General features: G+C 69.0%; 60 protein-coding genes, 3 tRNA genes and 1 pseudogene (1 of these 64 running past the window's edge). 13 read left to right on the top strand and 51 right to left on the bottom strand.

Annotated features, from left to right (window positions below):
- The 21 genes and pseudogenes from ABZ858_RS00330 to ABZ858_RS00230 form a co-directional block, all read right to left on the bottom strand.
- Positions 1–2,385, bottom strand: the 5' portion of a protein-coding gene (locus tag ABZ858_RS00330) for a phage tail tape measure protein (protein WP_361370286.1). The gene continues 1,869 nt to the left of window position 1, outside the view; only the first 2,385 of its 4,254 coding nucleotides appear in the window; the start codon lies at positions 2,383–2,385; its stop codon lies off the left edge, out of view.
- A gap of 3 nt (positions 2,386–2,388) precedes the next feature.
- Positions 2,389–2,694, bottom strand: a complete 306-nt coding sequence (locus ABZ858_RS00325) for a hypothetical protein (protein ID WP_361370283.1) — start codon at positions 2,692–2,694, stop codon at positions 2,389–2,391.
- A 26-nt stretch (positions 2,695–2,720) separates the two neighbouring features.
- Positions 2,721–3,329, bottom strand: a complete 609-nt coding sequence (locus ABZ858_RS00320) for a hypothetical protein (RefSeq protein WP_361370280.1) — start codon at positions 3,327–3,329, stop codon at positions 2,721–2,723.
- Positions 3,330–3,343: 14 nt separating this feature from the next.
- Positions 3,344–3,838, bottom strand: a complete 495-nt coding sequence (locus ABZ858_RS00315) for a hypothetical protein (protein WP_361370277.1) — start codon at positions 3,836–3,838, stop codon at positions 3,344–3,346.
- Between the two features lie 132 nt (positions 3,839–3,970).
- Positions 3,971–4,363, bottom strand: a complete 393-nt coding sequence (locus ABZ858_RS00310) for a hypothetical protein (protein WP_361370274.1) — start codon at positions 4,361–4,363, stop codon at positions 3,971–3,973.
- A gap of 41 nt (positions 4,364–4,404) precedes the next feature.
- Positions 4,405–4,836, bottom strand: coding sequence for an HK97 gp10 family phage protein (locus tag ABZ858_RS00305; RefSeq protein WP_361370271.1), 432 nt, complete (start codon positions 4,834–4,836; stop codon positions 4,405–4,407).
- Positions 4,836–5,240, bottom strand: coding sequence for a hypothetical protein (locus ABZ858_RS00300; protein WP_361370268.1), 405 nt, complete (start codon positions 5,238–5,240; stop codon positions 4,836–4,838). The genes ABZ858_RS00305 and ABZ858_RS00300 overlap by 1 nt, the downstream gene beginning before the upstream one ends.
- Before the next feature lie 40 nt (positions 5,241–5,280).
- Positions 5,281–5,706, bottom strand: coding sequence for a DUF6093 family protein (locus tag ABZ858_RS00295; protein ID WP_361370265.1), 426 nt, complete (start codon positions 5,704–5,706; stop codon positions 5,281–5,283).
- Position 5,707: 1 nt separating this feature from the next.
- Positions 5,708–6,139, bottom strand: a complete 432-nt coding sequence (locus ABZ858_RS00290) for a DUF6093 family protein (protein WP_361370262.1) — start codon at positions 6,137–6,139, stop codon at positions 5,708–5,710.
- Positions 6,140–6,226: 87 nt separating this feature from the next.
- The gene (locus ABZ858_RS00285; RefSeq protein WP_361370259.1) at positions 6,227–6,460 is read right to left on the bottom strand and encodes a helix-turn-helix transcriptional regulator; all 234 of its coding nucleotides are present in this window, start codon (positions 6,458–6,460) and stop codon (positions 6,227–6,229) included.
- A gap of 49 nt (positions 6,461–6,509) precedes the next feature.
- Positions 6,510–7,661, bottom strand: coding sequence for a hypothetical protein (locus ABZ858_RS00280; protein ID WP_361370256.1), 1,152 nt, complete (start codon positions 7,659–7,661; stop codon positions 6,510–6,512).
- A 63-nt stretch (positions 7,662–7,724) separates the two neighbouring features.
- Positions 7,725–9,047: a UDP-N-acetylglucosamine 1-carboxyvinyltransferase gene (gene murA / locus ABZ858_RS00275; protein WP_361370253.1), complete on the bottom strand. Its 1,323-nt coding sequence runs from the start codon at positions 9,045–9,047 to the stop codon at positions 7,725–7,727.
- A gap of 88 nt (positions 9,048–9,135) precedes the next feature.
- Complete coding sequence (locus ABZ858_RS00270) at positions 9,136–9,930, bottom strand: class II aldolase/adducin family protein (RefSeq protein WP_361370250.1); 795 nt, start codon at positions 9,928–9,930, stop codon at positions 9,136–9,138.
- The gene (locus ABZ858_RS00265) at positions 9,927–10,625 is read right to left on the bottom strand and encodes a hypothetical protein (RefSeq protein ID WP_361370247.1); all 699 of its coding nucleotides are present in this window, start codon (positions 10,623–10,625) and stop codon (positions 9,927–9,929) included. The genes ABZ858_RS00270 and ABZ858_RS00265 overlap by 4 nt, the downstream gene beginning before the upstream one ends.
- A complete protein-coding gene (locus ABZ858_RS00260) occupies positions 10,622–11,743 on the bottom strand; it encodes a glycosyltransferase family 4 protein (protein ID WP_361370244.1) in 1,122 nt (373 codons plus the stop codon). The genes ABZ858_RS00265 and ABZ858_RS00260 overlap by 4 nt, the downstream gene beginning before the upstream one ends.
- Positions 11,744–12,071: 328 nt before the next feature.
- Positions 12,072–12,230 (bottom strand): annotated as a pseudogene (locus ABZ858_RS00255) (helix-turn-helix domain-containing protein); the annotation flags it as partial.
- A gap of 294 nt (positions 12,231–12,524) precedes the next feature.
- Positions 12,525–12,965, bottom strand: coding sequence for a DUF6082 family protein (locus tag ABZ858_RS00250; RefSeq protein WP_361370241.1), 441 nt, complete (start codon positions 12,963–12,965; stop codon positions 12,525–12,527).
- A gap of 175 nt (positions 12,966–13,140) precedes the next feature.
- Positions 13,141–13,749, bottom strand: a complete 609-nt coding sequence (locus ABZ858_RS00245; RefSeq protein ID WP_361370239.1) for a class I SAM-dependent methyltransferase — start codon at positions 13,747–13,749, stop codon at positions 13,141–13,143.
- The gene (locus ABZ858_RS00240) at positions 13,746–14,219 is read right to left on the bottom strand and encodes a hypothetical protein (RefSeq protein ID WP_361370236.1); all 474 of its coding nucleotides are present in this window, start codon (positions 14,217–14,219) and stop codon (positions 13,746–13,748) included. The genes ABZ858_RS00245 and ABZ858_RS00240 overlap by 4 nt, the downstream gene beginning before the upstream one ends.
- Before the next feature lie 107 nt (positions 14,220–14,326).
- On the bottom strand, positions 14,327–14,908 hold the full coding sequence (locus tag ABZ858_RS00235; RefSeq protein ID WP_361370233.1) for a hypothetical protein: 582 nt from the start codon (positions 14,906–14,908) through the stop codon (positions 14,327–14,329).
- A complete protein-coding gene (locus ABZ858_RS00230; RefSeq protein WP_361370230.1) occupies positions 14,905–15,243 on the bottom strand; it encodes a hypothetical protein in 339 nt (112 codons plus the stop codon). The genes ABZ858_RS00235 and ABZ858_RS00230 overlap by 4 nt, the downstream gene beginning before the upstream one ends.
- A 505-nt stretch (positions 15,244–15,748) precedes the next feature.
- Between ABZ858_RS00230 and ABZ858_RS00225 the strand changes: the two genes are divergently transcribed.
- Positions 15,749–17,077 (top strand): DNA-binding protein, encoded by a 1,329-nt coding sequence (locus ABZ858_RS00225; RefSeq protein ID WP_361370227.1) that lies wholly within the window; start codon positions 15,749–15,751, stop codon positions 17,075–17,077.
- A 1-nt stretch (position 17,078) separates the two neighbouring features.
- Here the strand turns inward: ABZ858_RS00225 and ABZ858_RS00220 are convergent, their stop codons facing one another.
- The 7 genes from ABZ858_RS00220 to ABZ858_RS00190 all read right to left on the bottom strand — a co-directional run bounded on the left by ABZ858_RS00220 (position 17,079) and on the right by ABZ858_RS00190 (position 21,940).
- Positions 17,079–18,092, bottom strand: a complete 1,014-nt coding sequence (locus tag ABZ858_RS00220; RefSeq protein WP_361370224.1) for an NAD-dependent epimerase/dehydratase family protein — start codon at positions 18,090–18,092, stop codon at positions 17,079–17,081.
- Positions 18,093–18,135: 43 nt separating this feature from the next.
- Positions 18,136–18,954: a hypothetical protein gene (locus ABZ858_RS00215; protein ID WP_361370221.1), complete on the bottom strand. Its 819-nt coding sequence runs from the start codon at positions 18,952–18,954 to the stop codon at positions 18,136–18,138.
- 7 nt (positions 18,955–18,961) lie between these two features.
- Positions 18,962–19,288: a hypothetical protein gene (locus ABZ858_RS00210; RefSeq protein WP_361370219.1), complete on the bottom strand. Its 327-nt coding sequence runs from the start codon at positions 19,286–19,288 to the stop codon at positions 18,962–18,964.
- Between the two features lie 69 nt (positions 19,289–19,357).
- On the bottom strand, positions 19,358–19,627 hold the full coding sequence (locus ABZ858_RS00205) for a hypothetical protein (protein WP_361370217.1): 270 nt from the start codon (positions 19,625–19,627) through the stop codon (positions 19,358–19,360).
- Positions 19,627–20,682 (bottom strand): major capsid protein, encoded by a 1,056-nt coding sequence (locus ABZ858_RS00200; RefSeq protein ID WP_361370214.1) that lies wholly within the window; start codon positions 20,680–20,682, stop codon positions 19,627–19,629. Before ABZ858_RS00200 ends, ABZ858_RS00205 begins: the two co-directional genes overlap by 1 nt.
- Positions 20,683–20,695: 13 nt before the next feature.
- On the bottom strand, positions 20,696–21,115 hold the full coding sequence (locus ABZ858_RS00195; protein WP_361370211.1) for a head decoration protein: 420 nt from the start codon (positions 21,113–21,115) through the stop codon (positions 20,696–20,698).
- Between the two features lie 144 nt (positions 21,116–21,259).
- The gene (locus ABZ858_RS00190) at positions 21,260–21,940 is read right to left on the bottom strand and encodes a hypothetical protein (RefSeq protein ID WP_361370208.1); all 681 of its coding nucleotides are present in this window, start codon (positions 21,938–21,940) and stop codon (positions 21,260–21,262) included.
- 185 nt (positions 21,941–22,125) lie between these two features.
- Here ABZ858_RS00190 and ABZ858_RS00185 point away from each other — a divergent pair, with 185 nt between their 5' ends.
- The 3 genes from ABZ858_RS00185 (at position 22,126) to ABZ858_RS00175 (ending at position 23,539) form a co-directional block, all read left to right on the top strand.
- The gene (locus tag ABZ858_RS00185; RefSeq protein WP_361370205.1) at positions 22,126–22,332 is read left to right on the top strand and encodes a hypothetical protein; all 207 of its coding nucleotides are present in this window, start codon (positions 22,126–22,128) and stop codon (positions 22,330–22,332) included.
- A complete protein-coding gene (locus ABZ858_RS00180) occupies positions 22,313–22,732 on the top strand; it encodes a DUF6233 domain-containing protein (protein ID WP_361370202.1) in 420 nt (139 codons plus the stop codon). The genes ABZ858_RS00185 and ABZ858_RS00180 overlap by 20 nt, the downstream gene beginning before the upstream one ends.
- Before the next feature lie 87 nt (positions 22,733–22,819).
- Entirely contained in the window at positions 22,820–23,539 is a 720-nt protein-coding gene (locus ABZ858_RS00175) for a hypothetical protein (RefSeq protein ID WP_361370199.1), read from the top strand.
- A gap of 13 nt (positions 23,540–23,552) precedes the next feature.
- Here the strand turns inward: ABZ858_RS00175 and ABZ858_RS00170 are convergent, their stop codons facing one another.
- A complete protein-coding gene (locus ABZ858_RS00170; protein ID WP_361370196.1) occupies positions 23,553–25,391 on the bottom strand; it encodes a hypothetical protein in 1,839 nt (612 codons plus the stop codon).
- 407 nt (positions 25,392–25,798) lie between these two features.
- On the opposite strand from ABZ858_RS00170, the gene ABZ858_RS00165 reads away from it, so the two are divergent.
- Positions 25,799–26,809, top strand: a complete 1,011-nt coding sequence (locus ABZ858_RS00165; RefSeq protein WP_361370193.1) for a hypothetical protein — start codon at positions 25,799–25,801, stop codon at positions 26,807–26,809.
- A gap of 98 nt (positions 26,810–26,907) precedes the next feature.
- Here the strand turns inward: ABZ858_RS00165 and ABZ858_RS00160 are convergent, their stop codons facing one another.
- Together ABZ858_RS00160 and ABZ858_RS00155 are read right to left on the bottom strand one after the other, a co-directional pair.
- Entirely contained in the window at positions 26,908–28,446 is a 1,539-nt protein-coding gene (locus tag ABZ858_RS00160; RefSeq protein WP_361370190.1) for a terminase family protein, read from the bottom strand.
- Positions 28,443–28,979 (bottom strand): hypothetical protein, encoded by a 537-nt coding sequence (locus ABZ858_RS00155; RefSeq protein WP_361370188.1) that lies wholly within the window; start codon positions 28,977–28,979, stop codon positions 28,443–28,445. Before ABZ858_RS00155 ends, ABZ858_RS00160 begins: the two co-directional genes overlap by 4 nt.
- 371 nt (positions 28,980–29,350) lie before the next feature.
- Here ABZ858_RS00155 and ABZ858_RS00150 point away from each other — a divergent pair, with 371 nt between their 5' ends.
- Positions 29,351–29,521, top strand: a complete 171-nt coding sequence (locus ABZ858_RS00150; RefSeq protein WP_361370185.1) for a hypothetical protein — start codon at positions 29,351–29,353, stop codon at positions 29,519–29,521.
- A gap of 37 nt (positions 29,522–29,558) precedes the next feature.
- Here the strand turns inward: ABZ858_RS00150 and ABZ858_RS00145 are convergent, their stop codons facing one another.
- The 11 genes from ABZ858_RS00145 to ABZ858_RS00095 form a co-directional block, all read right to left on the bottom strand.
- The gene (locus ABZ858_RS00145) at positions 29,559–30,071 is read right to left on the bottom strand and encodes a hypothetical protein (RefSeq protein ID WP_361370182.1); all 513 of its coding nucleotides are present in this window, start codon (positions 30,069–30,071) and stop codon (positions 29,559–29,561) included.
- 22 nt (positions 30,072–30,093) lie between these two features.
- Positions 30,094–31,539, bottom strand: coding sequence for a ParB N-terminal domain-containing protein (locus tag ABZ858_RS00140; protein ID WP_361370179.1), 1,446 nt, complete (start codon positions 31,537–31,539; stop codon positions 30,094–30,096).
- Positions 31,536–32,195 (bottom strand): ParB N-terminal domain-containing protein, encoded by a 660-nt coding sequence (locus tag ABZ858_RS00135; protein ID WP_361370176.1) that lies wholly within the window; start codon positions 32,193–32,195, stop codon positions 31,536–31,538. Before ABZ858_RS00135 ends, ABZ858_RS00140 begins: the two co-directional genes overlap by 4 nt.
- 115 nt (positions 32,196–32,310) lie before the next feature.
- Entirely contained in the window at positions 32,311–32,493 is a 183-nt protein-coding gene (locus tag ABZ858_RS00130) for a hypothetical protein (protein ID WP_361370173.1), read from the bottom strand.
- Positions 32,490–33,182, bottom strand: a complete 693-nt coding sequence (locus ABZ858_RS00125; protein WP_361371875.1) for a poly-gamma-glutamate hydrolase family protein — start codon at positions 33,180–33,182, stop codon at positions 32,490–32,492. Before ABZ858_RS00125 ends, ABZ858_RS00130 begins: the two co-directional genes overlap by 4 nt.
- Before the next feature lie 54 nt (positions 33,183–33,236).
- Positions 33,237–33,374, bottom strand: coding sequence for a hypothetical protein (locus ABZ858_RS00120; protein ID WP_361370171.1), 138 nt, complete (start codon positions 33,372–33,374; stop codon positions 33,237–33,239).
- Positions 33,375–33,807: 433 nt separating this feature from the next.
- Positions 33,808–34,737 carry a hypothetical protein gene (locus tag ABZ858_RS00115; RefSeq protein ID WP_361370168.1) on the bottom strand — a complete coding sequence of 310 codons (930 nt, stop codon included), beginning with the start codon at positions 34,735–34,737 and terminating at the stop codon, positions 33,808–33,810.
- Between the two features lie 16 nt (positions 34,738–34,753).
- Complete coding sequence (locus ABZ858_RS00110; protein WP_361370165.1) at positions 34,754–35,008, bottom strand: hypothetical protein; 255 nt, start codon at positions 35,006–35,008, stop codon at positions 34,754–34,756.
- The gene (locus tag ABZ858_RS00105) at positions 35,005–35,343 is read right to left on the bottom strand and encodes a hypothetical protein (RefSeq protein ID WP_361370162.1); all 339 of its coding nucleotides are present in this window, start codon (positions 35,341–35,343) and stop codon (positions 35,005–35,007) included. The genes ABZ858_RS00110 and ABZ858_RS00105 overlap by 4 nt, the downstream gene beginning before the upstream one ends.
- A 66-nt stretch (positions 35,344–35,409) precedes the next feature.
- Positions 35,410–36,660: a ParB/RepB/Spo0J family partition protein gene (locus ABZ858_RS00100; RefSeq protein ID WP_361370160.1), complete on the bottom strand. Its 1,251-nt coding sequence runs from the start codon at positions 36,658–36,660 to the stop codon at positions 35,410–35,412.
- A gap of 162 nt (positions 36,661–36,822) precedes the next feature.
- Positions 36,823–36,993 (bottom strand): hypothetical protein, encoded by a 171-nt coding sequence (locus ABZ858_RS00095; protein ID WP_361370157.1) that lies wholly within the window; start codon positions 36,991–36,993, stop codon positions 36,823–36,825.
- A 295-nt stretch (positions 36,994–37,288) separates the two neighbouring features.
- Between ABZ858_RS00095 and ABZ858_RS00090 the strand changes: the two genes are divergently transcribed.
- Both ABZ858_RS00090 and ABZ858_RS00085 read left to right on the top strand, forming a co-directional pair.
- Complete coding sequence (locus ABZ858_RS00090) at positions 37,289–37,819, top strand: hypothetical protein (RefSeq protein WP_361370155.1); 531 nt, start codon at positions 37,289–37,291, stop codon at positions 37,817–37,819.
- A gap of 3 nt (positions 37,820–37,822) precedes the next feature.
- Complete coding sequence (locus tag ABZ858_RS00085; protein ID WP_361370152.1) at positions 37,823–38,596, top strand: hypothetical protein; 774 nt, start codon at positions 37,823–37,825, stop codon at positions 38,594–38,596.
- Here ABZ858_RS00085 and ABZ858_RS00080 read toward each other — a convergent pair.
- Entirely contained in the window at positions 38,582–39,568 is a 987-nt protein-coding gene (locus tag ABZ858_RS00080; RefSeq protein ID WP_361370149.1) for a recombinase family protein, read from the bottom strand. The two genes, ABZ858_RS00085 and ABZ858_RS00080, sit on opposite strands and share 15 nt — an antisense overlap.
- 107 nt (positions 39,569–39,675) lie before the next feature.
- A complete protein-coding gene (locus tag ABZ858_RS00075) occupies positions 39,676–39,978 on the bottom strand; it encodes a hypothetical protein (protein ID WP_361370146.1) in 303 nt (100 codons plus the stop codon).
- Between the two features lie 84 nt (positions 39,979–40,062).
- Here ABZ858_RS00075 and ABZ858_RS00070 point away from each other — a divergent pair, with 84 nt between their 5' ends.
- Entirely contained in the window at positions 40,063–41,667 is a 1,605-nt protein-coding gene (locus ABZ858_RS00070; protein ID WP_361370143.1) for a tyrosine-type recombinase/integrase, read from the top strand.
- Positions 41,668–41,780: 113 nt separating this feature from the next.
- Here the strand turns inward: ABZ858_RS00070 and ABZ858_RS00065 are convergent.
- The 3 genes from ABZ858_RS00065 to ABZ858_RS00055 all read right to left on the bottom strand — a co-directional run bounded on the left by ABZ858_RS00065 (position 41,781) and on the right by ABZ858_RS00055 (position 42,205).
- A tRNA-Ile gene (locus ABZ858_RS00065) sits at positions 41,781–41,857 on the bottom strand.
- Positions 41,858–42,054: 197 nt separating this feature from the next.
- Positions 42,055–42,127, bottom strand: a tRNA-Asn gene (locus tag ABZ858_RS00060).
- Positions 42,128–42,132: 5 nt separating this feature from the next.
- Positions 42,133–42,205, bottom strand: a tRNA-Asn gene (locus ABZ858_RS00055).
- Positions 42,206–42,350: 145 nt separating this feature from the next.
- Here ABZ858_RS00055 and ABZ858_RS00050 point away from each other — a divergent pair.
- The 4 genes from ABZ858_RS00050 to ABZ858_RS00035 all read left to right on the top strand — a co-directional run bounded on the left by ABZ858_RS00050 (position 42,351) and on the right by ABZ858_RS00035 (position 48,053).
- A complete protein-coding gene (locus ABZ858_RS00050; RefSeq protein WP_361370141.1) occupies positions 42,351–42,653 on the top strand; it encodes a YtxH domain-containing protein in 303 nt (100 codons plus the stop codon).
- Between the two features lie 94 nt (positions 42,654–42,747).
- A complete protein-coding gene (locus ABZ858_RS00045) occupies positions 42,748–44,202 on the top strand; it encodes an FGGY family carbohydrate kinase (protein ID WP_361370138.1) in 1,455 nt (484 codons plus the stop codon).
- Positions 44,203–44,391: 189 nt separating this feature from the next.
- Positions 44,392–46,125 carry an ABC transporter ATP-binding protein gene (locus tag ABZ858_RS00040; RefSeq protein WP_361370135.1) on the top strand — a complete coding sequence of 578 codons (1,734 nt, stop codon included), beginning with the start codon at positions 44,392–44,394 and terminating at the stop codon, positions 46,123–46,125.
- Positions 46,125–48,053 carry an ABC transporter ATP-binding protein gene (locus ABZ858_RS00035; protein WP_361370132.1) on the top strand — a complete coding sequence of 643 codons (1,929 nt, stop codon included), beginning with the start codon at positions 46,125–46,127 and terminating at the stop codon, positions 48,051–48,053. Before ABZ858_RS00040 ends, ABZ858_RS00035 begins: the two co-directional genes overlap by 1 nt.
- A gap of 59 nt (positions 48,054–48,112) precedes the next feature.
- Here ABZ858_RS00035 and ABZ858_RS00030 read toward each other — a convergent pair whose 3' ends face one another.
- From ABZ858_RS00030 to ABZ858_RS00015, 4 genes are all read right to left on the bottom strand, one after another.
- A complete protein-coding gene (locus ABZ858_RS00030) occupies positions 48,113–49,690 on the bottom strand; it encodes a sigma-70 family RNA polymerase sigma factor (RefSeq protein WP_361370129.1) in 1,578 nt (525 codons plus the stop codon).
- Positions 49,691–49,970: 280 nt separating this feature from the next.
- Positions 49,971–51,896, bottom strand: coding sequence for a DNA primase (gene dnaG, locus ABZ858_RS00025; RefSeq protein WP_361370126.1), 1,926 nt, complete (start codon positions 51,894–51,896; stop codon positions 49,971–49,973).
- Between the two features lie 39 nt (positions 51,897–51,935).
- Positions 51,936–53,201, bottom strand: a complete 1,266-nt coding sequence (locus ABZ858_RS00020) for an FAD-dependent oxidoreductase (protein WP_361370123.1) — start codon at positions 53,199–53,201, stop codon at positions 51,936–51,938.
- A 229-nt stretch (positions 53,202–53,430) separates the two neighbouring features.
- Entirely contained in the window at positions 53,431–54,774 is a 1,344-nt protein-coding gene (locus ABZ858_RS00015; RefSeq protein WP_361370120.1) for a deoxyguanosinetriphosphate triphosphohydrolase, read from the bottom strand.
- Positions 54,775–55,271 lie beyond the last annotated feature (497 nt).

Raw genomic sequence — 55,271 nt, 5'->3', positions numbered from 1 at the left:
CTCCATGTCGGCGACGGTCATATCCCGCATGACGCGGGCGAGCTTGCTCGGGTCGTTGGTGGCTGCCGCGTCCGCCCAGGCTTCCGCGACCTTCTTGCCGTACTTGGCCGAGATCGCGGGCAGCTGCTCCAGGCCGGCGCGGAAAGCTGGAGTCGAGCGGGCGGACGACTCCTGGATGATGGATTCCAGCTCGTCGGCTACCTTGCCCTTGCCCTTCTTGAGCTGCGTGACCAACTCATCGAGGATCGGGGCGGAGTCAGGGCCGAGGTCGGAGAAGTGGTCGGCCAGGTCGAGGTGTCCGGCGGCGGCCAACTCGCCCAGGTTCTTCTGGAACTCGCGCTGCGCCTTGAGCTGCTTGCGGAGTTCAGTGACGTAGTCCGACAGGGACGCCTTCGACGCGTCAGCGGACCTGCCGGCCTTCCGGTTGGCCTCGGCAACCTTGTCCTGCGCGGCCTTCCACGCCTTCGCCGGGTCGACTATCGAGCCGAGGGACTTGGCCATCGCCTCCATCTGGTCGGTGAACTGCGGCGCACCGTTCTTGTCCGTCGGCAGGGACTGCGTGAGATCCCAGGCGCCGAGCATCTCGCGCCGGTTGTTCTTGATCTTGTTGTTGACGATCGCCATGTTCGCGGCAAGCTCGCTCTCCTGCTTGACCGCGTTGCTCCAGATCTTGTGCTGTTTGTCCAGGACCTTCTTGGCGGCGTCCCATTCCGGGTCGGCCGCGTACGAGCCGATGTCCCAGGTCAGCGCCTTCTGTGTGTCCAGCTGGTCCTTGAGCTTCTTGAGCTTCGCGCCGCCGGACGTGATCGCGTCGATGGCGGTCGCCACGTCGATTCCGGCGTCCTTGAGCTTCTTGACGTCGTCGCTGTTTGTGAGCTGTTCCGTCAGGGTCCGCAGTCCGGCTCCCTGCTCGCCCTCCTCCCTCTCCTTGCGGAGGGCGTCGACCAGTTCCTCGGTCGCGGCTTTGGCCTTCTGCTTGCTGGCCGAGTAGGCGGCGTACACCCCGATGCCGATCGTCATCAGGGCCGTCAGGCCAGCCACCGCGATGCCCGCTCCGCTGAGGACCGCGGGGAGAGCGGAGCCCCCGGCGCGGGCCGCCGCGAGTTCGGTCCGGAACACGGTGAGCTGTGCGCCGAATCGCAGGAAGGCGGCCTTGCCGAGCAGCGCCGCAGCCGAGAGCGCCAGCACGACGCCCAACAACGACTTCACCGGACCCGGCAGGTCGTTGATCGCCCCGGCCACGACGTTCAGGTACTCCCCGAGCCCTTCCAAGGCGGGTAGCAGAACGCGCGCCATGTCGATGCCGAGGGCCTGGGCCTGGTTCTGGAACAGACTCCACTGGCCCGCCGTGGTGTCCATCTGGATCGCGTACGCCTTCTGCGTCGCGCCGGCACGCTCGACCTCCTGGCTGATGCCCTGATAGGTCGCGGCGTAGTTTGCGCCGTCGGCGGCCGAGAGCGCCAGAGCGGCCCGGACCGCCCGGATGTCGCGCAGGAGGGGAACCAACTGGTCCGCGCTGCCCCCGGTGGCGTTGCGGACCTTCTGCATGACGACGTAGAGGCCGTCCTGCTGGAGGGCAGCGGCGGCCGACTCGTACCCGAAGCCCTTGATCATGTTCGACAGCTCTTGGGTGGGCTTCATCATGCGCGTCAGCAGCATGTTGAGCGCCGTGACGCCCTCGGCAGCCGGGATGCCCGAGAGGGTGACCGCCGCGAGTGCCGAGCTGATGTCCTCGAACTTCACGCCCGCCGCGGCGGCCATCGGAACAACGTCGCCAAGTTGCTGTGCCAGCTCGTCGAACGACACGACGCCGTAGTTAACGGTCTGGAACATGACGTCCATGACGTCGCTGGCCTGCGAGGCGTCCATGCCGTACGCCTTGAGGACGCCGAGCAAGGCGCGGGCGGACGTCTCGGTCGTCGTGAGGCCGGCTGCGGCACCGCGGGCGGCCACCCGCAGGATCGTCATCGCGTCGGCGCCGTCGAAGCCGGTCGAGACGACCTGGTACAGGCCCTCAGCAAGCTGGTCGGCGGACTGCGGAAGCTGGGTGCTCAGCTCCACGATCTGGTCCGTGAAGTTGCTGATGTTGGTGCTGTTGATCTCCTTCGAGATCGTCATGACGTTCGCCATGTGCTTCTCAAGCTCGATGGCGCTGCGCACACCCATGACGAACGCCCCACCGATCGCGACGCCCAGCACCGTGAATCCGGTGGTCATCGCGCGGCGAGTCCGGTCCGACCGTGCGGCCAGAGCGTTGAGGTCCCCGTCGAGCCGACGTATCTGCCCGCCGAACGTGTTGACCTGGCCGGCCGCCGTGCGCAGGCCACCGACCAGGCCGGACACTCCGGCCTGGACCTGGACGTAGAGGGTGTAGGCCCCAGCCACTGGCTATGCCTTCTTCCTGGGCCGAAGCCCGACCTTCACCCCACGCCCCTCCGGACCCTCCGGGACCTGCTCCTGCTCCATGGCGATCAGCTCGCAGCCGACGCACCGGTGTGTCTCGGTGACGTACGCGAAGCGGTCGCCACCCGCCTGCTCGTCCCACTCCTCCGGCCTGGTCCCGCACGAGTCGCACACCGAGCGCGAATAGGCGAGGAAGGCGACAGCCTTCGCGCGGTCCAGCGCCGACCACCGCCCGTCGCCTGCTCCGATGAACTGGGAGTGCGGTATGCCGTACGAGGCGCAGACCTCCATCTCCGCGCGGAAACCTGGGTCGGAGGTCAGCCTTTTCCCAGATCGGTCCTCAGCGTCTGATTCGCGAGGAGGGCCGAGGTGAACAGGGCCTTGGCCTCCGAGTCCGACCAGGCGTCCAGGAGTTCCTGCGCCTCCTGCTCGCTCATCCCCGGGGCCTCGGCGCCCGTCTCGTCCCGCTCGACATGGCAGGCGGCGATGAGCGCGGCCGGGTAGGTCTCGACGTTGTACTCCATGCCCTGATCGGCCTGGGCCTCGGTCGGGGGATGATCGCGCAGAAGCTGCTCCCAGACCGGCCGCGGGAGAGCCCGGAAGGTCAGGACGTCCGTCGCGTCCTCTACCGCCCGCTCGGCCTTGTCGAGCTGGAGCTGCGCGGCGACCACGTCGGGGTACGCGACGATCCAGCCCTCGCGGTCAGACTCCGCGATGCCTTGTACGACCGACTCCGCCCGGGCGTCGGTGCGAGCCTTGGCCAGCGCCAGGGCCGCTTCGGTGGACTTCTTCTTCACCCCGTCGTCGTCGCACACGCGCAGTGTGCGCTCCGGCAGCTTGCGGGCCTTGAGCCTGGCCATCTTGGCGGACCAGTGGGCGTCGCGGGCGACCGCGGCGGCGGGCGGAGCGTGGGTGATCGTGGTCATGCGGCGTCCCCGGCTCAGACGGTCTTCGCCGGCACGGCGGCGTCGAGGGTCGGTTCGTCGGTGATGCCGAAGGTGACCTTGAACTTGGCGGGTTCGCTGGCCGTGGAGTAGGACGGGCTGCGGCTGCCGACCCGGATGGGGAAGACGTCCATGGACTTCGACAAGGGGACGTCGCCCTTGCGCAAGATGACGATGAAGCCGATGACGCCCTTCGACAGCAGCGTCTCGATGACGTCGCTGACCTTGTCCTCGTAGAAGGTCAGCGAGCTGTTGTCCGCCTTGTCCTCGCCCGGGATGGTGGTGGCGAACGTCGACCCCATGTCCGGTGTGTCGATGGGGGTGTTCTCCAGCGACCAGCCCTCGACGTCGGAGATGCTGCCCGACAGATCGGTGGCGTTCGCGAGCGCCAGTTCGGCGCGGGTCGGAACGTTGTCGTCGGCGGCGATCTTCTGCACGAAGTAGAAGAGGGTGGTGCCTCGGCGCATGAAACGCTGCTGCGTGGTGGACACGCGACTCTCACTCTCCGGGGACGCTGACGGCCCCGGAACACGGCAGGCCCGTCCCCAACGATCAAGCTGGGAGTCGGCCCGTGCCGAGTGGCCGGGCGTCCGCGAGTGGGCCTCCGCGGTGAGGTGTGGCGGCTAGCTGGCGAGGGTGGTGACTTCGATCGCGAACCGCTGAACGTAACTGTATACGCCGCTGGCGACAGTCACGCCTTCTTCCTTGTCCAGCTCACGGGACATGACCGCGTAGCCGGCGGCGGCGATCGGGTAGGTGTAGCCGGCCGCAGTGCGGGCGAGCATCCCGGACCGGACCTTGTCCGCCATCCACTCCGCCTGCTCGGCCGTCGTCGCGACCGAGGTGATCTGGTAGACGATCCGCGCGTCCGCGCTCGCGTCACCGAAGGGGGGCCCGTCGCTGGTGGAGCCCACCGGGTACAGCACGCTGTACGGCGTCGCGGCACCGGTCGGCAGGCTGCTCGCGGTGGGAGCTGTGCCGTATCCGCAGGACCGGCCTGTCGCAGAGCCGAGCATCGCTTGAACGGCCAGGCTGAGCACTCGCCCGTTTACGGCCATCAGTCCCCCACGGCCGCGCCGACGGCGGCAAGGAACGCCGGTCGGATCTGCTCAACAGCCGGTCCGACGTGGGGAAAAGGCGGCTGATTGTAGATCCTCCCAAGGCTGTCGGCTCCGACGAACCCGTACTCAAGACGCCTGCCCTGCGGCTTGTTGGTCCCCACGACAGCCTCGACGGTCATGCCGCTGGTGCTGAACTCGTGCGTCCAGGAACGCCGATAGTCCCCGGTCGGCGCGTTCGGCCCCGGCCTGCCGCTCGCATTCGCCTTGATGGCCGTCTCCAGCAGCATCGCATAGTGCTGCACCACGCCGGCCACCGCGGGCAGGGAGGACACGGCGCGCGCGTTCAACCTGGCAGCGATCTGCGCCGCGTTGCTGTACGCCCCGGCTGACGGGTGGGCGTTCGGGTGAGGGTTCCGCGAGGAGGCCATCAGGTCGCCTCCGGCGCCTGGTCGAACTCGCCCCGGGCCCACTGCTGGAGCTGGGCGAGCACAGCCTTCGTGAATCCGTGCTGCCCGCCGTCCAGATCGGGGCGGGCCAGCGCCGCCTTCTCCAGGAGGCCGGCGTCCATGGCCGACAGGAAGGCGGCTGCCGCCGGCCCCGGCTCGTACGGCACGCCGACCGCGACCCGCGCGTGGCCGTCAAAGTCCGGGCATGTCCTGCCCTTGGCGAGCTGAATGACGACGTCGGCCGCCTGCCCTGCCTGGTGGTGGATGGTGTAGCCGGACACGACTCGCGAGTAGTCGACTCCGTCGATCAGTATTGACGCTTTGCTGCCGTCCGCCGTGACCTTGACCTGCTGAAGGTCGGCGGCCGGAGTGTCCGTGATCTCCATACGTCGAGCGTAGGCCGGTTCTCGGACACTCCGAATCGCCTCATGACGGCGGCGTGATCTCGTCCAGTCGCGTCACGCGGACCAGTTCGACGGTCGAGGCTTCGGCTGGATCGAGGACCTGCCAGACACGGCCGCCGGTCGCAGCACTGCCGGAATGCGCGACGGTCACCTCCACCCGGTCATACCGGGCGGGTACCGGTGCGGCGAGAGGAGTCAGCAGCCGGTACCAGGACACCGTGTCGTCCAGCCACTGCTTCCCGACGATCCCCTCGGCCGTCACCTGCCCGTGCCCGGACAGCAACGCGCCTGCCCCTTCGTAGACCAGCTCGACCGGTACCGGCCCGAGTAGGCCGGTCTCGGGATCGAGCGCCGGCGTACCGGTCGGCCGGGTTACCCGCACGGTGTCCAGGAGCAGCTTGGCTTCTAGTTCCTTGCGTACTTCTTCCGGATCGATGGCGGTGGTCACGTCACGCTCCGGTCTTCTGCGTGTTCTGGTCCACCCATGTGGTGCGAACGACACTCAACGTGGACGTTTCCCCGATGTCGATCACACGCCACGTCCGGCCGATGGCCGACTCGTCGTCGGATTCCACGACGGCCACGGTGTCCTCGCGCGACGCCACCGGCGCCGACAGTGGAGTCAGGAGGCGGTACCGAGACGGGGTGTCGTCCACGTATGCCTGCCCCGCCAGATGCAGCACGACAGATGGTCCGCTCGCGGGGAAGATCGCTCCGGGACCTTCGTGGACGGTGACGGGTGGGCCGGGATCGTACTGGCCCGTATCCGGGTTGAACACCGGCTCGCCAGGCCGGTAGATGCGAATCTTGTCCTTGAGGATCTTCTTCTCGACGATCGCGCTGACGGCCCCCAGGGTCAGCCCTTCGATAGGCGCGCTCATGCGTTCGAGCCTAGGTCCTCACGCGGACACCTCGAATCGCCCAACGGAGCGCCAGGCACCGGCTCAGGCCGTTTCCTTATGAGGCCGTTAGTGACCGGGGTCGCCGCCCGCAGCCGCCCGGGCGCTGGCCTCGGCTTCGGCCAGAAGCCGTGCGACCGGGTAGCCGTAAGCTTCGCAGGCTCGGACCACGGCTGTGAACGTCGGCTCGGTGCGGTTCCGCTCGATCCGGGACAGCGTTGAGCGGCTCACGCCACTGCGCCGCTCAACGTCGTAGGTTGTCCAACCACAGCCTTTGCGTAACTGGAGCAGTCTGATGGCCACTTCAGCTCTCACCAGCTCCGCGTACTCCCCAGCCCGTTCGGGCGTCTGGCTATGAGTCGATGATGAGGGGCTGTCCACCCTCGAAGCGTCCGGACCAGTACCGGTCGCTGCTGGCACGGGAGGCCCGGATGGTAATGCCGAGTTGCTGGGAGACGTTGTTTCGGTCACGGGTAGCGAGGGCTTCCTGAACGGTGGCAGTGCGCTGTTCGGCGTCCCAGTCGACGGCGCGGACGGTGGGCACGCCGAGCCAGACGAGGCGGCTGCGGACATCGTCTGCTGTGACGGGTGTGGGCACCGCGGCGGCGCACCGGGCTCGTTGACTGCTCGGGCAGTGGTTGGCGGCACAGGCCGCGGTGGCGTGGACGCGATGCTTGTCGGCGCGCTGGAGGACGTAAGCCAAGGCGCAGGCGTTGGTCTGGAAGATGGGGTGGTCCGGGTAGCGACGCGGGAGCGAGGCCAGCAGGTCCCAGGTCTGCCGCGGCCACACCGCGTCTGCGGTTTCGAGGGGCAGCTCGTCGGCGCCGAGTTCGGGCCACATCTGCGTCATCTGGTCGCGGGCTCCGCGCTTGACCTTGAGACCGACTGCCACGGAACAGGCGGAGTAGCGGGCGGCCCAGTCCAGGACGTGGATGATCGTCTCCGGGTCGGCGTTCGCTGGCATCAGCGGTCGCCAGTAATGGATGACGGGAATGCCGCGCTCGTGGAGGCACGGGAAGTTCTCGCGAAGGGCCGGGTGGTCGATGCCGCGCTCGATGTCCGGACCGAGTCCGGAGTAGCTGAGGTAGACGATCACGGGCGTACCGGCCGCGCGCGCGGCGAGGATGGCGTCCAGGACGTCATCGGTGACCGCGCACTTCGTGATCAGGCACACCGGGTTACGGACATCGCGGGCGGCGAGTTCGCCAAGGAGACCAATGAGGTGGGCTCGTGTGCGGGGGGTGGAGAGCGCGTCGGTGCAGGTGTAGAGAGCAAGGACCGCTTGAGGGCTGTAGTACGGACTCGCCTTGAGCAGGTCGACCGTCCGGCTCGGTGAAGCAAGTTCCACCGGCTTGACGCGCGTCTGCCCGCGGTCGACCAGGTAGCAGTATCCGCACGCCTTGTTGCACCCCTGTACCGGGTTGACCCCGAGCCAGGTCTCGTGCTGGTCGATCACTGGTTCCCAGATCCGCTTTGTGGATGGAACCAAGGTAAGTGCGCGCACGGAGTGCTCCTTTGGACAGTGGCCGGTGCCGCCCGCTCTCCCCTTCGGCGGGCGGCACCGGGCTCAGGCGGGCTGTGTTGTGATGCGGGCGCCGACGGCGGTGAGCTTGGCGACGGGCTCCTCGTAGCCGCGTTCGAGGTAGCGGGTGCCGCTGATGGTGCTGGTGCCCTCCGCCACTAGGGCGGCGAGGACGTAGCCGAAGCCTGCGCGAAGGTCGGGGATGACCAGGTCGGCGGCCTTGAGCGGGGTTGGCCCGCTGATCTTGGCGGTGTGCTGGAAGTCCCGGTTGTGCCAGCGGCAGGCGGTGGCTCCCAGGCACCTGGTGGTCAGCTCGATCTCCGCGCCCATGGCGGTACTGAGCTGTTTGGCGTAGCCGAAGCGATCTTCATAGATCGTCTCGTGAACGACGGACGTGCCGGCGGCCTGGGTGAGCAGGACGGTGATGGGCTGCTGCCAGTCCGTCATGAAGCCGGGGTGGACGCCGGTCTCGATGTCCGTTGCCGTGAGCGGCCGGCCACGGAAGAACTCCAAGCCGTCTTCGGTCTCGATGAACTCGCCGCCGATGTGCCGCAGCGCGTTGAGGAAGGTGATCAGGTGGTCTTGGCGGGCTCCCCGAACTTGAATCCGGCCGTCGGTGGCAACGGCCGCTGCCGCGAACGACGCGATCTCGATGCGGTCGGCAACGGTTCGGTGCTCGACGCCGCCCAGCGCCGGGACGCCGTTGACCACGATGGTGCGGTCCGTGTCGATGGTGATGAGGGCGCCCATCTTCTGGAGCATGAGGACCAGGTCCACGATCTCCGGCTCGACGGCCGCGTTGGAGATCACTGTGGTGCCCTTAGCGAGGGCGGCAGCCAGCAGCAGGTTCTCCGTGGCCCCGACCGAGGGGAACGGGAGGTGAACGTGTGCCCCGGCGAGTCGGCCGTTGGTGCTGACCTTGACGGATCGGGTCCCGTCTACGATGTCGGCCCCCATCTGGCTCAAGCCGGCGAGGTGGAAGTCGATGGGCCGCTTCCCGATGGTGCAACCGCCGGGGAGGGGGACGACGGTCTCTCCGCGCCGGTGCAGCAGGGGGCCCATCATCAGAATCGGAATCCGGTTGACGCCGGAGTACGAGGAGGACAGCGAGGTGTTGGTCACCTTGGGCGTGTGCACTCGGACGGTGTGCTCACCGAGCCAGGACACCTCAGTGCCCAGCTCGGCGAGCATTCCGAGGACGAGGTCGACCTCCAGGATGCGGGGCACGCCGTGCAGTACGCAGGGCTCGTCGGTCAGCAGAGTCGCGACGAGCTGTTTGGTGACGGCGTTCTTCGCGCCGGACGCCTGCACTGTGCCGCGTAGCGGTACGCCACCGGTGATGCGGTAGAGGTGGCGGTCGGCTGCCATAGGTCGCTCCCGGAGAGTGACGTTATTCATGTCGCGGTGTTTCCCGTCCCGTGTTTCGGCTGTTTCGACGGGATTGTCGCCAGTTTCTCTAGATCGAATCCCGCCCAGTGACATATGACGATACTGGTGTGGCGCTGGTTGCACCGTCATAGGTCTGCCGCTCGTGGCGATACAGGCGGTTCGGGTAGACCGCTCCCCCGGTGAGCTGGGCCTGGTACAGCGCGGTGCGGGCGGTCTCCTCCAGGCGCAGCATGAGGTCGACCGTCTCCTCGAGTTGCCGACCTACGGTGAACGCGCCGTGGCGGTAGAGGGTGAAGGCGAGACCGTGTCGCTCCAGCTCGTCGGCCCGCGGCGCGATGGCCTTCTGCAGTTGCGGCCGATACTCCAGAAGGTTGACGGCGGCGACCTCCGGCCGCTGCACCGTGCCCTCCGGCAAGTCGAGCGGAACGGGGTCGGCAATGAACCGGGCCTTCACCATGCTGTCGTTCGCGTGGAGACACGGGATGTGGCCGAAGGTGTCGGCGCGGTTGGTGACGCTGGGCACTGCCACGCCGAGCGAGGCGAAGGCGAGGCTGTAGGGGGCATGGGTGTGCACGAGGGCGCCGGCGCGAGGCAGCATCCGGTACAGATCCAGGTGGAGCGGGGTACCGGACGCGCCCAGGCCCCCGGTCTGCTCGATGATCGCCCCGTTGGAGGCGAGGACTATGAAGTCCCGCAGGCTCACCTTCCAGCGGTCGAATGCGAGCCGGGTGCAGGACATCAGGATGTTCCCGTCGGGCAGTCGCATGGACACGGCGCCGCCGGCCGGGTCGAGCAGCTTCCAGTCGAGCAGGTCAGTGATGGCGCTGACCAGGTGTCTGCGCTCGGTCGCGTAGCTCATCATGCGTGGCCTCCTGATGGTGTGGTTCGGGGGTCGGACCGGGGCACTCGGGAATCGGCCGGGACCCAGGCGGTGGCGACGGTGGCGTTCGCCTCCAACAGCGAGCGCGCGCCCACTACGGCACCGGGACCAACCGCGACGCGGGCCCCGGCCCGGACGTGGTCACCGATCACACCGGACCACTTCGGCTGTCCGGTACTGCGCCGTCGGCCGTCAGGCAGGACGAAGGAGATCGGTCTGTCCGGGTTGAGCATGTCGCTGTTGGTGATAAGGCAGGACGCGGTGAGGAAGTCTGCGGAGAAGTAGCAGTGGCGGCCGATCACGACGCACCCCAGGGTTGCCCGGTGCGACAGGATGCTGTGCTCGCCCACCAGGCTCCGCGATATCTCGCAGCCGTATCCGACGTGAACGTAGGACGAGAGCACCGTCCGGCCTCGTACCGTCGAATACTCGTGCACCCTCACACCCGGCCCGATCACCACGTCCTCGGCGACATTCGCCCGCGGGGACACGTAGGCGTCCGGGTCAATGGACGGCCTGCCGCCGAGCCCGGTGCGCACCAAGTCGTACACCGCGCCGGTGATGTCGCCTATGGACGCGATGGGCTTCTCGTCCAGAGCACCCGCGCCCAACTCCTTCAGGAAGGGGTCGTCGGACAGCCGCAGTACGTCACCCAGGAGCGGCCCGACATCGCTCACTGCGCGGCCACCAGCGGACGAGAGGTCGGGCGCTGGCCCAGCACGAGCGTCAGGAACTGGGTGGCGCACCGCCCCGGTGTGTACCACCCCTCCGCCAGGGCCCGAGCCGCCCAACCCATCGCGACCAGTCCCTCTCTGTCGAGAAGCGCGTCGGTGAGTGCCGCCACGAGGTCACCGGGGTCGTCGGGGTCGTAGACCATGCCGGTCAGTCCGTCGATGACGAGTTCCGGGCTGGCTCCCGCGTCGGGAACCAGGGAGGGGACCGCGGCGCCGGCGGCGTCGATGACGGCGCGTCCGAAACCTTCCTGCACGCTCGCGGTGGCCAGCAGGTCGTACTCCGCGAGCCGTTGGGGCAGGTCGGAGGCGTACCCCATGAAGCGGACGGGTGCGCTGAGTTCGCGCACCAGATGAACCAGCTCGTCTTGATGGGAGCCGGGTTCGCCGAAGATGTCCAGGCGCATGGCGGTGGACAGGCGTGGGTCGGCTGCGGCCAGTACGAGCTGGTCAACTCTCTTCCAGGGCACCGTGCGGGCGACGCTGGCCACCAGCAGCCTGCCCGTGGCCGGCCTGTTGCGAGCCGGGACGCTGACAGGGATGCTGACGCCGTTGTGGATGGTGGTCACGAACTGCGCCTGCGGGGCGTGGGTGCGCAGGGCGGCTGACGAAGCGTCCGAGATACCCACCCAAACCGGTACGTCGACCAACACCTCCCAGCAGAGTTCACTGATGGTGCGCTCGACCATGCAGCCCTCGTAGGGGTCGATCACCCGTAGCACTTGATCGGCGTTGACGACGTGCCGGACTACGGGGATGACCCGAGCACGGTGGGCGATCACCACGTCCGCCGCAGCCGTGCGGTGGTTCGAAATGACCACCACGGGGCGGCCATCGGGCGGTGTGCACAAGCCGGACAGCGTCCGCTGGTATTCCGGCCAGTCGGTGACCTCGTGGACCTGGGCCGTGCCGCAGTTCTCGGCGGACGGGCCGCCGTGCCGCCACCACACCACGTCCACGTCGGGCACCAGGCGGGCCAGGTTCCCCGCCAGCTCGGCAACGGAATGCTCCGCGCCGCCGCGGGCAGTCGTGACCCAGGTGAGGACAACACGCGGGACCATCATGGGTGCCTCCTTCAAGAAAGCGACCAAAGAGATGATGGGGTGCCCGATCGCTGGCTGACAGGAGCGGGCACATTGAGGAGTGTTCGATGCGGCTGCGACTGCCGCCGCGCAGTGTGGGCGCTGCCTGCGACTACGGGAGACCCGCCGGACCTGCGCCCCGGCTACGGCGAGGAGAGAACGGGCGAGCCCTCACGGCAGCCCGCACCCACCCGCAGCGTCACCGTTGGACTTGTGAGGAAGCGGCCTCGTCGTCGGCCTGCGCCTCGGTCACCACCTGCGTGCGGTCCTGCTCCGTTACCGGTACGGGCGAGCGATGCTGGAAGCCGCCTCCACCACGCTTGCGAATGGTAGTGCCGACCTCCTGAAGCAGAATCCGAACGAAGCTGTGAGACCAGCCCGTCTCCTCTGCGAGAGCGCGGAGCCCAGCTCCGGCTTCGTACTTCTCCCGCAGTTGCTCCCCGAGCTTCTGCCGCTCCGCCCCCGTCACTTTCTTAGGCCGGCCGGAAGGCCGGCGGTCACCTGCGTCACCAGGTGTGGCTGCCTGCATGTGGTGTAGTCCTCGTATCAGGTAAGGGTTGTCACGACAAGACGGTCCGGCGGCTGCCGTGCACCTGCTCGACGAGCGCGGCCAGGGGGGCCGGAACACCGCAGAACGCACGCTCGTCCAGGACGCGGTGGCCCCACATCACGCCGGCCTGGGGCTCTCACGCACAAACGCGGCAGGGCTGCCAGCTCGAAGAGGCATCGGCTCTCCACACGCCGGCGCCAGCCAGCAGATCGCTCAGGCTTCGGCCTTCTGCTGCCGGGTGAGGTGGTCGAACACCCCGTACATGATCTCGTTGAACCTCCGATCGATGCGGTCCTTGGCCCCCTCCTGGCGGAACGAACCGTTCTGCTCCCAGTACGAGCGGACGGACGGACGCTTCATCGAGGCGTGCGCCTGTACCCGGAGGTCGTCATCCTTGAGCAGCCCGACCCGGTACTTGGCGCTCAGGAAGGAGATCAGACGGTTGGCGTGGATGTGCTGGGCCGCCTCCTCGGGCGACAGACCCTCTCCCCATTCACCGCTGCTGAGGTGATCAGCGGCCGTGTCCCGGCAGTACGCCTGATGCAGCTCGGCGGCGTGAAGGACGAGCTGCCGGCGCGCCTGCCGCTCGGCCTGGACGATGCGGACCGCCCCGATGGCGGCGACGACGAGGATGGCGGTCGAGGTCCTGATCATGATGGCTTCTCCTAGTGAGTGGACGAACCCGGTGCCGGGGTGCGGAGGGAAGGGGGTCGCAGCCCGGCACCGGGCGTGGAATCCCTTCCGCCCCGGTGCGGCTGCGGCTACCGGTGCGGAAGGGCGCTGGGTGGTCACGGTGTCTGTGAGGCTTGCCGGTAGCTCTGGCGGTGCCTCAGCGGAGCAGCGGACCGTCGCGCAGGACGAGACCGACGAATCCGCCGTAGCCGTCCAGGCCATATGTCGTCACGTTCCAGTCGTCGCGCAGCGATTCGATCTGCGCCTCACGCAGGCCGCTGTGCTCGCATGCGGGCGGTATCAGGTCCGTGACGTGCGTCGAGATGTGTACGAGCCCGTTCGGCGCCAGCCAGTGGCGCGCGCGAGCGAGGAGGTGGACCCAGTCCATGAACTCCAGACTGAGCCTGGCGACCACGATGTCGACCGAGCCCGGCTCCAGGTCGGCTGGCGGCCTGCCGGTGTCGAAGTCGTGCACGCGGAAGTCGAGCAGGTCTGCCAGGTCCGAGTGCGCGGTCCGCGCCTCCTCGATCGCGACCCTGCTGAAGTCGTAGCCGGTCACACTCAGGCCCCAGCTCGCGAGATGCGCGGACAAGTGGCCCCGACCACAGCCGACGTCGATCGCGCGCATACCCGAAGTGGCGCCGGTGTAGGCGCGGAGCATCTGCCGCTCGAACTCGCTGGGCGGCTCAACCTGGAAGCCAGCCCTGTACAGGCTGTCCCAGTAATCGGGCCTGTATCGCTCCTTCAGGAAGGTGACACTGTTCATGCGGGCTCCTGGTCGCTGGGGACCTCCCGGCCCGGCCGGCAGTCCGCCAGGCTCGACAGGTCGATGGGCAGGAACGCGAGGAAGATGCGGTGCTCGAACAGGTCGGTCAGTACGCGCTCGTACACTTCCGCATCCGTTGTGATCGCCGGCCGAGCGATGGCGAGGATGCCGTGCGCGAAGCCCTCCCGAGCGAACCTGCGAGCGGCACAGAAGCCGCTGCGCTGTTCGACAGGCGGAGCAGAGCCTTCATCAGCGAACGACGTAGAGGTGAGCCGCAAGCCGGCCGCGTCCGCATACCGCGCGATCAAGGCGAGATCCGCGCGGCGCTCGTCCCCCGAGGTGGCGAGTGCGTACGGAGCGACCTTCACCTGGCGCCCACTGCGCTCGATCGCCTCGGTGAGCTGGAGCATGTAGTCCCGCCGCAGATGCTCCAAGCCGTCCCATCGGACTGGGGTGTTGTGAGGAAGCACGTCACGTTCCTTGGTTGAAATTCCGGCAGCCCGCCCGTGATCGGGGGCTGACGGCCGGAAGCCGAGACCGCGTGCGGCGAACAGGTGACGCCCACCGCACGCGAAGATCAGATGGCGTTCAGCGCCGAGCTGAGCAGCGTCTCGTGCGGCACCGGGCCTGGCTGGAACTGCGCGAGCAGGTTCCGTAGCGGGCCTGGGGGAATCAGGCGGTCGCTGCGCATGCGCCTCAGCCAGAACGCCCCCGGCGGGTCGGACTGGTGCATGGAGGGAAGTGTCAGCTGATGAGGTGCGCCGAGACATGATGCGAACCGATGGGGCTCCCAGCAGTCGGCCGTCCCCGGTGGCACGAGCCAGATGAGCCAGCCCCGCTCGGGGTCTTCGATGACCGGGCCGCAGGCGTCCGGAGAGTCGCCGGACGTCCGCTGAACCTCGTCCAGCACTGTCACGATGCCGTGCGCCTCAGCGCCGCTCGCGGTGACCACCACGTCGAAGTACCCGCCGCCCAAGGGGAGGGTGAGCTGCCGGCCGTTGGTCAGGTTCATGAGGTGGCGAACGCGCTCGGCCAGAGAGGTCATGTCGGCGGCTGGCTCGCGAGGAGCACTCAACTGGGTGCCGTTGAAGGCCGCTGCCGGGGCCGGACGCGGCTCTGCCACCTTGGATGCGCGTCGAGGAAGCTGTGTGGTCGTCACGCGGCGCCGCCTCCCCAGGTACCCGGAAGGCCCGGAAGAATTTTCGCCTGCACGGTCTTACCGCGCACTGCCCCGTCCTCGTCCAGCAACATGTGCCGCTCGACCCTGGCCCGATGCGACAGCACGACACCCAGGCCGGACTTCACACGGCGGGCGTTCGACAGGACGTCTACGAAGCGCGGGAAGGAGGGGTCGGCGTCGTCTACTTGCACCAGCAGTTCGTTGGTCTCCGGGTTCACCGTGAGCCGGAGCATCACGCATCCGTCGACGAACGGCCTCCCGTGCCTGCCCGCGTTGTCGGTGAGCTCGGCCGCCACTCGGGCCGCCGCTTCCACGTCCCCACTCCAGTGAGACACCGTCAGCCGCATCCGCGTTCGGCTCCGCGTCGCCGGGCGGATGGTTGTGTCCGCCTGAAGTGCGAAGCTCCACGTCATGGGGCCATGACCCACCGGTTGCGGGGCCGTGAGGTCCGTGGTGGAACTCACCAGGCGGAGTAAGGAGGGGGGTGCGGGCATCCCGGCCTCCGGCGCTGCTGCGCCGGTGGCCGGGATGCGTTGCTGCGTTCGCGGGTTCACGGGGGACTCCCAGTCGGCAGTGTGCTTGATCGGGCACTCTCAGCGAGGGTGTTGATCAGCGTGAACCTGCACGGGGTGACAGCGCCATGTCGGCGGGGGGCCATCTGCTCGGCCCTTTCGGGTGCCACGGGCCACCTGTCGGCCACCCAAGTGCCAGACACTATCTATGTGTTGCACTGGAGAGGAACGGCGGTATCCCCTTCCAAGGGGTCAACCAACCCGTAGGCGGTCCAACGCTGGGCCAAGCTCACCCACTGGGGGCGACGTGAGTGCACACCACCCTCCGAAGACCCTGCTGAAGCAGCTCTGCGACGAGCGCGGCCTAGACGTTCCCAAGCTGATCAAGCAGTTCGATCAGAAGGCTGACCAGGTCGTTGGCAAGGGTGCCAACAACCCGACCTGTAGCGAGCGGACGGCCAAACGCTGGCGGGCAGGAGGCGTCAACCCCTCCTCTCTGTCCACGGACACCCGCCTCGTTCTGGAGAGCCTGTTCGGCCGGCCGATCGCTGACCTGTTCGCGCCACCACCGCAGATCGATCCCCATGCACCCTCGTTCGACCTGGAGCAAGAGATCAACATGACCGCCCGTGACGCTCAGGAAGACGCCAGCGCGACGGCCGCTGCGTCCATCTCCGACACCAACCTCGACCAGCTCACCGACGACGTCGTGGCACTCGCCCGCGACTACGCCTCCATCGCGCCGACCCAGGCGTTCCACCGCGGCCAGGCGCTGAAACTCCAGCTCCAGGATCAGCGCGACCGCACCCAGGTTCCGGCTCAGCAACAGCGACTGCTGGAACTCCTTGGCCAGACGACGGCCCTGTTGGCCACGAGTGCCTTCAACCTCGGGTCGTTCGACGCCTCCCGCCGGCTCGCGCGTTCCGCCGACCTCTACGGAGAGGCCGCACGGTGCGAGCCTCTGCGAGCGTACTGCGACGGCATCCTCGCCTATGTCTGCTACTTCACCGGGATGCCCGGTGAGGCAGCCGCCAAGGCGCGCCGTGCCCAAACGTACAGCGGCCTGGGTGACGTGGCTCGTCGCCGCCTCCTCGCCATCGAGGCCCGCGCGCACGGCTACCTCGGAGACGTCGACTCCGCGCAGCGCGCCGTCAGGCTCTCCGAAGGAGTCGAAAGCGGGGCTCGTGACAGCCTGCACGATGATGTCGCCGGAGAGTTCGGGTTCAGCATGGAGCGGCTCGCCATGTCCAGCAGCTCCACCGCACTGCTGATCGGCGACGCCGCCCAGGCCGAGCAGTCCGCGCGGAGGGCTCTCCACCTCATCGAGATGCGGCCGACTACGGCACGTTCCGCTCACGTCCTGGGCAGCGCATCCGCTGACCTGGCGATGGCACACCTGCTCGACGGGAACGTGGAGGCCGCGTCCGAAGCTCTCACACCCCTGTGGGACATTCCGGCCGACCAACGCGTGACCGGCGTCCTCGTGCGAACCGGCCAGATCCAGCACTACCTGACGCGACCGGTGTTTCGCGGGTCCGCGGTTCCCACTGAACTGCGTGACCGAGTGGAGGACTTCACCCGCAGCGCGGCCACGCATCAGCTCACCGCCCCGGCGCTGCTCCAGTTGGAAGCCTGACTCAGGCCAACGAGGCGAGGATCTTCTCTTCCTTCGCCTCAGCGATCCCGTGCTCCGCCCACCTCGGGTGGTCCACGGGACGCCCATCGGCGGCCCACCACAGCCAGGTGTCTCGCACGGTCTCAGCGACCGGCCGACACCGCAGTCCCGCCTCCACCGCCCGGCTGGAATCAACGGCCCACACCCCGGCATGCGTACGCCACAGTGGCAGCTCCGTCCACTGTGTGACGCCCTGGTCCAGCAGGACGGCAGGCTCGACCCACACGGGTGCTCCGGCACCGCCCGTCTCTGCGAGGCAAGCCTCCAGGAAATGGCGGAACGTGATCCCCTCGGGGTGAGCCACGTTGAAGCCGCCGCTCAGCGAGCTGGCAGCCTGATCGAGGGCGAAGGTCGCCACGTCGCGCACGTCGACGGGCTGGATGCGCTGCTCGGCCGGCGCCGGAGCGAGGATTCGTCCGCCCCTCTTGGCTCGCTCCAGCCACCAGGGCAGTCGGCCTACGTACTCCCCTGGCCCCAGGATGACGCCCGGACGCAGAAGTACGGCGTCGTCGCCGTACACCTCGGTCACGGCAGCCTCGCCGCCCGCCTTCTGGAATCCGTACTTGGTGGGCGAGCCGTCCTCACCGGTGTGGCCGTACGAATCATCAGCGTCGGGAGGACAGTCGAGCAGCGGAGACGCCTCGGTGAGCGGCTGGTGCGGCCACCCCTGGTAGACGGACACGGTGGAGATGTGTACCCAGCGCCGCGCAGCCGGCCGAAGCGCCGTAACGGCGGCAAGGACGTCGCGCGGGGGAAAGTCGCTGCTCGACGTGTCGATCACGGCGTCCCACGGCCCCTGTCCGGCGAGGCGTTCCAGGTCTGCACGGTTTGTTCGATCGCCGTGTACCGGCTCGACCCCGTTCACGTCTCCGGACCGCCCGCGGTTGAAGGTGGTGACCGCCCACCCCCTCTTCAACGCAGCGTCCACAATGTGCTTGCCCAGAAACCAGCTACCACCCAGCACCAGAATCTTCATGAGTCGATCCTGCCGTACGGGAAGCCGGCAGGGGACGCTGATCTCAGACTGAGTCCCGGACGTCCGGACGGGGGCCGAAGGCCCGGCGGCACCGCGGGTGAGAGATGGGCCAGTCGGCTGCCTCCGCGATCGAACGCACAGTGCCGCTCGCCTTGTCAGGGTCCTGGTGGCTGGTCCATCCGCACCCGATCCCGTCGAATATCTCCACGTACTCGACGCCCGACTCGCGTGTCCGGTTGAGGGTGCCGGCGTTGTAGGCGACCGCACTCTTGGCCAGGGTGGCGGCCTCAGCCCATGCGCGCACGGGAACGCGGGCCCCATTCCGGTAGACCACGTGCGTCAGCCTGTGCTCGGTGGCCAGTCGAGCCGCGAGGTTCTTGGCGGTCTGCTTCGCCGTCACATTCCCGGTGGTCAGAATAGGTACCTCGCGCCGCGCGACCTGCCGGACTGCGCGGTAGAACTGGCTGGCCATCCGCTCGGCCTCCTCGGAGCGGCGCAGGAAGTCCGCGTACGAGTCGGCGGCGAGCGACTGTAGGGCGTCACGATGGAACGTCGTCCAAGTGAAGGTCGTGCCCAGGGACTCGGCGGCCTGCCGCCCACCCTCTTCGTACAGGTGCGTGAGCTGCCGCTGCACGAACTGCTGGGCCTCCTGATCGACTCGCCGGCGGAAGTCGCGGATGGCCCGCTTGAACTCCTCCAAGGCGGCCACGGTGTAGGGCGCACGCGAGTCGGCCGCCAACCTGACGATCACCTCGCGCTGCTTGACGGCCAGGCGCTGCCAGGCGTCCTCGAGTACGGCCGCGACGCGGCGTGCGATCGCTTCCGGGTCACCGGGGACCAGCGGTGGCCACTCGTACGGCATGGTGGCTCTACCTCGTCCGTCGTGTCGGCAGCAGCGGGGCCGTAACCAGATCGGCGCTCGCTTCTCCCACTGCGGGGTCGTCTGGTGCGACCAGATCAGCGAGGCCAGCGATCTGGCGCTCCACCCCCGTGAGGTTGTTGGTCTGGTCGATGGTGACCACCCCGTCGACCGTCATACGCAACGGCTCAGCGAGGAGCGCGGCTCGACGCTCGGCCAAGACCTCCGCTGCGACTTCGCGCGCCCGCCCCAGGCGGGCGTAGCGCGTGGTGAGGTCCTGCTGGTCAGTGGTGGGGCCGAGCTGCGCACGCAGCCAGGCAAGAAGGGTCGGGTCCATGAAGGCTCCTGGATCACCGTGGCCCGCCCCCGCTGCATCTGGCGGAGGCGGGCTGCTGCGGCTCGCGGACTACTCGCTGGTCTCGGCGGTCTTCCGCTGCCGCCGCGGCGTCGGCGGCTCGGCCGCCGGCTCAGCGCCGGCGCTCGCGCCCGGCTCCGGCTCCGGCTCCGGCTCCGGCTCCGGCTGATCGTCCGAGGCGGCGTCGTCCTCCTCCCAGGCGTGCGGGTTGGTGATCTCGGCGGCCAAGTCCTCGTCAGGCTCGTATCCCGGCTCCAGCACCACCCACTCGTGCGAGACGGGGTGTCGTACGTGCACCGCGGCGGCGAGTCGGCGTCCCATCAGATCACCTTCGCCACGATGTGAGCATCCGGCGTGTGCAGCACCGGCATGCCGACAGCCGCGCCCTTGGTCCAGATCTGAACGGGATCGTCCTGGGCACCACGGGTGATGATGATGCCCGGCCGGTCCTCCTTCGTGATCTCCGGGTTCGTGCCGCGCGACAGGGCCAGGCCCTCGGCGGTCACACCGAAGATCGTCTGCCCCCACTTCGTGCGGTCCGGCGGCAGCATGATCCACCGGTCCTCCGGGAGAACCTTGGTCTGCACACCGTCGACTCGCACCTGGCCCTTGTAGAAGGTGATCGGGGGCAGGCCGTAGTTGTCGCGTACGACGTTGATCTGCTGCGGCGTGAGCGTGGCGGTCGGCGTGTTCGAGGGGTTCACCGAGCCGTAGTAGGCCGCCCTGTAGGCGTTGTTCGCTGCGAGGAACGAGAACGCCTTGCGGCTGGTGACCACCAGCTCCGGGAAGGGCGCTCCGCGGTCATCCAGGTACTGAATCCACCCCAGCTCGTCCCTGATCGGGTCGGAGGTGGGGTCCGACCAGAGCTTCGGCACGGTCGGCAGGTTGCCCGCCGGCACGCCCCAGTCGACCTCGGTGGTCAGACCGTTCTCCGCGACGAGCGAGAACTTGCCGTCGACCAGGACGTCGCCCCAGGCCAGCTCGACACGAGAGCGGATGGCCTCGACGTGCCGCTCGGTGTCGTCGTACAGCAGGTCGATCAGCCGGTCCTCGTCCGCGCCGCGGGACGCCTCCAGCAGGATCTGCTCCTGCTCACCGACGAGCAGCTTCTGCCCGAGCGGCGGCAGCATGCCCTCGCGGGTGGTCTGCCATGCCTCGCGGGACGCGAACGGCACGCTGGCGTCGAAGGCCCGGTACTTCGCGACGTTGACGTAGCGCCCGTTGTCCTTGACCCGCCACTTCACCTCGTCCTGCTCCAGCGTGGGGATGATCCCGCCGTCCTTGGTGAGCAGGTGGTCCGCCTTGGACGGGATGGCGCGGGCGAAGGAGGTCAGGTCGCGAGCGGCGACGTTCTTGATCAGGTCCTGGATGGTCATCGTCGGCCGCCTCTCACACGTACCGGATCTGCGGGCCGGTCACCGAGGTAGCGACCTTGGTGGGATCGATGCCGCCGGGCACCTTCGAGGCGACGACCACGCCGTGCCACAGCAGTGCGGCGGGGACCTTGGTCGCGGACGGCGCGAACAGCGCCTCAGCGAAGACGTGGCCCGCGAGGTTCTGGCGGCCGTCGTTCGCCGTCGGGTCGAAGGCTCCGTACAAGCCGCTGGCGGTGATCTTGCCGACGGGCACGCCGGACAGAACCCGGCTGTACGGCTGGCTGGTGTCGGCCGACGCGGCGGTGTGGGTACCGGCGGTCAGCTTGGAGACGTCGAGCGTGATGGTCTCGGTGGAGTCGGTGCCGTGCAGCGACGCGAGCCAGGCCCGGTCGGCGGTGTACGACGTCGACGTGGTGATGGGCTGGAGTGTCACAGCCGTCCTCCCGTGGACGTGAAGCGAGAATTCGCGCGCTCACCTGGTGGTGGCGCCGTCCACGGGAGGTGTGAGGGGCGTGGTCCCCGTGTCCGGCTGTCCCGCCGGTGGGGTCATGGCGTGCGCCACGACGTCGCTGGATCGTCAGTCGGTGATGAAGCCCCGGCGCCGCGCCATCGCGAGACCGGCAGCGCCGGGCTTGGGCGGCACTCCTCCGCGCGACGGCGGGCCGCCGGCGGGTGAGCCGCCGGGGGCGGGGGGAGTGGCGGCGCGGGCTCCGAACAGCTCCGGCCGCCGTTCCTTCAGCTGCTCGGCCGCGGCGGCGACCGCGTCCTCGTCGGCGTCGGGCTGATCGGCCAGCGCGCGGTCGATCAGGAGAACCGCGTCGCTGAGGTCGTCCCCGGTCGCGCCGAATCCCGCGAGCGCGGAGCGCCGGACGGCTGCGCGTTCCCGGGCGGCAGCCTGCGCCTCGCGCGCCTCGGCGGCCCGCAGCTTCTCCTCGGCGGCCTGCTCCCGGCGCTCGATCTCCGTCAGCGCGGCTTGGTCGGCCTCGCGTTTGGTAGTGACGAACTGGGACAGCGCCTCGGAGTTGTCGAAGCCCAGCTCGCCCAGCAGCTTCTTGACGGCGGCGCGACCGCCCTGGGTCTTCTCTCGGGCCAGCAGCCGCGAAAGGTCCTCCTGCGTGACCGCGCCGACGCCTGCCTCGTCGTCCTCGGGCTTGTTCGAGTCGTCCTCGGGTGAGGCTCCGAGAATCGGGAAGATGGGTCGGCCGTCACGGCGGTACCCGACCGGTACGAGTGGGTTGGGAAGCCAGGGGCGCGTCATGCGTGAACCATCCACAGATCTCCAGCGCCCCCGCGCCGATGATCAGTCTAGCCAGCAACTGCGGTAGCCCGGATTCAGCCGCTCGGCCCTCCGTGCCCGGTGGTCACCTGCCGACCGCTGGGCCCGGCCTTGACCTGGCGGAGATCGACGTGCACGCAAAATCGAACACGTGATTGAATCCGGCCATGCGGCCGATTCCCGTTGACCTACTTCACGCGCAGCAGCAGTGGCACGCCACCTACCGCCAGCTCGCCGTACACCCGCGCACCGCACTGCGCCAGCAGCTCATCCGCCTCTCGGCGGAGGTGCTGTTCCACCCGTACTGGCAGGGTCGGCGCACCGGCCCGTGGGCGGCGCTGCACGGTGCACGTCATGGCCGCTCTGCCACCTGACCCACCGCGCCTCCGGGCGATCCTGGCGTACCTCGACCGTCAGATCACGGAGCATGAGGTCGTCGGCATCTACCTGCGTCTCCAGCGGGACGCCGTACGGAAGGCCCTCGGGCAGGCCGAGCAGCCGCCGGAGCATCAGCGTCGCGGGCGGAAGGTGAAAGGCGGCGGCCCGGTCCCCGCTCTCGCCCGGCCGTCGTCGACGACCGGCTACGTGGTCCAGCAGAAGCGGACCCCCGGCGGGCCCGAGCCTGCGCTGATCCACCTGGCCGACTGCTCGATGATTCAGGGGACTCCGCACCCGATCCGCCCCGACGAGGCGCAATCTGCTCTGACCGATCCGACGATCGAGCCCTGCGGGTTCTGCCGGCCGGACACCTCACTGGGGATCGACCTCGCCTGATCACGCTCCGCGCCGCAAGCTGCCGCCGAGCCAGGGAGACGTTGATCATTCTGGACGGGGACCGACGGCCGGCTGGAGAATCCGGCCATGCTTCTTGCGGATCTCGTCATGCTCGCGGCGTCAACGGACAAGCCGAGCCCTGCGCCCTCCCCCTCCTGGACGGACACGGCCCTCAAGACGGTGCCGATCGCCGCGATCACCACCGCCGCCTTCACCCTGGGCCTCGCCACGCTCATCGCTCAGCGGCAGGAGCGCGGCAAGCGTCGAGCCGCCGACTTGGACAACCTCAAATCCACCGTCCTCCTGTTCCGGTCGCACCTGGTGCACCACCGATCCCGAGCGGCCGTACGGCAACGGTACGACGTGGACTTCCTGCCGGATCCTGTGATCGAGAACTTCGTGGAGGAGGTGGTCAACAGCGCCCTCAGTCAGCCCGGATGGCGGCAGTGGCTGATCCGCCGCGCCATGGCCCGGATCGCCGGCGACATGCGGGTGCGCATGGCCGAGGAGATCGGTTTGGCCACGGCGAGGTTCAAGAACTCCGAGACGGCCGACGACGCCCAGAAGCGGCAGGATGCCCGGTTGGGCTGGCACCAGCAGAACTACGTCGTCACCGGTCTCGTGGACGTCTCCGGCGTCCTGGGCCGGCTCAGCCAGAGCCCGCACCTGCGTGAGCTGCACGACACGGCGCTGAGGGAGGTCGATGGCCTGCTGCGGGCGGTCGGTATCGCGCGGCTGGGCCTGCGAGGTAGGCGTCCGCTCCCGGACGCCGACTCTCTTCCCGATCCCGACTACAGCACCCGCTGACCGGGCGTCGAGACTACTGCTCGTCTGCCATCGGCGGGTGCTCCGCCAGCGGAATCTTCGGTATCTCCGGTTCGGCTGCGGGCAGTCCGAGGAACTCGCGGACGGCTGCGTTGTCGCCCGTGGCGTCGGCAAGGCGGGCCGCAGCCTCGAAGGCCCTGGTCTGGATGCGGGTGATCTCCTCCTGGGCGTCATCGATCGGATACCCGGCGTCGATCAGCATCCGGACGCCGGTCTCGACGGACAGGACCCCGGCGCCGACGCCCTTCACCACCTCGTCAAGGACCGCTGCCCGGTCGGTCGGGGTGTGTGGCCCCCACATCAGGCGGGCGGGCAGCGACTCCCCTGCGGGCCAGCCCTCGGCCTGCCCGGCTTGGTGAAGTCGCTGGACCATGCGCAGCAGGATGGCGTACTTGTGAGTCCGGGCCAGCCGCATGGCGGCGACGAGGGTGTCCAGCGGTCCGAGGGCGAGTTGCAGGGCGTAGCCGGATGGCAGCGCGGTCGGGTCGAGGGTGCCGAGGCCGGCGGCCGTAAGCCGCGAGTTCGCGGCGATCCGGTCGAGGACGTGGTCCACGCGGGCGCGCAGCTCCGCCAGCTGGGCGGAGGTGTCCAAGACGTCCATGCGCCCGTTCTCGTTGAGCTGCCACACCGTTCCGGCCCGGACCTTGACCGGGAGCGGCTGGCCGGTGGCGCGGTCGATGGGCAGCCGGGCGCCGGCCAGGCCGATGATCGGGGAGCCGGTGGTGGCGGAGGCGCCCGAGCTGTCCGTATCGGTCGCGGCCAGCTCGTCCAGGGCCTGGAGGACGGTGGCGACGGTCGGCTTCCCCCAGTGCTCCCCGCTGGCCGGGATGGAGTTCGTGACGTGGACGAGCGGGATGAAGTCCACCATCAGGTCGAGTCGATCGAGCACTTCCCCGTCCGACCGGACACGGTAGGTGGCCTTGTGCATGGGCAGGTCGTACAGGATGTCGGCGTGCTTGAGGTCGTCCAGTTCCCATTCGGCGTCGGTGAGGTAGCACGTCCACGGCGTCGGCCGGCCGGGAGCCCACGGGTAGTTGCGGGTGATGCTGCCGCTGTCCTGGTCGAGAGTGTCGCCCTCCACGAGGACAGGCGTGCCGTCCTCGGCGTAGACGTACTCGCGCACCGGGCTGCCGTCCTTAGCGGTGCCGCGCTTGCTCGCCGGGCCGATGGGCGCCAGTTCGTAGGTGACGCGGCGAAGCCTCGCCTTCCGCCCTCGCCGCTCGTCCTCCGGCAGCTCCCACGCCAGGTGCACGCGCATCGGGTACTCGGCACCGTCCTGCTCACCGTCCTCGGGCCACTCCGGGAAGTAGAGGCCCGGGTCCCAGGTTCGCAGCAGGACGCGGCCCTTGCCCGGGTCCCAGGCCAGGCTGTAGACGGCGTCGCCCAGGAGGATCGCGGTGCGCTCGGCCTGCTGTACACGCAGGGGCAGCAGTTCCTTCTCCGCCCACTTCCTCAGAAGGTCCTGGACGGCCAACGCCGCGGCGGCCTCGTCTGTCGGCTTGTCGTCGGCGTGCTCCGCGCCGGCGACCGTGATGGTCTGCTCGGAGCCGAGGAGGTAGCCGAGCGCGGTGTCCACGAGCTTCGAGGCGTCACCGAGTTCGCGCCGTTCTGTTCCGGCGGGGTCATCTCCGGTAGTCGCGGCGACCTGGCCAGCCTGGTTGGAGTCGTAGGCGGCCAGCAGCCGGTAGGCGGCCAGGCGGCGCAGATCCTCATCCGGCACCCAGGACGAGGTCAACTCCGCCCAGGCGTTTCGGCCCGGTCGGCGCGGGTCGGCCATGACCGGCTTGTAGTCCAGCCAGCTCCAGGCGTCGGTGATCAGCTCGCGCAGGCGCACGGTGCCCCTCCAGGCAGTCGGCCCCGCGCCGCGTGATCAGGTTACGTGCCCTCGCGACGGTGCCCGTAGCGGCTCAGACATCCATTCGACTGTGCTGCTCCGGCGGAGACGACACGGGTTCAGCGGTGCGCGCAGCCACATCACTCGTTCGTCGGCGACGGCGCACGCACCGGATCAACCAACCACCGCCGGCCACGAGCCCTGTTGCAAGGAGAGACCCGATCGTCTCGCTCAGCGCACTCTGGCCAATGGCATCCCAGGGCAACGCGAACACCAACATGACTACCGTCCCTCCGGTCGACAACGTGTCACCAACGAGCCTGGGTTGGCGCCGGAAGGCTCGGACGCGCATGGACGGAAGGCGCTATCGTCGGACAGTATCGGACGGAATCGGACAGGCGGGGGACATGGCGAGCTTGAAGCGACCAGAGCTGACTGATGGGCCGAAGAAGGAGCTGAACGCCGCGCTCCACGATCTGCACCTGCGAGCGGGGCTGCCGTCCGTGCGTGAGCTCGTCGCGTGGATGGGAGGCGGAAGCGTTGCGGGAAGGAGCAGGGTCCACGACGCCTTCTCCAGCCCGCGTTTGCCTGCTTGGGGACTCGTTCAGATCCTCACCGAGGCCCTGGTAAGCAAGATCCCCGGCGCAGATGCGAAACAGGAGGAACTGCGTTTTCATCAACTGTGGATAGCCGCGTCAGGACAAAGGTCTCAGGAAAGCGCAAGGGTTAGGGCACCAATGTCGCACCAAGTGCCGGCGCATGTTAAGCCGCAGGTACTCCCCACACAGTCCACTCTCGCCATGAGAGTCGAATGGGCAGCACCCGCTGGACTTGATATAGAGACCCGGAGGAGCATCCGGGAATACGTTGGCAGATCCCTTGATGATATCGGCTGGCCCGCTAAGGGGGAGCATCGAAGAGACGGGAGCGCAGGCTCAGTCATCGTGGTCAACCAGGGACATGAACATCCCAGCCTGACCGCCGCAACGTTTCTGGCGACGTTGGACGCCGCGCAGGACCAGGCTCGAAGGTTTTACGGCTCGCATGCTGCCGCGCTCAGATTCATGGCCTACTTTAATCGAGAGGCCCAAAGTCCCCATGAAGCCGTCGACGTACTGAATGACCTCTGGACGTCTCCCGATGTCAATTACTTGTGGAATCTGCAGAAATTTCCCGGGGGCTGGCGACCCGAGAATGACGTGAACTACCCGCAGGAAGCGGCGGACTCCCGGACCGAACTGGTTTCTGCCGTGCTGTGCGGACTCCCCATTCAGGGATACTTCGCCGGCGATTGGGCTCCTGGTAGCGATTACGTGCCCTTCTCCTCCGTGCCGCCGGGGACCAGCGACGGCCGCCTCGCAGAGGCATCGGTACGCGTTTCGAACACGACTGATCCGTGGGGCCACCGCCCCTACTGATAGGGCCTCACCGATGGATCTCCGCGCTCGTAGCAGCATTGCGTGCCAAAGTGGGGGCCGTTTCCTCTTGGGGCCGTTTCCGGCGCGCGGGACACGGCTCAGCGGCGACCGTCGAAACGGTCGTCATCGATGTCCTGCGGCAGGGTGTCGAGCTGGTCGGGGTCGGCTAGTTCGGTCAGTCCGTGCACGGCCGCGTCCATACGGTCCGGACTGTCCATTCCCTCGACCCAGGTGACCATCTGATCCTCCAGCTCCTTGTACTCACCGACGTGGTGAACGAGCTGCTGTTCGTAGAGCTGGGCCACGGGTGCCGCTCGGAGACGCTTGCCGACCTTGGCGGTGACCTCCAGGATCATCGGCATGAGCAAGCCCCTGGTGGCACCCTGCCGGCGTAGCTGCTCCCACGCCTGAGCGACCACTTGCTTCGCCATGTCGCCGCCGTAGTTCTTCTCCACCACGATGGCGTCGGCCTTGAGTTCCAGGGCGAGGCGGCAGGCGGCCAGCCCCCAGTCGTTCGCGCCCATGGACCCCGACCGGTCGGCCAGGACGTACAGCTGCCGGTCGAAGTCGCGGCCGACGCCGATGATGCCGGTCTCGTCGCCAACGGTGGACTCCCCGCCCGCGGGGTCGACGGCCACGACAACGCGCGCCATGTCCAGGCCGGAGAACTGGATCGCGTTGATACGGGCGGTGTCGATCCACTCGCGCTTCCAGACGCCTCCCTCTGGCGGCCTCGGCTTCTGCATGTAGAGGGCGCCCCACACGCGCTCACCGACGCGTTTGCGAGTCCGGGCGTGGTGAGCGGCGTCGAACCGCTCGGGCCACAGTGGCTCTCCGGGTGCACGGCCGAGCGGGTCTTCTGGGCTGTCGGCCAGGGCGGGCAGGTCGATGACGCGCCAGGCGTCCCGCTCGGTGGCCAGAATCCGGCCGGCGAGATCGTCCTCGTGCCAGCGGGTCTGGATCAAGCAGATCGCGCCGGTCGGTTCGAGACGGGTCTGTATGACGGAGGTCCACCAGTCCCAGGCGCGCTTGCGCATGGTCGGTGAGTCCGCGTCGGCCATGTCCTTGACGGGGTCGTCCACGATGGCGATGTGGGCACCGCGTCCGGTGAGGCCACCACCGATGCCCGCAGCGAGGAGCCCGCCTTCGCCGCCGACGATGTCGAAGCGGTTGGCGGCCTTACTGCCGGGCGCGAGCTGGATGCCGAGGTCGTCACCCCAGGTGTAGATGGCGTCCCTGATCCACCGGCCGTGGTCGTCGGCCAGGTCGGCGGAGTAGCTGGCGATCATCATGCGGTGGCCGGGGTTGCGCCGGAGATACCAGAGCGGTGCCCAGCGCGAGGCGCGTCGGCTCTTCCCGTGCCGCGGGGGCATCGTGAGCATGACGCGGTCGCATCGTCCCTCGGCCATGTCGATGAATGCCTGGTCGATGAGGTCGAGGTGTGGCGCCTGCATCTCCCGCCCGCGGGTGAGGACGGCGGCGAGCGCGCCTGGCGAGCGGTCCATGGCGAGCTGGCGTTCCGCCCGGGCCAGTTCCGCACGCAGGGCTGGCGACGCGGACTGGATGATGGCACGGCGCTGGGCGGGCGCGAGCGTCTTGTACCGGGCGATGACGCTGGCATGGTCGCGCGGCCTCATCCGGCGTCTGGGTCGGTGAGCTGGATCAGGGCGTCGAGTTCGTCGGTGGTGACGTTCTCGATCTGGACCGCTCCCCCGTCGGCGCCCGTCAGTTCGGTGCGTACGGGCATGTCGAGGCCGAGGAGGCGAGCCCGGCGCTCCATGATGCGGAGGGTGCGGTCGACGGCAGCGAGGTCCTGGTCGCGGACGGCCTTCTTGTAGGCGACGAAGAACAGCCGGTCGAGCCGGTCAGCCTCCAGGGCGCGCAGCTCGTCAACGTCGTCGTTCAGCTCGGCGCGACGGTCGGCCAGGGCGGCGCGGACGTCGCGGCAGGCAGCATGGATCAGTGCCTCGTCGCTCGGAGGCTCCTGGTTCTTCCGGTACCGCTCGATGCCGTACCCCTGGGGGTAGGCGATGCCATCGCTGTTGGCCGCCGGGTCGGCCGCGAGCTTGCGGGCGATGGTGAGCCAATCCACGCCGGCGAGGCGTAGGTCGATGGCGTCCGAGCGGCGGCGCGCGATGGCCGCACGCGCGGCTTTGTCGGGGCGTCCCACGGCGGGGTCCTTCACAGCTCGGGTGCGCCCCCGCGCCCCACTTCATGATCGCACTCTCAGAAAGGCGTCGAACTTCCGACGTCCTCCCGAGAGCAAGGGCCACCGTTCTAGGCTCAGTTGCTCTAGAGTGTTCGCTGCTGTCCTTGCTCTCAGGGGTTCGGAACCGACGATCCGAACATGCCTCTCCATGAGCTGTCCCTAGGAGCTGACCTAAGAAAGAGGGCCCGTCTCGGCTCGCGCTAGCACCGCAACCTCCTGAGTTCTGACGTCGGCAGAGCCCAGCCGATAACCATACGCATCCGCGTGGTGGTCGGCTGGAGCCTGCCCACCGGCTGCCCAGGTCGACCGCCCTTCACAGAAGGATTCGACCGGTGGACTCCGCCATCCTCTGGCTACTCGGCGCTGCGGGCGTCGCGGCGATCGCGCTGTTCGTGATCAAGGGACTGCTCGATCAGCTTCCCGAGGTCGCTCAGTCCTGGCATAGGGCCAAGCGCGCCTTCCGCAGCGACGACCGGCCCGATCCGGACAGCGACAGGACGTAAAGCGGGATGGGCCGCCGGCGTACCGGCGGCCCATCACTTACAGCAGCGACATCTGCTCACCTTCATCTGGCCGCCTGGGTGGCACGTATTCAGGCGGCGCGTCTGGGGCATTGCGGTGCGTTCGTAGCCACCAGGCGAACTGGTAGTTGCGGCAGGTCCGGAACCTGACGGACTTCCGACGTGGTTCATCGGCGGGGATGTCGTGCTCGCCCCATCCTGTGATGGGGCGAGCATTGACGAGGTGGACGTACAGGCCAGGGACCTGGGCCGGGCCTTCCCATAGTTCGCCTGTGGCGCTCTCGAAGGCCAGATGAGCGTTCTGACTCCAGTTCCACGGGTTGGGCAGCGCGCACAGGTACCAGGCCAGTGGCGGGTTTTCCTGGGGAAGTTCGAGGACTTGATGCCGACGCTTGACATCCACGCGGGGCCGGTCAGGTTGACCGAAGCTGCGCAGGCAGTGCTGGTCGAGGGCGACGTGCCGCACTCCCGCCAGCCACATGATGTAGTACCGTTTCCGAGATTCGATCTCGATCCTTATTCGCTCCGACACGCGTTCCCCTATCGGCCTTTACCTAATGCGCGAGAGATTTGTTTCTCTCTACTGTCAATTTTATCAAATTTCCCACCAATTCCAGATGCCTGTCATGCCGGAACCCGTTCGGGTAAGGCATATTGAATTCCTCTTCGAAAGCCCTCTCGTACTCTTCTCTGGGGAGAGCGATGGGCCGCCGGCATGTCGCCTTGAGATTGGAACCGCTGAGGTCGCTGACCTTCACGTCTTCGAAGTAGCGGCGGAGCAGCGGCTCCAGCGTCTCGGGCGTGTGGAAGCGCAGCTTCTGCCACTTGCCCTTGACGAAGTTCATCTCCACGTTGTCCTCGTCGAGGAAGCTCATCTTCGTCGTCGCCGTCTGGGAGGTGACCCGCTTGGCCTGCTCGTCACGCAGTTCGCGGGCGAGGCTCCGCGTGCCGAGGCACACGACCCCGTCTGCGGCGCAGAGGGCGTTGACGGTGGTCATCACCCAGTGCTGGTAGTCGAGCGAGGTGGTGGCGTTGATGACGGAGTCGAGCACGACGACGTCGTAAAGCCCGTGGGCCTGAATGTCCTTGTCGATGTCGCGGATCATGCCGACCACGGCGCGGATGTCGACGGCGTACGAGCCGTCCCGGCAGCGGTAGGGCTCGTAGTCGTGAATGTTGAAGCCCTTGGCGCGAAGGTGCTTCGCGTAATCGCCGTAGCCGGCACCGAAGTCCACCACCCGATGAGTCGGCTTGAGCCACGGGGTGACGAGCTGGTCCCAGGTCTCCGAGCCGTAGGCGAGCTTTCCCGCCTTGGCCTTGGAGCTGAACTTCCTCAGCCGCTTCGGCTGAACGATGTGCTGGTTCCAGACCGGTGCCTTGTCCTCGATGGCGCTCCAGTCGTAGACGCCGTACTCGCCGGTGAGGTCGGCGTGGAGCTGAGCGGCGTCGGAGGACGCGACGGTCCAAGCGAGGACGTCGAAGCGCGAGATCGAAGCGACCACCGCGTACTCGGCGTTGAGCACGATGCGCCCCTGGTCGTCAATCACGACGCTGCCCCACGGGCCGTGGCCGGCGGTCATGTGGCCGATGGCGTTGACGAAGGAGAGGTTCTTCCGCTCGGCCACCCGGATGGTCTGCCAGGGGATGTAGGACCAGGCGCCGATCTGGCCGGGCTCGGCGTAGACGACGCTGGCCTCGGTCTCCACGCGGTTGTGGAGCAGGTTGAACTGGATCTCGTCCTGGAGGCGGACCTTCGTGCCCAGCATGACCGCGGGCGTGTGGGTCAGGCCGATCGCCTTGAGGCCCTTGGTCCTCTGGTGGCCCGCGACCAGAGTGCCGTCCGCGTTGAGGATGACCGGCTTCACGACGCCGTGACGACGCAGGGACGCCTGGAGCCGGCGGAATGCGGTCTCGCTGAGGCGTCGCGGGTTGTAGTCGGCGGGCCGTAGCTGGTCGAGGGGGTACGACTCGTGGAAGGTCGTCGTAGGCGCCTTGCTCATTCGGCCTGATTCTCCTTGTGCGCTTCCTGAAGTACGTGCCAGCCGAAGCCGAGGTCGCTGTTGGTGTCGTCCACGAACTTCGTGTAGATGTCGTTGAGGGCTTCGACCTCTTCGGAGGTGATCCGGACTCGCTTGGACTCCCACTGGAGGTAGCCCCACTGGAGGTAGTCGACGGTGGCCGCCGCGCCGGTACCTGCGCCGTCGGAGGTCAGCTCCAGGGTCTCGGGCAGGGAGGTGTCGTCCAGGAGCTGGTCGACGCTCTCGCGGTCGTAGCCCGTACCTTCGAGGTCGGGGATCTCGGAGAGGACCTCGGCCAGCAGCGCGGTGTCGTAACCGGCGAGGTCGTTGGTCCGGTTGTCGACCACGACGATGCGTGCCGCCGCGTCGTCATCGACGTCCACCCAGGTGGCAGCGATGTGTTCCCAGCCGAGCTGCCGGGCGGCAGCAACGGTGTGGTTGCCCGCCAGGATCTCGTTGGCGCGCCCGGTGTGCGTGCCCTTGTTGACCACGACCGGGCGGTACTGGCCGTTGACCGTCAGCGACTCAGCGATGGCCGGGATGTCGCCGGTGCGGGGGTTGCGGTAGTAGGGGGCCAGCTCCTCGATAGCGACGGCGAGCGGGAGGAGCTGTTCGGGGATGTTGGCGAGCACGGTCACGGTCGTCCCTTGTGTAGGCCGTTCCCCCGCGCCCTACGCTCGCCAACAGTACAGAGCCGGTACCTATCTTGGAACCGAGGCCGCCTGCCCCGCCCCCACCCGCCGGTCTAGACGATCATCGGGGCGGGACGGCTCGGGGCGCCATCGGTTCGCCGGGGGGAACGTCGACTGCGGCGGGCCGCTCCCGGTAGTGCCGGAGTTCGGCGCGGAGGGAGTCAAGGTCGTCGTCGGTGATGGTGCTGGCGGTGAGCCGGTCGACGTCGATCTGTTTCCCGGTGTAGGGAGGTACGAAGGTCACGGTCCCGACGCTACCGAGTCGACGTCTCGGGGCGACGGGGGGATGGCCACGGTCTGTCCCTGGCCGGTGGCCACCAGCGCCTTGGCGATGGCACCCGTCACCGCGGTGACGTAAGCGCCGAACACGCTGGTCATGTTGTCGCGGTTGGTGCGCGAGAGGTCGCCGTTGAGGAAGAATGCCTGCCGCTGGGCGGTGCTGATCTCCAGTTGGACGCCCACGCCGCGCAGACCCTTGTTGCAGATGTTGGCCAGGTCGTTGCCGTCGATCTCCTCGTTGGCGACCTGGACAGCGAAGCCGGCCTCCGAGAGGGACTGGCCGATGCGGTCACGCAGGGTGTAGTCGAGGCCGCCGAGGTTGGTCACCGGTGCCGCGCCGGCGGCTCCGTGCCAGGAGATGACGTGGGTGGCCCCCTGGGTCAGCGACAGGGCCTGGGGGTCATCGAAGCGGGTTGAAGTGATGTGCAAATCCCCGTTGTTGGCCGACTTGACGCCTTGGAAGGTGTAGAAGTCGTGGACGTCGCCGGCTGCGGCGCTGGCCAGTTCGCTGGTGCCCTGTTCGATCCCCCCGCCGTGAATGGCCAAGTGGAGCAGCGTGGAGATCGGGGACGAGCGCCAGGTCCTCTGATAGTCGATGCCCTCGATCTGGGCACCCGCGAGCGCGGCGTATGAGCTGTATAGGCCGGTGGCCATGAACACTTCCCTGAGTGTGAAGGGTCGTTGCGGCGGCAGCAGCCGCCGCGGCGGTCAGCGGTTGTTGCAGCGGCAGAGGCCCGTGGGCAGGCACCAGGAGTCGCAGCCGTTGCACCACACGGAGCCGGGGACGGGCGGTTGGCGGCGGGCCGTCTGCTCGCGGTCCTGCTCGGGCGTCTGTTCGTGGGTCATGCCGCTGTTCTCCTGGATGGTCGTGAGATGGGTTCTTCGAGTCCCGCGCCTCGCTGGATCGCTCCCGGCCGGCTGGCCCTTCGAGGGGGTCTGCGGCCTGGGTCGCGTTCGTCAACGGCCCTGTCCGGAGGGCCGTCGCGTTCGCTGAGGAGGCGTAGGTACAACTCCCGGTCGTCCGGGTGTCCGTTGAAGTCCTCGACGCTCATGTCGCTCCGCATTGCACGGGACCCGCCCCCGGCGTGGACGGGGGCGGGTCCGATCGTGTGCGTGGCTTCGGCCTCGATGGCTCCGCATCGGTGCGTAGCCGGTGCCTGGCGGGTAGGGCGCGGGGGATTGGCCACCCGCCAGGCACCGAAGGGGATGCCGCATGCCACGGCATGTTGGCGGGCCGGTTCCTCGGCTGTGGCCGTTCCCGCCAACGAGATAGACCGTATCACTCTTGAGTGTTGGGATCTATTTCTGGGTCGCGGCCCGCCGGCGGGGCCCCGAAGCCGAACCCCGGCAGAGCAGCGGTGTCGTGAGCAGTCGGTTCGTCGGCAATGAAGAGACCCTGCTGGACTGCGCGCGGCCGAGCAGTGAAGTGCTCGGGTCGCGGCACCGTGAGGTTGAAGCGCGGCGCCGGCGGCGCTTCACGCACTGGAATGACCACGATGGCCGTGCGTACGCGGCGGCCCGGGAACGCGTTGTCCGGCAGCTCCGTGATAGTGCCCCGGGCCTCTCGCACACGGGCCAGGAAGTCCTTCGTCACCTGGTCGGTGCGGAAGGACAGGCTCTCGATCATGACCGCGACGACGAGGCCGCCGGGCTGGACGAACCTCAGCGCGCGCACGACGTGCTGGATGTCCTGCCTCTTGGAGAACGGGGGATTCATGATCACTCGCTCATAGCGCCGCCGTACCGGCACTCTGAGGAAGTCGGCGGTAGTGACGCGTCGGGCATATCCGCCGGAGCGGATGTGGTCGGCTCGGTCGGCGTCGAGTTCGATGCAGTCGACAACGGCCCCGCGGGCGGCGGCCAGCTCGGCGATGGCGCCTCGCCCGGCGGAGGGCTCCAGCACCTCGCATCCGGGAGTGAGTTCGGCCATGTCCAGGAGCTGGCCAACGACGGGGGCGGGCGTGGAGTAGTACCCGCGGTCGGCTTCGGTGATCACTTCGCAGCTCACCAGGAGCTCCGAGATGGCTTCGGCTGCGTCGACGGGGAAGATGTGAGCCCGCTTGTAGCGGTTCCACTTGCCGCCGATCACCCTGAGTACCTCGTCCGTCCGCTTGTAGAGCTTACTGTCGAGCTGGCCGGGCAGACGCAGCGCCGGGCCGTCAGCGATGGCGGTCTTGATGACGTTGAGAACGTCGGGATCTACTCGCACTGGTGATCGCTCCTTTCTACGCGTATTCGGTGCAGTTGGCGGCCAGCGGGTGGCCTTTGTGGTCGTCGCAGACGGCGTCCCCGGTAGCCGGGTCCGTCCCGCCGTCACACAGCTCGCAGATCCAGTAGCCGCAGACGACGCAGATCGCGGACGCGAGCTGGCTGTCGTCACCGTCGAGGTCGATGAGGCAGCGACGACAGATGTGGTCGGGTGGCAGGGTGCCGTCGTCGGGTCGGGTTCTCAGGCCGTTGATGTAGAGGGGACGCTTCACGCCTCGTGTTCTCCTCGCACAGTGGCGTCCTGCTGGCCGGCGGCGAGCAGCGCCGCTTCGAGTTCGACCAGTCGCGCCGCGATCATGATCGGGAAACGGACGTAGACGGAGCTTCCGGCCCCCTTGAGGAGTTCACCGGCGGCCATGAAGGTGAGGTTGCTGGCCTCCGCGATGGCCGCGGCGTCGTTGGTGCGGCGCCCGTTGAGCAGGTGCTGTGCTGCCTCACGGACGAGTGCAGCGGCGTCGGAGTCGTACTCGTTCAGGGCGTTGGCGGTGGCCGGCACGCCCTCGAACAGGTTGTGGTTGACGTTGCGCATCGACCGGATGTCGTTCATCACTGGGGGGCTCCCGAAGAGGGTGAGCGGGGCGGCCCGTTGGTGGGCCGCCCCTGGATGGATGGGTCAGGCGGCCAGAGCGACCGGCTCGGAGTCGGGCTCGTCGCTCGTCGCGTCGGGCTTCGGCTCGGTCTCGGACGCCGGCTCGGTCACGGCCTGCGGCGCGGCCTCCGGCCGCGAGATGGCGTCGCCCGCCGAGGCGCCCTCCGGGGCGGGGGCCACCTCGGTGTCGGAGGTGTCGGCCTCCGCCTGGTCCTCGCCCTGGGTGGCGGGCGTGTCCTGCTCGGGGGAGCTGCCCCCCTCCTCCTGGGCGGTGGTGTCGGCCGCGGGGTCCAAGCGGGCGAGGGCGGCTGCGGCGCTAGCGGCCAGGTCAGGGGCGGCGGCCTTGGGGTTGACCATGATCTCTCGGGCATCGGCGTGCGCCTTGGCCTGGCGGAGCTGGAAACGGGCCTTCTGCAGCGAGTTGGCGACCCGGTCCATCTGCTCCACCCGCTTGCCGACCTGGCCCTCCAAGGTGCGGGCCAGGTCCATCGGGTCGGTCTTGCCGATGTTCTCCAGCAGCTCGCACATGCGCTCGATCGCATCGAGATCGCTCTTGGTCTTGGCCTGGGTCCGGCTGCGCTCGACCTTCTCCTCCGGGCTCATCTCCTCGACCTCGACCATGGAGTCCTGCTTGGCGGCCTTCTCCTGCTTGCGCATGGCGTACGCGATGTGGACCACCTGGTTGTCGGACTTATCGCCCTTCTTCCAGTCCTCGAAGACCGCCTTCTGGTTGGCCGGTGAGAGTGCGGCGATCTGCACGGCGGCCTGGGTGCCGATGTGGCCGAGGTCCACGGCGGCCTGGATCTCGGGACGCAGGTTGAGCAACGCCAGGCGCTGGTTGACGTACTGGACCGACTTGGTGAACTCCTGAGCGACACCAGCGACCTTGGTCGGGTCGCCGTCGTAGTCCGCGTCCAGCACCCTCTTGAAGCCACGCGCCTCCTCCAGCGGCAACATGTCCTCGCGGGTCAGGTTCTCGGTCATGGCCTTCTTGAACGAGTCCAGGTCGCTGATCTCGGCATCACCGTCGGCCAGGAGGATCTTGGCCTCGATGGTGATGTTGCCCGCCATCCCGTTGGCGCGGAAGCGGCGCTCGCCCGCGATCAGCTCGTAGCCGCCCTCTTCGACCTTGCGGACGACGATCGGCTGGAGCAGGCCGTGAAGCTTGATCGATTCCGCCAGCTCGGTCAGCGCCTCCTCCTTGAAGGTCTCACGGGGCTGGTCCTCGTTGCGGCGGATCTGGCGCATCTTCAGGTTCGCGTACTTGTGCGGCATTTCGGTCTCCAAGAGGTCGGTGGGGGCTCTTTCCTCCCCCTCCTTGTGGTTCTATTCTATATGCATTTAGGGGAGAGGTCCACAATTTTCTCGGAGTTTTTGCAGGTCAGACGCGTGAGCGCGGACTCCCGTAAGGAAGTCCGCGCTCACACACTCAGCCGGTCAGCCCGTACAGGCTCCGACCAGACGCTCGTTGATGCCCCCGACCCGCTTCGGATCGACGATCGACAGAGCCCCCAACGCCTCCAGGGCCGTTTCCTCGTCCAGGCTGACGGCCTCCCGGCCGCCGGACTCCGCCAACCGGGCCATCACCCGCTCCAGCTCGATCCCCACCCGTTCCCTCCCGTGTTGCAGCGCGCCGGGCTGTGCGCACTTAGATCCCCACACAGCAAATCTGATGGCACACATTGAGAGGCGGGAGGCTTCGGTCTGACACTGCGCGCCCAGGGAGCGGCGAACCGTAGACGCCTGCATGCTGCGTACGCGATCTTCTGCTGGTAAGTAGATCTTGCTGCGCCGTACTGCCCAATGTCAACCAGCAAAGACATTAGGCTGTTCGGCATCTACGCACGTCACGACCCACATCGCACACTCTGGACCCGACACGCCGAAGGAGCAGCCAGCCACCATGCCGCCCGGCCCGGACATCCCCCTCGCCAGCAAGCTCGCCCTGCTGGTACGCCGCAAGGCTGCCAAGGTCGGCCGGCAGGCCACGTCCGTTCGCGTCCTCTCCGACGCGACCGCCGAGGAGCCTGGGGGCAAACCAGCCATGACGCACCAGGTCGTGAACGACCTGCTGAATGGCGTCAAGGCCAACCCGACGACTGCCCAGCTCACCGGACTCGCACGCGCTTTCGACTGTCCGGTACCTTTCCTACTCCCCGGTTACAACGGTTTGACCTCTCTGTCTGTCTACGAGAGGCAAGAAGACGCCCGAGAGGCGCTTCGACTCATCCACGATCTGGGTGAGGCAGGAGCCGCTGAACTTCTGGAGGCCGCTCGTGAGATACGACTGCGTCACGGACGCACCGATCTCACTGTTCCAGAGGTGCCAGAGCAGCTCCCGCCTTTAGCTGAACCACCGCGGCCCGGCCGCCGGCGGAGGCTCAGTTTCAGCGAAGCAGCGGAACGAGCGGTATCTGATCTGGAAGGAACCTGAACCATGGACGGCCTCGTCTTCGGCCTGTGCGCGCTAGTGGGCATAGCGGGCACTGCGCTCTCCGCCAGGGAAGCCTGGCGCCAGCGCAGCCGGAACGAATACCGCATCGCTCGCTTCGCGCGGACCGTGGCCTTCGGTGTGTGCACGGTGGGCGTCACCTTCGCCGTGCCCGCGATCGAGGACTTCATCGAGTCCGCGACCGGCATGCACAACGCGGCCAAGCTCGGCGCGCACTTCTGCGCCGTGCTGTGGTGCGGAAGCCTCCAGCTGATGCTCGTGGACTGGTCGTACAACCAGCAGGTCCTCAAGGCGAGTCTGTACGCCCGGATCGCCTTCGCCGTGTGTGTGCTCGCAGCGATGCTGCCGCTGTTCATCGGAACCACTGACGAGCGGATCGAGTTCACCACTGAGCACGCCACCATCCCAGGCGTCACCGTCTACCTCATGGTCTACCTGTCCTACGTGGCGATCACCTGCGGCGAGATCGCCTTTCTGTGCTCTGGCATGGCCCTGTCCGCGAGGGACCACGGACACGCCTGGAGCGCGCGGGGCCTGGGCACCTCAGCCGTCGCAGCCGTCCTCGGCGTCGCCTACGCGGCCAGCAAGGGGTCCTACCTGGTCACCCACTACCTCGGCCACCCGTGGCCTCTGAGCGCCGAGGAGATCGTCTCGCCCGCTCTCGCCGGCCTCGCCGTCATCGCGCTGATCACCGGTCTGACCATGGCGATGGTCGGCCGGCGACTGGCCTCCAAGGTGACGTCCTCAACTTGTGCTTGAGACACCGGGCAGAGTTCGCCATCGCAGGACGACCCTGCCCGGCTCCACCGTACGGACTCCTTGGGCACTCGCCGGGTAGACCTCGATGTCCTCAAGGAACAGACGCGAGATGGCCTTCTTAGAGGCTGAGGGTGCCGTGTTCCACCACCGGACCAGGTCCTTGGCATCTCCCAAGGAGAAGCCCGCCATCTGTTCGGCGTACCGAAGCCGTGTGCGGGTCTCCTTGATGTTGGCCGTGATCTGACGGTCCGCAGCCACCCAGGCGTCACTGCCGATCTCGCGCTTGCCGTAGAGGGTCGCCGCTTCCTTGCGGCGGCCCTCCAGGTCTTTCAGAGTGTCCTCCAACGCGACGACCTGGGCGCGGATCGCAGCCTGAGCCGCGAGGATCTGCTCGCGTATGCCGGGCTTGAGGAGTTCGGCCACGACGTACTCGCCGACGTGGTTCTCTAGGAGTTCGGCATCGATGCGGACCTTGCCGCAGCCGCCGCGCCCCTCCTTGTTCTTGGGCCGGCACCGGTAGCCAGGACTACCGGCGTTCGTGCGTGCTCCCTGGAGACCGTGCCGACAGTTGCCGCATGTGCTGTCCCCGTCGGCGTACAGATAGTCGTAGGCAGGGGCCGCGTCGCCACCCGGCTTCCGACTCTTCTCCCGCTCCTGGAGCTCCAAGAACTCCTCGCGCGTGATCGCGCCCTCATGGCCGGCGTCGACCAGTTCGCCGTTCTCGTCGTAGCGCAGCCCTGCGATCGCGGGGTTCCGGAAGAGGCGACCAACCGAGGCGTCTTTCCACTCGCCTCCGAGAGTGCCCCGGTATCCCTCTCCGTTCGCCCACACGGCGACGTCTGCGTTCGACTGCTCCCACTCCCCTTGAAGGGACCGTTGAAGGGCCCGACTCACCATCTGACGGAGCGGGCCCACTTCGTCGTCACGTAGCCGACGTCTCGACGCGTCGTCAAAACCGTAGAGCCGTGGCATGCCGTTGTCCGTTCTTCTCTGAGCCCCCTGTAGTCGCCCGATCCTAGGTCACGGCCCTGTCATCGCACCCGTGGCCTAGACATCTGATATCCGCAAGCACCGCTTGATCACTGCACAGGCGGCTTCACCCCGAGCACTCGCCAGAGTTCAGCCGTGGGGACCCTCACCGTGCTGCCCAGCGGGAGCGTCTGCACGGGGAAAGTTCCCGCCTTGATCAAGCCGTAAGCCTTGTGCACACCGATGCCCAGGGCCCGCGCTGCCGTCGTGACGTTCACGGTTGGCGGCAGCGCAAGCAGTTCCTCCAGGGTCATGGCGGTGGCCCCGGAACCCGTCGCTACAGAAGCGTCCTTCGTTGTCATTCCCGTTGTCGCGATCTCCCCCGCGCCAACGTTGATATAAGGATACGCCAACACTGGAGTGTTGGGGCAAGATGGAGCATCAGTTCGGCAAAGGCCGACACGGAAGATCCACAACCGGAGCGGACGAAGGAGACGATGGTGTTCGACCCGAGCTACTACCGGCAGTGTGCCTGCCGGGAGGATGTGATCGGAGAGGGCGGCAAGCCGGAACTGGACGACAGGGGACGCCCGAAGCGGCGCCTGGTCGGTGCGGGCTGCCCCAAGCTGAAGGAGAAAGGGCACGGTCGCTGGTACTTCTACTTCGAGCTGGAGCCTGGCGAGAACGCCAAGCGCCGACGCGTCCGCCGCGGTGGCTTCCACACGAAGACCGACGCCAAGAAGAAGGCGGTGGAGGTCTACCGGGAGGTCATGAAGGGCACGGACGTCCTCAGCGACGCCACCGTCGGCGAGGACCTGGAAGCCTGGATCACGAGGAAGAAGAACCTCGCCCGCACGACGACCCACTCGTACGAGGACCACATCCGGCTCTACCTCAAGCCCCACCTCGGCCACATCAAGCGGCGTGACCTCAAGCTGCGGCACGTCGAAGCGATGTACGACGCGATCGAGCGGGAGAACGCCGAGCGCCTGATCCACCACGCTCGCATAGTCGAGCTGACGGAGGCGCGGGACGCCGCCCACACCGCTTGGGTCCGCGCGTCGGGTCAGGGCGAGGAGCGTCGAGCCGCCCGCCGTGCCTACTTGGACGCCAACGCCGCACTTCGCGAGGGCCGCAAAGGCAAGCGGAAGATCACCTCGGTGAACACGATGCACCGCATCAACGCCACCCTCAGCAGCTTCCTCACCAGCTTGATCAAGCGTGGCGAGTTCAGTACCAACTGGGCGAAGTTGGTCGAACTCAAGCCCGTCGTCAAGCCCACGCCCCTGGTGTGGACGCCCGAGCGCGTCGAGGAGTGGAGGCGCACGGGGAAGAAGCCCAGTCCGGTCATGATCTGGACCCCCGAGCAGACCGGCGAGTTCCTGGACTCCGTGACCTCACACCGGTTGGAGGGCATGTGGCACGGGTTCATCTTCCGGGGACCCCGCCGCGGGGAGATGTGCGCGCTGCCGAAAGCCGAGGTCAGCCTGAGCGGGCCGGTGCAGTGGTTCCGCATCTCCGCACAGGTGGTCGAAGTGGCCTACCGCCTGTACGACGAGGCGCCGAAGCAGGACAGCGTGCGCACCGTCACTCTGGACGAGCTGACTGGTGCCCATTGGGTGTCGTTCGCCGCTGCGCGCGACCAAGAGCGGGAGAAGTGGGCGAAGGCGGAGGCGTACGTCGAGAGCGAGCGGTTCTGGGTCCACGAGGACGGCCGCCCCCTGCACCCCGACTGGGTGAGCCGGGAGTTCAAACGGCTGGTCAAGCTCTCCGGGCTTCCGCCCGTACGCCTGCACGACACTCGGCATCTATCGGCATCGCTGGCTCTGCTCGGCGGTTCGAAGATGAAGGTCGTCCAGGTGCGGTTGGGCCACAAGTCGTTGCAGATCACCTCGGACACTTACACGAGCGTTATGCCTCAGTTGCTCACGGACGAGGCCAAGACCACAAGCGCGACGGTGCCCCGTGCGACAGCTCAGCCGCCGCGACCCGCGAGGCAGCGGAACCGACCCACACGGCCGGCAGTGAAGGGCGAGGCTCCCGGGACGGGCGGGAACACCGATTCTGATGGGCCGGACGAGGGACTTTGTCCCGCCGCGTGACCCGCGTCCCAACTTTGTCCCAACTCGCATGATTCCATGATCGAGGCGGGCCGCCAAGATCGCTCGTTCGTCGCCTCCGACCGGCTAAGTGGCTGGTCAGGACGTTTCTGCTCTGGTGGGGCGGGTGGGACTCGAACCCACGGCCGACGGATTATGAGTCCGCTGCTCTAACCGGCTGAGCTACCGCCCCGTTCGGCGCGTCGCGTACATGTGTGCGCGCCGTCTGCCGCAGCATAGCCGCTCATACGATCTCCTGCTTCGCCATGGTCGGCTTCCCGCGGCCCTTCTGACCATGAGGACTCCTGCGGGGCCGCGGCGGTTCCCGGGGGCTGCGAAGGAAACGGAGCGGGCATGAAAAAGGACCCCGGAGGGTCCTCGTTCAGCATGCTCCCCCGACTGGACTCGAACCAGTAACCTGCCGGTTAACAGCCGGCTGCTCTGCCAATTGAGCTACGGAGGACCGAGCTCCCCCGACTGGACTCGAACCAGTAACCTGCCGGTTAACAGCCGGCTGCTCTGCCAATTGAGCTACGGAGGAATGCCTCGTCGCATCGAAAGCGGCTTCCGGGGTATCCGCCCGGGGAGCGCGCGTTCGCTGCGACACATACATTAGCGCAAGCAGGGGGGTGCTCCGCCAATCGGTTCCCCCGGCTCCGACGTCGAGGCAAGGAAGGGTGGCCATCATGCGCTACCGGCTCGTGTTCTTCGCAGGGCTGGCCGTGGGATACGTACTGGGGACGAAGGCGGGACGGGAGCGCTACGAGCAGTTGCGCAAGTCCGCGCGCCAGGTCGCGCAGAACCCCGCCGTGCGCAACACCGCGGAGACGGCCGCGCAGCAGGGCCGCCAGTTCGCGGGCAAGGCGTACCACGCGGTGAGCGACAAGGTCGGCGACCGGGTGCCGGAGTCGGTGGCCCACCGGGTCCGCTCCCTGCGCGAGCGCGCGGCGGGCAACGGCGCGGACGACTGGGGCACCAGCAACACATAAGGGCAACGCATAAGGGCGGCTCCCGCGCGCTCCGACCGCGGCGATCCCGCGCCCCCCGCCCGGTACGGCGGCGCGATGCGGCAGAATTTTCCGTATGGGGATAGTCGCCGGCTTGGACAGCTCACCTGATTTCACTCGCATCGTGGTCTGCGACGCGGACACCGGTGCCGTGCTCCGCCAGGGCTACGCGCCGCATCCGGTGGAGAGCGCCGAGGGCGGAGGCCGCCCCTCCGACGTGGACCCGCAGGCGTGGCTGCTCTCGCTCGGGGAGGCCGCGGGCGGCGGGCTGCTGGAGGGCGTGCAGGCCATCGGGGTGTCCGCGCAGCAGAACGCGCTGATCCCGCTGGACGGCCAGGGCGGCACCGTACGGCCGGCCCTGGTCGGCGGTGACCGGCGGGCCCAGATCGCCGCGGCCGATCTGGTCGACGCGCTCGGCGGCCGGGAGGCGTGGGCGCAGGCGGTCGGCTGTGTGCCGCAGCCGGCGCAGTCGGTGACCAAGCTGCGCTGGCTGGCGAAGAACGAGCCGGAGGCAGCCGGCCGCACGGCCGTGCTGATGCAGGCGCACGACTGGCTGGTGTGGCAGCTGCTGGGCCGGCCGGTGCGCCGGACCACCGACCGCGGCGGCGCCTCGGGCACCGGCTACTGGTCCGCGGCGACCGGCTCCTGGCGGCCCGATCTGGTCGAGCTGGCGCTCGGCCACCAGGCCGTGCTGCCCGAGGTGATCGGCCCCGCCGAGGCGGCCGGTACGACGCCGGAGGGGCTGCTGATCTCGGCCGGCACCGGGGAGACCATGGCCGCCGCCTTCGGTCTCGGGCTGCGGCTGGGGGACGCGGTGGTGTCGCTCGGCGCCTCCGGTTCCGTGATGGCCGTGCACCCCGAGGCGCTGGTGGACCAGACCGGGATGATCACCTCGCTGGCCGACGCGACCGGCATGCACCTGCCGGTGGTGACCACCCTGAACGCCGTCCGGGCGCTGCGCGGCACCGCCGAACTCCTGGACCTGCCCGACCTGGAGGCGCTGTCCGAGCTGGCGATGAAGTCGACGCCTGGCTCCCACGGGCTGGTGCTGCTGCCCTATCTGGAGGGCGAGCGGACCCCCGCGCTGCCGCACACCGCGGGCACGCTGGCCGGGCTGCGGCGCGAGTCGATGAAGCCGGAGCACCTGGCGCGGGCCGCGTTCGAGGGCATGCTGTGCGGGCTCGCGGACGCGCTGGACGTGCTGCGCGGCCGGGGCGTGGAGGTGCGGCGCGTCTTCCTGCTCGGGCAGGCCGCCGAGCTGCCCGCCGTGCAGGCCGCCGCGCCCTCGCTGTTCGGTGCGCAGGTCGTCGTACCGCAGCCCGCGGACTACGCCGCGATCGGCGCCGCCCGGCAGGCGGCCTGGGCGCTCGGCACCTCCCGCGGCACGCTGGACGCGCACAACCCGCCGGCCTGGCAGGGCGCGGCCGCCCAGGTCCTGGAGCCCGGTGAGGAACTGGCGGTGGGCCAGGCGGTGCGCCAGCAGTACGTGACCGTGCGCGAGCAGACCCATCCCGGCGCCTTTCCCGAATGACCCGGCCAGCCACAAAACATATATAACGGATATAACTCCGGGGGCGTCCCGGTGTAGGTCACCGGCTGACGGCGCATCGGCCGGTGGACCGCTTTCGGGTTAATCAGTTGAGGTAACGCGGGTGGAGTGTCCGACGATAGGGGCCAGGGGACACCGACCGCCCCCACCGCCGACTCCGAGAGACCGAGCGTGCTCATACGACTCCTGCGGACCTACCTCAGGCCCTACAAGAAACCCATCGTCCTCCTGGTGCTGCTGCAGTTCCTCCAGACCTGCGCCACCCTCTACCTGCCGACGCTGAACGCCCACATCATCGACAAGGGTGTGGTGAAGGGTGACACGGATTACATCCTGACCTTCGGTGCCGTGATGATCGCCATCTCGCTGGTGCAGGTGGTGTGCAACATCGGGGCCGTGTACTACGGCGCCAAGACCGCCTCCTCGCTCGGCCGGGACGTGCGGGCGGCCGTCTTCGACCGCGTGCAGTCCTTCTCCGCGCGCGAGGTCGGGCAGTTCGGCGCGCCCTCGCTCATCACGCGTACGACCAATGACGTCCAGCAGGTACAGATGCTGGCCCTGATGACGTTCACCCTGATGGTGTCGGCGCCCATCATGTGCGTGGGCGGTGTCGTGCTGGCCCTCGGGCTCGACGTGCCGCTCTCCGGTGTCCTGGTCGCCGTCGTCCCGGTGCTCGGCATCTGCGTGACGGTGATCGTGCGCCGGCTGCGCCCGCTGTTCCGTTCCATGCAGACCCGCCTGGACACGGTGAACCGGGTGCTGCGCGAGCAGATCAGCGGCAACCGCGTCATCCGCGCCTTCGTCCGCGACGAGTACGAGAAGGACCGCTTCCGCCGGGCCAACACGGACCTGACGGAGATGTCCCTGGCCACCGGCCGGATGCTCGCGCTGATGTTCCCGATGGTGATGACGGTGGTGAACCTGTCCTCCATCGCGGTGGTCTGGTTCGGCGCGCACCGCATCGACAGCGGCCAGATGCAAATCGGCGACCTGACCGCGTTCCTGGCCTATCTGATGCAGATCGTGATGTCCGTGATGATGGCCACCTTCATGTTCATGATGGTGCCGCGCGCCGAGGTGTGCGCCGAGCGCATCCAGGAGGTCATGGACACCGAGTCCAGCGTGGTGCCGGCACTCGCGCCCGTCACCGAGCTGCGCAGCCACGGGCACCTGGAGCTGCGGCGGGCCGGGTTCCGCTATCCGGGCGCCGAGGAGCCGGTGCTCAAGTCCCTCGACCTGACGGCCCGGCCCGGCGAGGTGACCGCCGTCATCGGCTCCACCGGCAGCGGCAAGTCCACCCTGCTCGGCCTGGTCGCCCGCCTGTTCGACGCCACCGACGGCGAGGTGCTCGTCGACGGCGTGGACGTACGGACCCTGGAGGCGAAGCTGCTGGCCAGGACGGTGGGCATGGTGCCGCAGAAGCCGTACCTGTTCGCCGGCACGGTCGCCACCAATCTGCGCTACGGCAACCCGGACGCCACCGACGAGGAATTGTGGCACGCGCTCCAGGTGGCGCAGGCCAAGGAGTTCGTCAGCAAGCTGGAGGGCGGCCTGGACGCGCCGATCTCGCAGGGCGGCACCAATGTCTCGGGCGGCCAGCGCCAGCGCCTGGCCATCGCCCGCACCCTGGTGCAGCGGCCGGAGATCTACCTCTTCGACGACTCCTTCTCCGCCCTCGACTACGCCACCGACGCCGCCCTGCGCGCCGCCCTGGGGCGGGAGACCGCCGAGGCGACCGTCGTCATCGTCGCCCAGCGGGTGGCGACCATCCGGGACGCCGACCGGATCATCGTCCTGGACGAGGGCCGGGTCGTCGGCTCCGGCCGCCACCACGAGCTGATGGCGGACAACGAGACCTACCGGGAGATCGTGCTCTCCCAGCTGACGGAAGCGGAGGCTGCCTGATGGCCGGGCCCATGGGGCGCATGATGGCCGGGAGCGGCCCCGACAGCCGCTCGATGGACTTCAAGAACTCGGGCAAGCGGCTGATCGCCCAGTTCCGGCCCGAGCGGGTCACGATCTACGCGCTGCTGCTGTGCGTGGTGGTCAGCGTGGCCCTCAGCGTGATCGGGCCGAAGATCCTCGGCAAGGCCACCGACCTCGTCTTCGCCGGCATCATCGGCCGGCGGCTGCCGGCCGGGACGACCAAGGAGCAGGTCCTCGCGTCCATGCGGGCGCACGGGCAGGGCACGGTCGCCGACATGCTCGGCAGCACCGACTTCACCCCGGGCCAGGGCATCGACTTCACCGCGGTCGGTGAGGTCCTGCTGTTCGCGCTCGGCACGTTCCTGGCCGCCGGCCTGCTGATGGCGGTGGCGACCCGGCTGGTGAACCGGTCGGTGAACCGGACCGTGTTCCGGATGCGCGAGGACGTGCAGACCAAGCTGTCGCGGCTGCCGCTGTCGTACTTCGACAAGCGCCAGCGCGGCGAGGTGCTCTCCCGCGCCACCAACGACATCGACAACATCGGCCAGACGCTGAACCAGTCGATGGGCCAGCTGATCAACTCGCTGCTGACCATCATCGGCGTGCTGATCATGATGTTCTACGTCTCCTGGCTGCTCGCCCTGGTCGCCCTGGTCACCGTGCCGCTGTCGTTCCTGGTGGCCACCCGCGTCGGCAAGCGGTCGCAGCCGCACTTCGTGCAGCAGTGGCGCACCACCGGCCAGCTGAACGCGCACATCGAGGAGATGTACACCGGGCACGCGCTGGTGAAGGTGTTCGGCCGGCAGGAGGAGTCGGCGCGGCAGTTCGCCGAGCAGAACGAGGCGCTGTACGAGGCCGGTTTCCGGGCGCAGTTCAACAGCGGTGTGATGCAGCCGCTGATGATGTTCGTCTCCAACCTGAACTACGTGCTCGTCGCGGTCGTCGGCGGCCTGCGGGTCGCCTCGGGCACCCTGTCCATCGGTGATGTGCAGGCGTTCATCCAGTACTCGCGGCAGTTCTCGATGCCGCTGACCCAGGTCGCCTCCATGGCGAATCTGGTGCAGTCCGGCGTGGCCTCGGCCGAACGGATCTTCGAACTCCTGGACGCGGAGGAGCAGGAGGCGGACCCGGTGCCGGGCGTACGGCCGGAGGAACTGCGCGGGCGGGTCGCCCTGGAGGGCGTGTCGTTCCGCTACGAGGAGGACAAGCCGCTCATCGAGGGCCTGTCGCTCACCGTCGAGCCGGGCCACACGGTGGCGATCGTCGGCCCGACCGGCGCGGGCAAGACCACGCTGGTCAACCTGCTGATGCGGTTCTACGACGTGACCGGCGGCCGGATCACCCTGGACGGCGTGGACATCGCGCGGATGTCGCGCGACGAACTGCGCTCGGCCATCGGCATGGTGCTCCAGGACACCTGGCTGTTCGGCGGCACCATCGCGGAGAACATCGCCTACGGCGCCTCCCGCGAGGTCACCCCCGGGGAGATCGAGGAGGCCGCCCGGGCCGCGCACGCCGACCGGTTCGTGCGCACCCTGCCCGACGGCTACGACACCGTGATCGACGACGAGGGCACCGGGGTCAGCGCCGGTGAGAAGCAGCTCATCACGATCGCGCGGGCGTTCCTGTCCGATCCGGTGATCCTCGTCCTGGACGAGGCGACCAGCTCGGTCGACACCCGTACCGAGGTGCTGATCCAGAAGGCGATGGCCAAACTCCAGCACGGCCGGACGTCGTTCGTCATCGCGCACCGGCTCTCCACCATCCGGGACGCGGACACCATCCTGGTCATGGAGAACGGCTCGATCGTCGAACAGGGCGGCCACGACGAGCTGCTGGCCGCCGACGGGGCCTACGCGCGGCTGTACAAGGCGCAGTTCGCGCAGGCGGTGGCGGAGGTCGACTGACCTGTACCGCCGCCGTCCAGGGCCGCTCGTCCCGGTGTGTTCCGGGGCGGGCGGCCCGGTCAGTCCAGGTAGCCCCGCAGCTGGTCGGCGAAGGCGTGGTCGCGCAGCTTGTTGAGGGTCTTGGACTCGATCTGGCGGATCCGCTCGCGGGTCACGCCGAACAGGCGCCCTATCTCCTCCAGGGTGCGCGGGCGCCCGTCCACCAGCCCGTACCGCAGCTGGACGACCTTGCGCTCGCGCTCCCCCAGCGTGGAAAGGACCGCCTCCAGGTGCTGGCGCAGCAGCAGGAACGCCGCCGACTCCACCGGGGAGGCGGCGTCGCCGTCCTCGATGAGGTCACCGAGGGCCACGTCCTCCTCCTCGCCGACCGGGGCGTGCAGGGAGACGGGCTCCTGGGCCAGCCGCAGCACCTCGCCGACCCGCTCGGGCGACAGCTCAAGCTGCGCGGCGACCTCGGCGGCGGTGGGCTCGTGGCCGCGCTCCTGGAGCATCCGGCGCTGCACCCGGACGACCCGGTTGATGAGTTCGACGACGTGCACCGGCACCCGGATGGTGCGGGCCTGGTCGGCCAGCGCCCGGGACATGGCCTGGCGGATCCACCAGGTGGCGTAGGTGGAGAACTTGAAGCCGCGGGCGTAGTCGAACTTCTCCACGGCCCGGATCAGCCCGAGGTTGCCCTCCTGGACGAGGTCCAGCATGGTCAGGCCGCGGCCCACGTACCGCTTGGCCACCGACACCACCAGCCGCAGATTGGCCTCGATGAGCCGCCGCTTGGCCATCCGGCCCAGGACGACGAGCCGGTCCAGGTCACCGGCGAGCCGGCTGTCGAGGTCGGGCGTGCCGGCCAGCTTCTCCTCGGCGAACAGCCCCGCCTCGACCCGCCGGGCCAGCTCCACCTCCTCGGCCGCGGTGAGCAGCGGGATGCGGCCGATCTCCCGCAGGTACTGCCGGAACAGGTCGGCGGAGGGGCCGCCGGTGTCGGTGGCGCGGGTGGGCACGGCGGGCGGCTCCGCGGGTTCGGCGGCGTCCGCGGCCGGTTCGCCGTCGTCCACCGCCGGTTCGGCGTCGTCCACCGCCGGTTCGGCGTCCGGCGCCGGTTCGGCGTCCGGCGGGTCCTTCGGTCCGGCCGGGTCGGTCGGGTCGGTCGGGTCGGCCGGGTCGGTCGGGTCGGTCGGGTCGGTCGGGTCGGTCGGGTCGGTCGGGTCGGTCGGGGCGGTCGGGGCGGTCGGGGCGGTCGGTGCCTGCTTCCGGTCGGTCCGTGCATGCTTCCGGTCGGTCCGCGGCTGCTCCCGGTTGGGCGGTGCCTGCTTCCGGTCGGTCCATGCCTGCTCCGGGGCGGTCGGTGCCTGCCTCCGGTTGGTCCGCGGCTGCTCTTGGTCGGTCCGTGCCTGCTCCCGGTCGGTCTGCGGCTGCTCCCGGTCGGTCCGTGCCTGCTCCGGGGCGGTCCGTGCCTGCCTCCGGTCGGTCCGCGGCTGCTCCCGGTCGGTCCGTGCCTGCTCCGGGGCGGTCGGTGCCTCCTCCGGCTCCGCGGGCGGTTCCGTCTCCGGGTGGTGCGCGAGCCGGTCCTGCGGGGGCACGGCCGCCGCGGCCGCCGGGCCGGTGGTGCTGTCGGTGGGGGTGAGGGTCCGGGTCTGCACGGGGGCGACCTCCAGGATGGTCGCTGCCGGCCGGTGCGGCAGCGGTACTCGGGGGGCGGCGCCGGCGGCCTCGCCGGGGCCGTCCCGAAGCGACGAGCGCGACCGGGGGGTGGAGGGCCCGTGGGGGACGGGCCGGCCGCACTCCGATGACTCAGGCACCGGACCCAGTGTGGGGTACGACACATCGCCGCCACGAGGGGCGTGCGGTGACTTTTTGCGTCCGGTCCGTCACCGGGCGGTTATCCGGGGTGTCCGGGTCGCCCCGAGGGACGGGACGGCGTCACAGGGCCGCCGCGCCCCGCTCCCGCAGCGCCTGGTCGTACTGCTGGAGGACCCACAGCTCGTTCTGCGCGGCGGCCAGCTGGGCGGGGTCGCCGCCGGTGCCGAGGCGGGCGACGGTGCTCGCCAGGTCGCGGATGCGGCGCTCGACGGCGCGGCGGCGGACGGTGACCAGCTGGGCGCCGGCGTAGGCGTCGTCGACCTCGCGGCGCAGCAGGATCGCCTCGACCGCCAGTTCGGTGACCATCGCGCGGACCGTGTCGTCGGGGGCCGCCTCGCGGACCCGGACGAGGTACTCCTGCGGGTCGGCCGTGCCGTACTCGGCGCCGCCCGCGTCCTGGACCGCCTGGCGCACGGCCGCGTAGGGCGGGGCGGTGAACTCGTCGGTGCCGTAGGCGTCGAAGGCCGGGGAGACCAGCTCCGGGCGTTGCAGGGCGAGTTTGAGCAGTTCGCGTTCGGTGGCGTGCACCGGGTTGCGCAGGGTGAGCGCGGGGCCGCGGGGGGCGGTGGGCCGCTCGGGGGCGGCCGCGTACTGCTGCGGGCCGCGCCGCTGCCGGTCGGCACCCGGACCGCCGGGGCGGCCGGAGCCGCGCTCGCGGGCCCAGCGGGCCAGCTGCGCCACCCGCTTGACCACGAACTGGGTGTCGAGGATGCCGAGCAGCCCGGCGAGCTGGACGGCGACCTCGTGCTGGGCGCCGCTGTTCTTGATCCGGGCGACGACCGGGGCGGCCTCGTCCAGGGCGGCGGCGCGGCCGGCCGGGGTGTCCAGGTCGTAGCGGGCGACGATCTGGCGCAGGGCGAACTCGAACAGCGGGGTGCGCGGTTCGACGAGGTCGGTGACCGCCTCGTCGCCCTTGGCCAGGCGCAGCTCGCAGGGGTCCATGCCGTCGGGGGCGATGGCGATGTACGTCTCGGCGGCGAACTTCTGGTCGTCCTCGAAGGCGCGCAGCGCCGCCTTCTGGCCGGCCGCGTCACCGTCGAAGGTGAAGATCACCCGGGCCGAGCCGTTGTCCATCAGCAGCCGCCGCAGGATCTTGATGTGGTCGCCGCCGAAGGCCGTGCCGCAGGTGGCGATGGCGGTGGGCACCCCGGCCAGGTGGCAGGCCATGACGTCGGTGTAGCCCTCGACGACGACCGCGCGGGAGACCTTCGCGATCTCCTTCTTGGCCAGGTCGATGCCGTACAGCACCTGGGACTTCTTGTAGATCGGGGTGTCGGGGGTGTTCAGGTACTTGGGGCCGTTGTCCGCCTCGTACAGCTTGCGGGCGCCGAAACCGACGACCTCGCCGCCGATGTCGCGGATGGGCCACATCAGGCGGCCGCGGAAGCGGTCGATGGGGCCGCGGCGGCCCTCCTGGGCGAGACCGGACAGGACGAGTTCCTTGTCGGTGAAGCCCTTGCCGCGCAGGAAGCGGGTGAGGTGGTCCCAGCCCTGCGGGCTGTAGCCGACGCCGAAGTGGACGGCGGCGGACTGGTCGAAACCGCGCTCGGCCAGGAAGACCCGGCCGGCCTCGGCCTCCGCGCCGGAGGCGAGCTGCTCGGCGTACCAGTCGGCGGCCAGCTTGTGCGCCTCGACCAGGCGGATGCGCTCGCCGCGCTGGTGGGACGGGTTGTACCCGCCCTCCTCGTAGCGCAGGGTGATGCCGGCCTGGGCGGCCAGGCGCTCGACCGCCTCCGAGAAGGTGAGGTGGTCGATCTTCATCACGAACGTGATGGTGTCGCCGCCCTCCTGGCAGCCGAAGCAGTGGAAGAGTCCCTTGCCCGGGCTGACCTGGAAGGACGGTGACTTCTCGTCGTGGAAGGGGCACAGTCCCTTGAGGTTGCCGCCGCCCGCGTTGCGCAGCTGGAGGTACTCGGACACCACGGCGTCGATCGGGACCGCGTCCCGTACCGCCTTCACGTCCTCGTCGTTGATCCGTCCTGCCACGCGTGAATTCTACGGGGACGCGGTGACACTCCGGTCCGGCTACGGGGCCAGGGTGTCCAGCGGGACGTGCGGGTCGGCCAGCGCGTCCGTGTCCACCTGCGCCTTCGTGCGGATCAGGTGCTGGATGGGGTCCGTGACGTCCCACACGTTGACGTTCATCCCGGCCAGGACGCGGCCCTCCCTCACCCAGAACGCGATGAACTCGCGCTTGCCCGCGTCCCCGCGGATCACCACCTGGTCGTACGAGCCCGGCGGCGCCCAGCCGCTGTACTCCATGCCGAGGTCGTACTGGTCGGAGAAGAAGTAGGGCACCCGGTCGTAGGGGTCGTCGCGGCCGAGCATGGCGCGGGCGGCGGCCGGGCCGCCGTTGAGCGCGTTGGCCCAGTGCTCCACCCGCAGCCGGGTGCCGAAGAGGCCGAGCGGGAAGGCGGCCACGTCGCCGGCGGCGAAGATGTCGGGGTCGGAGGTGCGCAGCGCCTCGTCGACCGCGATGCCGCCGCCGTGCGCCCGGTCGGCCAGCTCCAGGCCGGCGGCCTCCGCCAGGGAGACGCGCGGCGCGGCGCCGATCGCGGCGAGCACGTCGTGGCAGGGGTGCTCCTCGCCGTCGTCGGTGCGGGCGGCCAGCACCATGCCGTCCTGGCCGACGATCTCGGTGAGCCGGGCGCCGAAGTGGAAGCGGACGCCGCGCTCGCGGTGCAGCTCGGCGAAGAGCTGGCCCAGCTCGGGGCCGAGCACGCCGTGCAGCGGGGTGGGGGACGGCTCGACGACGGTGACCTCCGCGCCGTACTCGCGGGCCGCCGCCGCGACCTCCAGGCCGATCCAGCCGGCGCCGGCGATCACCAGATGGCCGTTGTCCCGGCCGAGGTGGGACAGGACGTTCTTGAGGCGCTCGGCGTGGGCGAGGCGGCGCAGGTGGTGCACGCCGGCCAGGTCGGTGCCGGGGATCTCCAGGCGGCGCGGCTCGGCGCCGGTGGCCAGCAGCAGCTTGTCGTAGCGCACGTGGGTGCCGTCGTCGCCGTAGTGCACGGACTTGGCGGCGCGGTCGACGGCGACGACGGTCTGGCCGAGGTGCAGCTCGATGTCGTGCCGCGCGTACCAGGCCGGTTCGTGCACGAAGACGGAGTCGCGCTCCTCCTTGCCGAGCAGGTAGCCCTTGGACAGCGGCGGGCGCTCGTAGGGGTGGTCGCGCTCGTCACAGATGAGGATCACACGGCCGCTGAAGCCCTCCGCGCGCAGGGTCTCGGCCGCCTTCGCGCCGGCCAGCCCTCCTCCGACGATGACGAACGTCTGATCCGCGTCGACCACTTGCTGCCTCCTGACGGGGGTCCGGGAGGTGTCTCCCGGGGGAACACTGTGGGTGCCGCCACCTGCGAGCGTCCCGCACGGAGCGTGATGCGGGAAGAGGGAGTGGCCCGATCAGGCCACGGAGGGTCACAGGGCGCTCCGGTGCCCGGTCACCTCCGGCACCGGGCCCACTCGGGTCCCAGCGCTATCACGGGGGCGGGTAAGCGCGCTGTCAGTGCCAGGGGCATTTTCACCGCCTCTTCACGTTCGCCGCGCGGTCCGTCAGACGGGCGTGCAGGGAGCGGGCCGAGGCGTCGGTGAGGGAGGCGATCTGGTCGACGATCACGCGTTTGCGGGCGCGGTCGTCGGCGGCGCGGGCGAACAGGGCGCGGAACTGCGGGTCCAGGCCCTCGGGGGCGCGGGCGGTGAGCGCGGCGGCCAGCTCGGCGACCACGATCCGCTGGTCGGCGCGGAGCAGCTCCTGCTCGGTGCGCTGCATGACGTAGCGGACGGCGACGGCCTTGAGGACGGCGCACTCCATCCGGGTGCTCCTGGGCACGACCAGCTCCGCCCCGTAGCGGGTGAGGCGCCCGCCGCCGTACGCCTGCCGGGTGGCGCCCTCGGCGGCCAGGCAGAAGCGGCCGATGAGCTGGCTGGTGGCGTCCTTCAGACGGGCCTGGGCGACCGCCGAGCCGTCGTACCCGTGCGGCCACCACTCCTGGGCCAGCAGGCGGTCCAGGGCCTCGGACAGCTCCTCGGGGCCGGTGTCCGCCGGGACGTAGCGGCCGACGGCGACGGCGAAGACGGCCCGGCGTTCGGGCCCGGACTGGAGGCAGGCCGGGTCGATGTGGCCGGCGTGCAGGCCGTCCTCCACGTCGTGCACCGAGTACGCCACGTCGTCGGACCAGTCCATGACCTGGGCCTCGAAGCAGGCGCGGGTGGAGGGGGCGCCCTCGCGGGCCCAGTCGAAGACCGGCCGGTCGTCCTCGTACACCCCGAACTTGGGCGAGGCGGGGTCGGTGGGGTGGCCGCCGCGCGGCCAGGGGTACTTGGTGGCGGCGTCCAGCACGGCACGGGTGAGGTTGAGGCCGACGCTGACCGGCTCGCCGTCGTCCGGGCCGGGCACGAAGCGCTTGGGCTCGATGCGGGTGAGCAGGCGCAGCGACTGGGCGTTGCCCTCGAAGCCGCCGCAGTCCTCGGCGAACTCGTTCAGCGCCTGTTCGCCGTTGTGGCCGAAGGGCGGGTGGCCCAGGTCGTGGGAGAGGCAGGCCGCCTCCACCAGATCGGGGTCGCAGCCGAGGGCCGCGCCCAGCTCGCGGCCCACCTGCGCGCACTCCAGCGAGTGGGTGAGCCGGGTGCGGGGGCTGGCGTCCCAGACCTGGCGGCTCTCCCCCGGCGTGACCACCTGTGTCTTGCCTGCCAGCCGTCTGAGGGCGGCGGAGTGCAGCACCCGCGCCCGGTCGCGCTGGAACGCCGTCCGGCCCGGCCGCTTGTCCGGCTCGACGGCCCAGCGCCCGACCGCCGCCGGGTCGTACCCGTCCGGCGGGAGGTGACGCTCGTGCGGCGGTGCTGCCCCGGGGGCGATCCCTTCCATGCCTCGACAGTAAGCGCAGGCACTGACAAGCGTGACGTCACGGTCCGTTTCCGCGCGGGGCGGGAGGCGTGGGGGCCGGGGGTGGCGGCCGAGCCGGGCGGGGCCGCTGCGGGGCGAAGCGGGTGCGGTTCGCGGTGGCTACGGGGGGGGGGCGGGGACCGGGTCGTTCCGCGGCGAAGCCGACGCGGTTCCCAGTGGCGACAGGGAGGGCGGGGACCGGGGCGTTCCGCGGCCGAGCCAGCGCGGTCCACAGCAGCGACGGGGGGAAGAGGCGGGGACCGGGCCGCACCGGGGCGAAACCGACGCGGTCCACAGCGGCTACGGGGAGCGGAGACCGGACCACTCCAGGGCGAAGCCGACGCGGTCCGCAACGGCGACGGGAAGGGCGGGGACCGGACCGTTCCAGGGCGAAGCCGACGCGGTCCGCAACGGCGACGGGAAGGGCGGGGACCGGACCGTTCCAGGGCGAAGCCGACGCGGTCCGCAACGGCGACGGG

Origin of the sequence: Streptomyces sp. NPDC047017 (assembly GCF_040644175.1) — a bacterium.
In the GTDB taxonomy this organism is placed as follows: domain Bacteria; phylum Actinomycetota; class Actinomycetes; order Streptomycetales; family Streptomycetaceae; genus Streptomyces.
The sequence above is the reverse complement of the archived record's forward strand: the minus strand, read 5'-3'. Positions and strand labels throughout refer to the sequence as shown.

Coding starts and splice junctions, on each gene's coding strand:
- ABZ858_RS00090 (WP_361370155.1), top strand. CDS start 37,289: ATGCCGCCCGGCCCGGACATCCCCCTCGCCAGCAAGCTCGCCCTGCTG.
- ABZ858_RS00070 (WP_361370143.1), top strand. CDS start 40,063: ATGGTGTTCGACCCGAGCTACTACCGGCAGTGTGCCTGCCGGGAGGAT.
- ABZ858_RS00215 (WP_361370221.1), bottom strand. CDS start 18,954: ATGCCGTACGAGTGGCCACCGCTGGTCCCCGGTGACCCGGAAGCGATC.
- ABZ858_RS00205 (WP_361370217.1), bottom strand. CDS start 19,627: ATGGGACGCCGACTCGCCGCCGCGGTGCACGTACGACACCCCGTCTCG.
- ABZ858_RS00165 (WP_361370193.1), top strand. CDS start 25,799: ATGGCGAGCTTGAAGCGACCAGAGCTGACTGATGGGCCGAAGAAGGAG.
- ABZ858_RS00160 (WP_361370190.1), bottom strand. CDS start 28,446: ATGAGGCCGCGCGACCATGCCAGCGTCATCGCCCGGTACAAGACGCTC.
- ABZ858_RS00120 (WP_361370171.1), bottom strand. CDS start 33,374: ATGACCCACGAACAGACGCCCGAGCAGGACCGCGAGCAGACGGCCCGC.
- ABZ858_RS00220 (WP_361370224.1), bottom strand. CDS start 18,092: ATGAAGATTCTGGTGCTGGGTGGTAGCTGGTTTCTGGGCAAGCACATT.
- ABZ858_RS00180 (WP_361370202.1), top strand. CDS start 22,313: ATGGCCGCTCTGCCACCTGACCCACCGCGCCTCCGGGCGATCCTGGCG.
- ABZ858_RS00080 (WP_361370149.1), bottom strand. CDS start 39,568: ATGCCACGGCTCTACGGTTTTGACGACGCGTCGAGACGTCGGCTACGT.
- ABZ858_RS00185 (WP_361370205.1), top strand. CDS start 22,126: ATGCGGCCGATTCCCGTTGACCTACTTCACGCGCAGCAGCAGTGGCAC.
- ABZ858_RS00105 (WP_361370162.1), bottom strand. CDS start 35,343: ATGAACGACATCCGGTCGATGCGCAACGTCAACCACAACCTGTTCGAG.
- ABZ858_RS00200 (WP_361370214.1), bottom strand. CDS start 20,682: ATGACCATCCAGGACCTGATCAAGAACGTCGCCGCTCGCGACCTGACC.
- ABZ858_RS00035 (WP_361370132.1), top strand. CDS start 46,125: ATGGCCGGGCCCATGGGGCGCATGATGGCCGGGAGCGGCCCCGACAGC.
- ABZ858_RS00015 (WP_361370120.1), bottom strand. CDS start 54,774: ATGGAAGGGATCGCCCCCGGGGCAGCACCGCCGCACGAGCGTCACCTC.
- ABZ858_RS00175 (WP_361370199.1), top strand. CDS start 22,820: ATGCTTCTTGCGGATCTCGTCATGCTCGCGGCGTCAACGGACAAGCCG.
- ABZ858_RS00300 (WP_361370268.1), bottom strand. CDS start 5,240: ATGGAGATCACGGACACTCCGGCCGCCGACCTTCAGCAGGTCAAGGTC.
- ABZ858_RS00050 (WP_361370141.1), top strand. CDS start 42,351: ATGCGCTACCGGCTCGTGTTCTTCGCAGGGCTGGCCGTGGGATACGTA.
- ABZ858_RS00100 (WP_361370160.1), bottom strand. CDS start 36,660: ATGCCGCACAAGTACGCGAACCTGAAGATGCGCCAGATCCGCCGCAAC.
- ABZ858_RS00210 (WP_361370219.1), bottom strand. CDS start 19,288: ATGGACCCGACCCTTCTTGCCTGGCTGCGTGCGCAGCTCGGCCCCACC.
- ABZ858_RS00270 (WP_361370250.1), bottom strand. CDS start 9,930: ATGATGAGCTACGCGACCGAGCGCAGACACCTGGTCAGCGCCATCACT.
- ABZ858_RS00320 (WP_361370280.1), bottom strand. CDS start 3,329: ATGACCACGATCACCCACGCTCCGCCCGCCGCCGCGGTCGCCCGCGAC.
- ABZ858_RS00045 (WP_361370138.1), top strand. CDS start 42,748: ATGGGGATAGTCGCCGGCTTGGACAGCTCACCTGATTTCACTCGCATC.
- ABZ858_RS00190 (WP_361370208.1), bottom strand. CDS start 21,940: ATGACGCGCCCCTGGCTTCCCAACCCACTCGTACCGGTCGGGTACCGC.
- ABZ858_RS00125 (WP_361371875.1), bottom strand. CDS start 33,182: ATGGCCACCGGCCTATACAGCTCATACGCCGCGCTCGCGGGTGCCCAG.
- murA (WP_361370253.1), bottom strand. CDS start 9,047: ATGGCAGCCGACCGCCACCTCTACCGCATCACCGGTGGCGTACCGCTA.
- ABZ858_RS00325 (WP_361370283.1), bottom strand. CDS start 2,694: ATGGAGGTCTGCGCCTCGTACGGCATACCGCACTCCCAGTTCATCGGA.
- ABZ858_RS00140 (WP_361370179.1), bottom strand. CDS start 31,539: ATGAGCAAGGCGCCTACGACGACCTTCCACGAGTCGTACCCCCTCGAC.
- ABZ858_RS00245 (WP_361370239.1), bottom strand. CDS start 13,749: ATGAACAGTGTCACCTTCCTGAAGGAGCGATACAGGCCCGATTACTGG.
- ABZ858_RS00085 (WP_361370152.1), top strand. CDS start 37,823: ATGGACGGCCTCGTCTTCGGCCTGTGCGCGCTAGTGGGCATAGCGGGC.
- ABZ858_RS00305 (WP_361370271.1), bottom strand. CDS start 4,836: ATGGCCTCCTCGCGGAACCCTCACCCGAACGCCCACCCGTCAGCCGGG.
- ABZ858_RS00290 (WP_361370262.1), bottom strand. CDS start 6,139: ATGAGCGCGCCTATCGAAGGGCTGACCCTGGGGGCCGTCAGCGCGATC.
- ABZ858_RS00260 (WP_361370244.1), bottom strand. CDS start 11,743: ATGATGGTCCCGCGTGTTGTCCTCACCTGGGTCACGACTGCCCGCGGC.
- ABZ858_RS00250 (WP_361370241.1), bottom strand. CDS start 12,965: ATGATCAGGACCTCGACCGCCATCCTCGTCGTCGCCGCCATCGGGGCG.
- ABZ858_RS00310 (WP_361370274.1), bottom strand. CDS start 4,363: ATGCTCGGCTCTGCGACAGGCCGGTCCTGCGGATACGGCACAGCTCCC.